The sequence below is a fragment of the Terrabacter sp. Soil810 genome (genome assembly GCF_001429645.1).
Taxonomy (GTDB): domain Bacteria; phylum Actinomycetota; class Actinomycetes; order Actinomycetales; family Dermatophilaceae; genus Terrabacter.
On the sequence record NZ_LMSW01000014.1, the window covers coordinates 1 to 47,403 of the forward strand.

At 71.7% G+C, this 47,403-nt stretch carries 48 protein-coding genes and 1 riboswitch; of the genes, 29 read left to right on the forward strand and 19 right to left on the reverse strand.

All coding sequences use genetic code 11. The annotated features are described in order from the left end of the window. Positions 1-60 precede the first annotated feature (60 nt). From ASG96_RS18345 to ASG96_RS22800, 3 genes are all read right to left on the reverse strand, one after another. Positions 61-1,860: a hypothetical protein gene (locus ASG96_RS18345; RefSeq protein WP_157611006.1), complete on the reverse strand. Its 1,800-nt coding sequence runs from the start codon at positions 1,858-1,860 to the stop codon at positions 61-63. 177 nt (positions 1,861-2,037) lie between these two features. Beyond that, complete coding sequence (locus ASG96_RS18350) at positions 2,038-4,095, reverse strand: bifunctional copper resistance protein CopD/cytochrome c oxidase assembly protein (RefSeq protein WP_057588872.1); 2,058 nt, start codon at positions 4,093-4,095, stop codon at positions 2,038-2,040. 73 nt (positions 4,096-4,168) lie between these two features. Beyond that, positions 4,169-5,485: a transposase gene (locus ASG96_RS22800; RefSeq protein WP_369813626.1), complete on the reverse strand. Its 1,317-nt coding sequence runs from the start codon at positions 5,483-5,485 to the stop codon at positions 4,169-4,171. Positions 5,486-5,596: 111 nt separating this feature from the next. On the opposite strand from ASG96_RS22800, the gene ASG96_RS23375 reads away from it, so the two are divergent. Further along, positions 5,597-6,394 carry a hypothetical protein gene (locus ASG96_RS23375; protein ID WP_057588874.1) on the forward strand — a complete coding sequence of 266 codons (798 nt, stop codon included), beginning with the start codon at positions 5,597-5,599 and terminating at the stop codon, positions 6,392-6,394. A 192-nt stretch (positions 6,395-6,586) separates the two neighbouring features. Here the strand turns inward: ASG96_RS23375 and ASG96_RS18365 are convergent, their stop codons facing one another. Beyond that, complete coding sequence (locus ASG96_RS18365) at positions 6,587-7,735, reverse strand: hypothetical protein (protein ID WP_057588875.1); 1,149 nt, start codon at positions 7,733-7,735, stop codon at positions 6,587-6,589. A gap of 1 nt (position 7,736) precedes the next feature. Next, positions 7,737-8,114, reverse strand: a complete 378-nt coding sequence (locus ASG96_RS18370; RefSeq protein WP_057588876.1) for a hypothetical protein — start codon at positions 8,112-8,114, stop codon at positions 7,737-7,739. Between the two features lie 203 nt (positions 8,115-8,317). Here ASG96_RS18370 and ASG96_RS18375 point away from each other — a divergent pair, with 203 nt between their 5' ends. Both ASG96_RS18375 and ASG96_RS18380 read left to right on the forward strand, forming a co-directional pair. Beyond that, the gene (locus ASG96_RS18375; protein ID WP_057588877.1) at positions 8,318-9,115 is read left to right on the forward strand and encodes a hypothetical protein; all 798 of its coding nucleotides are present in this window, start codon (positions 8,318-8,320) and stop codon (positions 9,113-9,115) included. Between the two features lie 122 nt (positions 9,116-9,237). Next, positions 9,238-10,773: a S8 family serine peptidase gene (locus ASG96_RS18380; RefSeq protein WP_057588878.1), complete on the forward strand. Its 1,536-nt coding sequence runs from the start codon at positions 9,238-9,240 to the stop codon at positions 10,771-10,773. A gap of 145 nt (positions 10,774-10,918) precedes the next feature. On the opposite strand, the gene ASG96_RS18385 is transcribed toward ASG96_RS18380, so the two are convergent. Continuing rightward, complete coding sequence (locus ASG96_RS18385; RefSeq protein WP_057588879.1) at positions 10,919-12,229, reverse strand: MFS transporter; 1,311 nt, start codon at positions 12,227-12,229, stop codon at positions 10,919-10,921. A 95-nt stretch (positions 12,230-12,324) separates the two neighbouring features. On the opposite strand from ASG96_RS18385, the gene ASG96_RS18390 reads away from it, so the two are divergent. The 4 genes from ASG96_RS18390 (at position 12,325) to ASG96_RS18405 (ending at position 15,783) form a co-directional block, all read left to right on the forward strand. Continuing rightward, positions 12,325-13,335 (forward strand): pirin family protein, encoded by a 1,011-nt coding sequence (locus ASG96_RS18390; RefSeq protein WP_057588880.1) that lies wholly within the window; start codon positions 12,325-12,327, stop codon positions 13,333-13,335. A 45-nt stretch (positions 13,336-13,380) separates the two neighbouring features. Beyond that, positions 13,381-14,397, forward strand: coding sequence for a zinc-dependent alcohol dehydrogenase family protein (locus tag ASG96_RS18395; protein WP_056750538.1), 1,017 nt, complete (start codon positions 13,381-13,383; stop codon positions 14,395-14,397). A gap of 143 nt (positions 14,398-14,540) precedes the next feature. After that, positions 14,541-15,215 carry an alpha/beta hydrolase gene (locus ASG96_RS18400; protein WP_056750536.1) on the forward strand — a complete coding sequence of 225 codons (675 nt, stop codon included), beginning with the start codon at positions 14,541-14,543 and terminating at the stop codon, positions 15,213-15,215. 193 nt (positions 15,216-15,408) lie between these two features. Then, positions 15,409-15,783 (forward strand): iron chaperone, encoded by a 375-nt coding sequence (locus tag ASG96_RS18405; protein ID WP_057588881.1) that lies wholly within the window; start codon positions 15,409-15,411, stop codon positions 15,781-15,783. A 12-nt stretch (positions 15,784-15,795) separates the two neighbouring features. Here the strand turns inward: ASG96_RS18405 and ASG96_RS18410 are convergent, their stop codons facing one another. Then, positions 15,796-16,191, reverse strand: a complete 396-nt coding sequence (locus ASG96_RS18410; protein WP_056750531.1) for a VOC family protein — start codon at positions 16,189-16,191, stop codon at positions 15,796-15,798. Positions 16,192-16,627: 436 nt separating this feature from the next. Here ASG96_RS18410 and ASG96_RS18415 point away from each other — a divergent pair, with 436 nt between their 5' ends. The 3 genes from ASG96_RS18415 (at position 16,628) to ASG96_RS18425 (ending at position 19,733) form a co-directional block, all read left to right on the forward strand. After that, positions 16,628-17,158, forward strand: a complete 531-nt coding sequence (locus ASG96_RS18415) for a sortase domain-bontaining protein (protein ID WP_369813640.1) — start codon at positions 16,628-16,630, stop codon at positions 17,156-17,158. A gap of 184 nt (positions 17,159-17,342) precedes the next feature. Then, a riboswitch (cyclic di-AMP (ydaO/yuaA leader) is annotated at positions 17,343-17,530 on the forward strand. Positions 17,531-17,534: 4 nt separating this feature from the next. Next, on the forward strand, positions 17,535-18,410 hold the full coding sequence (locus ASG96_RS18420) for a CHAP domain-containing protein (RefSeq protein ID WP_057588885.1): 876 nt from the start codon (positions 17,535-17,537) through the stop codon (positions 18,408-18,410). A 252-nt stretch (positions 18,411-18,662) separates the two neighbouring features. Next, positions 18,663-19,733 carry an alkene reductase gene (locus tag ASG96_RS18425; protein WP_082591884.1) on the forward strand — a complete coding sequence of 357 codons (1,071 nt, stop codon included), beginning with the start codon at positions 18,663-18,665 and terminating at the stop codon, positions 19,731-19,733. Between the two features lie 70 nt (positions 19,734-19,803). Here the strand turns inward: ASG96_RS18425 and ASG96_RS18430 are convergent, their stop codons facing one another. The 3 genes from ASG96_RS18430 to ASG96_RS18440 form a co-directional block, all read right to left on the reverse strand. Continuing rightward, positions 19,804-20,388 carry a GNAT family N-acetyltransferase gene (locus ASG96_RS18430; RefSeq protein WP_057588886.1) on the reverse strand — a complete coding sequence of 195 codons (585 nt, stop codon included), beginning with the start codon at positions 20,386-20,388 and terminating at the stop codon, positions 19,804-19,806. A 95-nt stretch (positions 20,389-20,483) separates the two neighbouring features. Beyond that, positions 20,484-21,374: a potassium channel family protein gene (locus ASG96_RS18435; protein WP_057588888.1), complete on the reverse strand. Its 891-nt coding sequence runs from the start codon at positions 21,372-21,374 to the stop codon at positions 20,484-20,486. Positions 21,375-21,454: 80 nt separating this feature from the next. Next, positions 21,455-21,922 (reverse strand): hypothetical protein, encoded by a 468-nt coding sequence (locus ASG96_RS18440; RefSeq protein WP_200962718.1) that lies wholly within the window; start codon positions 21,920-21,922, stop codon positions 21,455-21,457. Positions 21,923-22,027: 105 nt separating this feature from the next. Here ASG96_RS18440 and ASG96_RS18445 point away from each other — a divergent pair, with 105 nt between their 5' ends. From ASG96_RS18445 to ASG96_RS18460, 4 genes are all read left to right on the forward strand, one after another. Continuing rightward, entirely contained in the window at positions 22,028-22,345 is a 318-nt protein-coding gene (locus ASG96_RS18445; RefSeq protein ID WP_057588890.1) for a hypothetical protein, read from the forward strand. A gap of 82 nt (positions 22,346-22,427) precedes the next feature. Next, positions 22,428-23,255 carry a membrane protein insertase YidC gene (gene yidC, locus ASG96_RS18450; RefSeq protein ID WP_057588892.1) on the forward strand — a complete coding sequence of 276 codons (828 nt, stop codon included), beginning with the start codon at positions 22,428-22,430 and terminating at the stop codon, positions 23,253-23,255. Positions 23,256-23,333: 78 nt separating this feature from the next. Then, positions 23,334-23,996, forward strand: a complete 663-nt coding sequence (locus ASG96_RS18455) for a DinB family protein (RefSeq protein WP_235509223.1) — start codon at positions 23,334-23,336, stop codon at positions 23,994-23,996. Continuing rightward, positions 23,993-25,522, forward strand: coding sequence for a sulfatase (locus ASG96_RS18460; protein ID WP_057588894.1), 1,530 nt, complete (start codon positions 23,993-23,995; stop codon positions 25,520-25,522). Before ASG96_RS18455 ends, ASG96_RS18460 begins: the two co-directional genes overlap by 4 nt. A gap of 40 nt (positions 25,523-25,562) precedes the next feature. Here the strand turns inward: ASG96_RS18460 and ASG96_RS18465 are convergent, their stop codons facing one another. Continuing rightward, complete coding sequence (locus ASG96_RS18465; RefSeq protein WP_057588896.1) at positions 25,563-26,459, reverse strand: CHAD domain-containing protein; 897 nt, start codon at positions 26,457-26,459, stop codon at positions 25,563-25,565. Positions 26,460-26,564: 105 nt separating this feature from the next. Between ASG96_RS18465 and ASG96_RS18470 the strand changes: the two genes are divergently transcribed. From ASG96_RS18470 to ASG96_RS18490, 5 genes are all read left to right on the forward strand, one after another. After that, positions 26,565-27,482 carry a S1C family serine protease gene (locus ASG96_RS18470; protein ID WP_235506341.1) on the forward strand — a complete coding sequence of 306 codons (918 nt, stop codon included), beginning with the start codon at positions 26,565-26,567 and terminating at the stop codon, positions 27,480-27,482. Positions 27,483-27,547: 65 nt separating this feature from the next. After that, on the forward strand, positions 27,548-28,720 hold the full coding sequence (locus ASG96_RS18475; protein WP_200962719.1) for a MoxR family ATPase: 1,173 nt from the start codon (positions 27,548-27,550) through the stop codon (positions 28,718-28,720). Beyond that, positions 28,699-29,715 (forward strand): DUF58 domain-containing protein, encoded by a 1,017-nt coding sequence (locus tag ASG96_RS18480; RefSeq protein ID WP_056750506.1) that lies wholly within the window; start codon positions 28,699-28,701, stop codon positions 29,713-29,715. The genes ASG96_RS18475 and ASG96_RS18480 overlap by 22 nt, the downstream gene beginning before the upstream one ends. Positions 29,716-29,739: 24 nt before the next feature. Continuing rightward, the gene (locus ASG96_RS18485; protein WP_235509224.1) at positions 29,740-30,732 is read left to right on the forward strand and encodes a VWA domain-containing protein; all 993 of its coding nucleotides are present in this window, start codon (positions 29,740-29,742) and stop codon (positions 30,730-30,732) included. Between the two features lies 1 nt (position 30,733). Beyond that, a complete protein-coding gene (locus ASG96_RS18490; RefSeq protein WP_057588898.1) occupies positions 30,734-31,867 on the forward strand; it encodes a VWA domain-containing protein in 1,134 nt (377 codons plus the stop codon). A 126-nt stretch (positions 31,868-31,993) separates the two neighbouring features. On the opposite strand, the gene ASG96_RS23380 is transcribed toward ASG96_RS18490, so the two are convergent. Then, on the reverse strand, positions 31,994-32,887 hold the full coding sequence (locus ASG96_RS23380; RefSeq protein WP_157611010.1) for a hypothetical protein: 894 nt from the start codon (positions 32,885-32,887) through the stop codon (positions 31,994-31,996). A 1,048-nt stretch (positions 32,888-33,935) separates the two neighbouring features. Here ASG96_RS23380 and ASG96_RS18495 point away from each other — a divergent pair. Then, on the forward strand, positions 33,936-34,400 hold the full coding sequence (locus ASG96_RS18495) for a cupin domain-containing protein (protein WP_057588900.1): 465 nt from the start codon (positions 33,936-33,938) through the stop codon (positions 34,398-34,400). A 66-nt stretch (positions 34,401-34,466) separates the two neighbouring features. Here ASG96_RS18495 and ASG96_RS18500 read toward each other — a convergent pair whose 3' ends face one another. Together ASG96_RS18500 and ASG96_RS23655 are read right to left on the reverse strand one after the other, a co-directional pair. Next, positions 34,467-35,330, reverse strand: coding sequence for an alpha/beta fold hydrolase (locus ASG96_RS18500; protein ID WP_157611012.1), 864 nt, complete (start codon positions 35,328-35,330; stop codon positions 34,467-34,469). 432 nt (positions 35,331-35,762) lie between these two features. After that, a complete protein-coding gene (locus tag ASG96_RS23655) occupies positions 35,763-36,521 on the reverse strand; it encodes a hypothetical protein (RefSeq protein ID WP_057588903.1) in 759 nt (252 codons plus the stop codon). Positions 36,522-36,949: 428 nt separating this feature from the next. On the opposite strand from ASG96_RS23655, the gene ASG96_RS18510 reads away from it, so the two are divergent. Further along, on the forward strand, positions 36,950-37,468 hold the full coding sequence (locus ASG96_RS18510; RefSeq protein WP_057588905.1) for a hypothetical protein: 519 nt from the start codon (positions 36,950-36,952) through the stop codon (positions 37,466-37,468). 323 nt (positions 37,469-37,791) lie between these two features. Here the strand turns inward: ASG96_RS18510 and ASG96_RS18515 are convergent, their stop codons facing one another. Together ASG96_RS18515 and ASG96_RS18520 are read right to left on the reverse strand one after the other, a co-directional pair. Next, a complete protein-coding gene (locus ASG96_RS18515; protein ID WP_057588907.1) occupies positions 37,792-38,526 on the reverse strand; it encodes a hypothetical protein in 735 nt (244 codons plus the stop codon). Between the two features lie 418 nt (positions 38,527-38,944). Further along, positions 38,945-39,193, reverse strand: coding sequence for a hypothetical protein (locus ASG96_RS18520; RefSeq protein WP_056750489.1), 249 nt, complete (start codon positions 39,191-39,193; stop codon positions 38,945-38,947). A 478-nt stretch (positions 39,194-39,671) separates the two neighbouring features. Between ASG96_RS18520 and ASG96_RS18525 the strand changes: the two genes are divergently transcribed. The 3 genes from ASG96_RS18525 to ASG96_RS18535 all read left to right on the forward strand — a co-directional run bounded on the left by ASG96_RS18525 (position 39,672) and on the right by ASG96_RS18535 (position 41,502). Further along, positions 39,672-40,172 (forward strand): GNAT family N-acetyltransferase, encoded by a 501-nt coding sequence (locus ASG96_RS18525; protein ID WP_057589206.1) that lies wholly within the window; start codon positions 39,672-39,674, stop codon positions 40,170-40,172. Between the two features lie 139 nt (positions 40,173-40,311). Continuing rightward, complete coding sequence (locus ASG96_RS18530; RefSeq protein WP_057588909.1) at positions 40,312-40,707, forward strand: DUF1801 domain-containing protein; 396 nt, start codon at positions 40,312-40,314, stop codon at positions 40,705-40,707. A 168-nt stretch (positions 40,708-40,875) separates the two neighbouring features. Then, positions 40,876-41,502 carry an alpha/beta fold hydrolase gene (locus ASG96_RS18535; protein ID WP_157611016.1) on the forward strand — a complete coding sequence of 209 codons (627 nt, stop codon included), beginning with the start codon at positions 40,876-40,878 and terminating at the stop codon, positions 41,500-41,502. Positions 41,503-41,776: 274 nt separating this feature from the next. Here ASG96_RS18535 and ASG96_RS18540 read toward each other — a convergent pair whose 3' ends face one another. Beyond that, positions 41,777-42,124, reverse strand: coding sequence for a YciI family protein (locus ASG96_RS18540; RefSeq protein ID WP_235509225.1), 348 nt, complete (start codon positions 42,122-42,124; stop codon positions 41,777-41,779). A 172-nt stretch (positions 42,125-42,296) separates the two neighbouring features. On the opposite strand from ASG96_RS18540, the gene ASG96_RS18545 reads away from it, so the two are divergent. Next, complete coding sequence (locus tag ASG96_RS18545) at positions 42,297-42,806, forward strand: putative immunity protein (protein ID WP_057588912.1); 510 nt, start codon at positions 42,297-42,299, stop codon at positions 42,804-42,806. 34 nt (positions 42,807-42,840) lie between these two features. Here ASG96_RS18545 and ASG96_RS18550 read toward each other — a convergent pair whose 3' ends face one another. Further along, entirely contained in the window at positions 42,841-43,803 is a 963-nt protein-coding gene (locus ASG96_RS18550) for an SDR family oxidoreductase (protein WP_304437884.1), read from the reverse strand. A gap of 100 nt (positions 43,804-43,903) precedes the next feature. On the opposite strand from ASG96_RS18550, the gene ASG96_RS18555 reads away from it, so the two are divergent. From ASG96_RS18555 to ASG96_RS18570, 4 genes are all read left to right on the forward strand, one after another. Further along, positions 43,904-44,473 carry a TetR/AcrR family transcriptional regulator gene (locus ASG96_RS18555; RefSeq protein ID WP_057588917.1) on the forward strand — a complete coding sequence of 190 codons (570 nt, stop codon included), beginning with the start codon at positions 43,904-43,906 and terminating at the stop codon, positions 44,471-44,473. Between the two features lie 97 nt (positions 44,474-44,570). Continuing rightward, a complete protein-coding gene (locus ASG96_RS18560; protein WP_082591887.1) occupies positions 44,571-45,068 on the forward strand; it encodes a DUF4440 domain-containing protein in 498 nt (165 codons plus the stop codon). Positions 45,069-45,145: 77 nt separating this feature from the next. Then, positions 45,146-46,165, forward strand: a complete 1,020-nt coding sequence (locus ASG96_RS18565; RefSeq protein WP_057588918.1) for an alpha/beta fold hydrolase — start codon at positions 45,146-45,148, stop codon at positions 46,163-46,165. A gap of 67 nt (positions 46,166-46,232) precedes the next feature. Further along, positions 46,233-47,009: an isoprenylcysteine carboxylmethyltransferase family protein gene (locus ASG96_RS18570; protein WP_057588920.1), complete on the forward strand. Its 777-nt coding sequence runs from the start codon at positions 46,233-46,235 to the stop codon at positions 47,007-47,009. A gap of 24 nt (positions 47,010-47,033) precedes the next feature. Here the strand turns inward: ASG96_RS18570 and ASG96_RS18575 are convergent, their stop codons facing one another. Beyond that, a complete protein-coding gene (locus ASG96_RS18575; RefSeq protein ID WP_056750464.1) occupies positions 47,034-47,237 on the reverse strand; it encodes a hypothetical protein in 204 nt (67 codons plus the stop codon). Positions 47,238-47,403: the final 166 nt, after the last annotated feature.

Here is a 47,403-nt window from a genome sequence, read left to right on the forward strand (position 1 = left end):
CACCGCCTGCGGGAACAATCCACCCATCACCCGATTGACCAACCTGTCGGGTCAGTACATCTAACCGGCTGGTGGGACCGACCCGCCTGCCTGCCCCCGCCGCGCCAGCTGGAGTCGCGCCGCCTGGGCATCCGCGGCCCGGCACGCGTCGACGATCTCGCGCAGCGCCCCGTCGACGTCGGCCGCGTGGTCGAGCGCGGTGACCTCGCGCTCCGGCCCGTGGATCCGTATGCCGTGTGGCACCGCCGAGCTGATGACGAGCGGTAGCGGGTCCGCCTCGGGATGGCGCAGGGACGCGTCCTCGCGGTCGAGGCGCCCGACGTAGACCGGCTCGACGCCCCGGCCGTTGCGGGTCGGGCGCACGACGACGACGTTCACGTCGTCGGTCGCCGGCGCGATGCTGTCGACCTGCTTCGCGGCGGCGAGGACGACGGAGGCCAGCCCGGCGGCATACACCCCGTTGCGCTCCCACGCCGTGCGCGCCCGCCACGACGTGCGGCCCGACGGGCTGACCTCGCGGCCCTCCTCGGCGACGATGCCGATGGTCGCGAAGCGCACGAGGACCGTCACGTAGGCCCGTTGCGTCACCGGGTCGGTGCCGGCGTCGAGGCAGGTGAGGTCGTTGCCCGAGAGCCGCAACGCCTCGTCGACGACGGCGACGACCGCGGCCGGGTCGTGCGCCTCGAGGAGCTGCCACGCGCCCGACGCGAGGGCCTCGCGCCGGTCGGCGATCACCCGGCGCGCGACGTTGCTGGCGCGCACGAAGGCGTCGGCCCGCTCGGCGGCGAGCGCCTTGAGCTCGGTGCTCTCGGCGCGTGAGAGGCCCTTCGCCGTGGCACCGGTGGCGGCGAGCGCCTTCTGCCGGATCGCCGACGTCTCCGAGGCGGTCACGGGCTCGAGCGGCGTCACAGCGGGCGGGCGGATCGCGAGGAACGCCTGGCGGTGCACGGAGCACAGGTCGCGCTCGACCGCGAGCGCCGCGTCGCGGTCGGTCTCGCGTCGCGCCTCGAGGGCTCGACGCGCGAGCTCGCGGATGGAGAGCGCGCCGGCCCCGGGATGCACTCCGGATCCTGCCCCCGCAGAAGTGCCGCCCGGGAGGTCGCCGCCGTCCCGACGCCCGCGCCGCAGCAGGCGCAGGCCGCCCGGCCGCCCGCCGCGTCCGCCCCGACCGGACCTCCCCTGCTGCCCGGACTGGGCCGACTGCGTCGCGGTCATGCCGGGAGTGGCCGCCTCGATGGCGGGCGTCATGACGTCGGCGAGCGCCGCGGCCACGGGGCCACCGACCCGGAACTGCACGCGCAGACCGGACGGGTGCGCCACGAGCCGCAGGATCGGTGACAGCCGGATGCCCGGCGCCACCTCGCCCTCGTCGCCAGCGCCGCCGACGTCCGCCCGCGCGTCCGGCTGCACGAGCAGGCGTCCGGCGGGCGCCGGTGCGGAGCCGTTGAGGACCGACCCGTTGCTCGGGTCGGTCACGCTGCCTGTCGCCGCGCCGCCCAACCCCCGTGGTTGGTAGTACTCGCGTCCCGCCTTGGTCGCGGGCGCCGCATCGCCCCCCGACGAGCTGCCGTATCCCCCGTAGGTCGCACCCCCCGCCTGCCGAGCCCGCTCCGGGAAGAGGGCGGCGAGCGACACCGTCGACTGCGCCGCCACCGTCGCGAGGGGGAAGGAGACCTTGCTCAGGCGGCCGCGTCCCTGCCGCTTGGACCTCCCCGACCGGGGCTGCTGCTCGGTCACCGACCAGAACGTCCAGTCGGCCGGCGGCTCGGGCCACTCGGGGCCGGGCAGCCACTCGTCCGGCGGCACCCACGTCGCAGGTGGCGTCGGCCACCCCGGCGGTGGGTTGAAGTCAATGGTCACAGCACGGCCCCCCTCGGCCACCCCTCATGGCCCTCCCCGCCGGGCATCATCGCGCATCGACGGGCCCGCGACCGAGGGATGGTCCAGACGTCCGCGCACCCGTCGTCGCAGCGTAGCGCCGGAACCGCCGCCGTGGTCGGCTCGTGAGGGGCGTATGCCGTCCGCCGCGACGCGCCCTCAGCGACCTCGGGCGCGCGGCCCCCGCGGCGTCCGGGCGGCCGCGACGACGGCGAGCAGCACGCACACCGGGACGACGACGAAGAGGATGACGGCTCCGGCGCGCACCTGGTCCGCGGCGAGGTCGGGCAGCCAGGGCAGGTCGAGGCCGCCGAGCGGCTCGGCGGCGAGGATGGTGGAGCTGCGGGCCAGCCAGGCCGCCGTGGCGAAGGCACCCACCACGAGAGCGCCGAGACACAGCAGGACGGTGCGCAGGGGGCCACGCGCCGGCGAGTCGGGAGCTGCGGTCATCGCCGTGGCCCAGAGGACTCCGACGGCGAGGGCGGACGCGACCATGACGAGATGACCGGGGTGGGTCGTGAAGGCGAGGTCGAGCAAGCCGCTCGCGTGCAGCACCACGAGCCCGGCGACGAGCAGCACCGTCGCGACGACCGGACGCGTCAGCGCGCCGACGACGCCGGAGCGCGCCAGCCCGACGACGACCTCGCGCGGGCCGAGGGTGCCGTCGTCGCGCGAGGCGAGCGCGCGCTCGGCGAGCCTGACGGGTGACCCGGCGACGAGCGGCAGCGGCACGACGAGGGCGAGCACGAGCAGGAGCGCCGTGTGCCACGCGAAGGAGACGCGACCGTAGGTCCCGAGGGGCCCGCTCGTCGTCCAGACGAGCAGCAGGCACCCGAGCACCCACGAGGTGGTGCGCAGGCGGGACCAGCCGACCACGGCCTGCGCCCGTCGGCGCCCCGCGCGGCTGTCCTCGAGGGGTTCGGCACGACTCCCGTCGCGGTGCGACTCGACCAGGGCCCGCGCGGAGGCCACGCGCGCGGCGACGACCCCGGCGGCATACAACCCGATGGCGACGACGGCCACGGCGAGCCAGAGCCAGTCGGTGCGCCAGGTCGCCCACCATGTCACGGTCGCGGGGTCAGGTGGCGCCGGGAAGCCGGTGACCGCGAGCGCGGGGGTGGGGTCGGGCAGCTCCTCGGGCACGGGCGGCGCACTGCGCGACAGCGCGGCGGCGACGCCGAAGGTCGCCCCCATGACCGCCACCTCGCCGAGCGCGAGCCGCACGAAGGCGCGCTGACCGACCCCTGCGTCGAGGCCGTCGAGCGTCGAGCGCCGGTGCCACCAGCCGGCCGCGCCCAGCGCCACGAAGGCGAGCGACTTCACGACGATGAGCAGGCCGTAGGGCGTGCCGAGGTCGGACCAGGAAGCAAGGCGCGTCGTCGCCGCCAGCACCCCCGAGAGCCCGACGGCGACGAAGGCGGCGAGCGCCAGCGTGGAGTAGCGCCGGGCCGTGACGCCCAACCGCTCGCCGAGCCAGCGATGAAGGACGACGAGCACGACGAGGCCACCGACCCACGTCGTCGCACCCACCAGGTGCAGCCCCATGGCGTTGACCGACGTCTCGTGGTCGTCGGAGGCGCCCGTGTGGCTCGCGAGGCCGAGGACCCCGATCCCGGCGGCGGCAAGGGCTCCGAGCCAGGCGGCTGCGGTGCGGCTGCGCGCGAGGGCGGCCCCGGTCGCGACGACGAAGGCGCAGGCGCCGCTGATGAGCCCGATCCGCGTCGCGTCGATCTGCCACACGAGCGCTTGCAGCTGCTGGACGAGCGCGGGGCTCGACAGCGGCAGGCCTGCGGCGTCCGCGAAGGTGAGCACGGCCCCCGCGAGCGCGGTGACGAGCCAGAGGAAGCCGGCGCCCACGGCGAGACGCAACGGCGCCGTCGGGGCGGTGGCGCGGATCCGCGGCCCCGAGCGGGCGGGCGCTGGCACGAGGCAGGCTGCGAACGCGAGGGAGGCGACCGTGACGGCCGCTGCGACGTCGTGGACGACGCGGACGAGGGGCACCGACCACCGCACGAGGGGCCCGGCGTCCTCGACGAAGACGAGGGGGTCCATGGCGCCCGTGGAGCTCGCGGCCACGACGCACGCCACGAGACCGGCGACGACGGCGACCACCGGGGCGACGGCGGGCGGCACGGAGCGCCGCGTGGCCGGCGCCCGTGGCACCGGACGCAGGTCGTCCCCGGCTGCCGAGGCGTCGGGCCGCACGGGGCTGCTCATGTCGGGATGCTCATGTCGGGATGCTCATGTCGGGCTGCTCATGTCGGCCAGCTCATGTCGTGCATGTGGACGCTCATGTCGACGAGTTGACGAAGCCGATGAGGATGGCGCCCCACCATCCGACCTGGGACACGACGGTGGCGGTCATCATGAGGCGCCAGTCGCGGCGGGGCAGGTTCCCGGGCGTGACGTACGCCGGCAGCTGGGCCATGCGGCGACGGAGCGCGGACATGGCTGCGCCGTTCCAGGCGACGGCGAGCACGAGGACGAGCTTGGTGACCGTCAGCGGTGACGTGAGGTTCGGGTGGAGCAGCGCCCCGGACACGATGAGCCCGGCGAGGCCGCCCCAGATGAGAGGACCGGCGCCGGCCGCGAGCCGCGTCGACTCGGTCAGGCCGCGACGTCCGGCGAGCCAGAGCAGCCCGTGCCAGTCGATGACGAGGACGGCCCCGAACGAGACGACGAGCGCGAGGACGTGGAGGGAGAGGACCGCGGGGCGCAGGGCGTAGTCGGCGGGCACCACCCGCGACACGACGATGGCGGCGAGCAGGGCGGCCAGGATGATCGGGAAGCGGTAGACCGGCAGCAGCCTCGACAGGGCCGGGAAGATGTCGTCGCCCGGGTGCAGCGGGATCCGGTCGGCCGGGGCAGCGGCATCGCGCTGCTCACGCGGACCGGGGACGTCGAGCTCGTGGCCCGCGGGAAACGCGCCGGGGCCGGGGAACATCTCGAGGATCGCGTCGAGCATGGCGATGACGTGCGAGTCCTCGTGCCGCGCGGTCCCCGACGACGCGGTCCCCGAGGGCGCGGTCACCGAGGCCGCGGTCCCGGCGGCGCCCGAGCTCGGCGACGGGCGCCCGGCGACGATCGGAGCGGCCGGGTCGGGCGGCGGGACGGACGGGACCGGCGCGAAGGGCACGTCGGGCGGGGCCGGCACGTCCGGCGACGCCGCCGGGAGGGGCGTCGTCAGTGCGCCCGGAGAGTCGACGGACGCGGGGGATGCGGGGGACGCGGGGGTCGCACCGTCGTGCGCCTTGACCCATCGCCGGAGCGTGCTGGCGCTGACCCCGAGGTCCGTGGCCACGACGGAGAGCCGCGCGTCGGGCGCTTTGGCCCGTTCGACGGCATTTGCCCGAAATACACTGTCGTAGTGACGTTTCGAACTCTGGACACGCGGACCGGGTGCATCCTGACCCTCGCCGGGGGGAAGCACGGTCACGACCACCACCCCCGCTCCACTCCCCGAGCAGCACCGGATGAACCATGACACAACAGGATTCGCTCGGAGGATAGCGCCGAACCCTGTCGCGGCATCACCCCTGGCCACCCCTCGGGCAGCGCCGCCGCTACGGCTGCCGCGGGGTTGATATGCCGTATTCGACCAGATCACAAGGGGTTTCGGTTCGGGTACGCACGGGTAGCGCGTTATCGTGCAAGCGAGGTCGCAAGTGCCGGTGGGGGCCGGGGCATCCGCGCGACCGGCGGCCGAGTAGGGGATGGGATGGGTCAGCAACCGCAGACGCGTCGGGCGATCAAGGAGCAGCAGCGGGGTCGACGGGGGATCCTCCCCGTCCTCATCGGCGTGCTCGCCGTGGTCGTGCTGGGCGCCGCCGTGTGGTTCGGCAAGGGACTGTTCACGTCGGCCGAGCCGACCGGCTCGCCGAGCGCGATCCCCGGCGTCGCAGCCCCTCTGACGACGACGCCCGCCCCCAGCACGACCCCGTCGACCACGCCGTCGGAGACCACGGGGGCCACCGAGACGCCGGAGGTCGACCCGATCGTCAAGGCCGTCGCGTCGTGCCGGGCGAAGTGGGCCCTGCAGTCAGCGGCGCGCGCCGACGCCTACCGCTCGCTCTCGCAGTGGGACCGGCACCTCAAGATCATGAACGACCTCCAGGCCGGGAAGCTCACCCTGGCCGAGGCCAAGGCTGCGTGGCCCGCGACGACGGAGAAGGCCGCCGACAACATCGTCGCCTTCCGCGCCGCCGACAAGGCCCTGGCCGCTTCCAAGGACGCCTGCGCGGTCGCCGCCGGGGCGACGGGGGCCGATGCGGACGCGATTCGTCGCTGCGCGGCCTCGCTGAAGGCCGTGGGCGGCGTGCTGGCCCGGGCCCGCGTCGCCATCGCCCCGTGGGAGACCCACCTCAAGGACCAGTCCCACTTCAAGGCCGGCGGCATGACCCCGGCTGCGGCGGAGGCTGCGTGGCGGGCGCTGTGGCAGAAGGGTCTGGCGACCCTGCCCGGCTACCAGGCCGTCGCCCCCCAGGGCCAGGCCGCCGCCTGCACCCTCCCCTCCTGACCCCCCACCCACCTGACCCACCACACCCGACCCCGCCCCTCAACCGTCGAGAGGCCACGTTCGGCCCCTTCGCAACCGTCGAAGGGCCACGTTCGGCCCCCTCCCAACCGTCGAAGGGCCACGTTCGGCCCCCTCCCAACCGTCGAAGGGCCACGTTCGGCCCCCTCGCGACCGTCGAGAGGCCACCGACGTTCAGGCGTGGCCGGTCTCCAGCAGCCCGTCGAGCTCCTCGTCGCCGAGCGCGTCGACGCACCTCTGCACGATGCCCATGACGTCGGTCTCCGGGGCCGCGGCCACGAGATCGTGGGCGGGACCGTCGAACTGCAGGGGCCGAGCCGCGGACCCGAGCAGCAGCGGCAGCGGGTCGGCCAGCGCCGGACGCAGCGTGACGGCCTCCCGGCTCAGGGTGCCGACGTAGATCGGCTCGAGCCCGTCGCCGGCCTCGGTCGGCCGGACGATGACGAGGTGGATGTCGTCGGCCGCGACGGCGACACTGATCGACCGCCGGGCCGTGGCCAGGGCGAACGACGCGAGCCCGCTGAGATAGAGCGCATTGCGCTCCGAGCGCGTGCGGCGACGCAGCATCCGGCGTCCGCTCGACGAGACCCCCGGCCCTCGCTCAGCCACGATGTCGAGTGAGGGGTAGCGGCCCACGATCGTGACGTAGCCCCGGGAGGTCTCGGCGTCCCAGCCGGCGTCGACGCACGTGCAGCCGCACTCGGCCGCGGCGAAGTCGGCATCGAGCTCGGCGATGACGGCGCAGCGATCGTGTCCGGCGAGGTGGTTCCACTGGTCGTCGAGGGCGGCGGCGCGGTGCTGGGAGACGACGACGTGCGCGAGGTCGAGGGTGCGACTGAAACCGTCCGCCTGGGTCTCGGCGATCGCCTTGGCCTTGGCGCGCGCGGCGCGCTTGAAGACCGACACCTGCGGCAGTGCAGCGTGGAAGGCCTTGCGCTCGAGCAGGCTCCGCTCCTTGGCGGAGATGGCGGCCGCCGCCGGCGGCTCGGGGCGTCGGCGGGGTGGATGGTTCTCGAGGTGGAGCGCGCCGAGAGCCTCCTCGATCGACCGCAGGGCGTTCAGGTCACCCGACTCATGGGCCAGGCGCGCGCGCACCTCGAGCTCTGCCAGCGTCGCGGTCCCGTCGGAGCCTCGGTCGGAGCCTCGGTCGGAGCCTCGGTCGGAGCCACGGTCGGAGCCCCGGTCGCCTCCCGTCGACGCCGACGTGCGCGCTCCGACGCCGGTGCCCACGCGCGTACCGGCGATGTCGTCGAGGAAGGCGCGCAGCCCGGACGTGGCGGAGCCGAGTCGCACCTCGGGTGCGACCCTGAGCGTCAGGTCCACCTCAGAGGTCCAGCCGGCCTGCAGACGTCAGGAGGCCGTCGAGCTCCCACGAGCTGTCCGCCACGGCCCGCGCCGGCTCGACGGCAACGCCGGGAGCGGTCGTGAGGGCGTCGGCCGCGGCCCGGGCGCGCAGCCCGGCGAGCCAGCTCCCACGGTCGGTGCCGTAGGCGCGGTAGGTGGCGGCGGTCGTGCGCGGTGGCGTGCCGAAGCGCGGCGTGCCGGCCTCGCCCGGGGCGCCCAGCGCTCGCCGGTCGACGATCCAGAACGTCCAGCCGCGGGGCGGCGTCGGCCAGCCGGGGTCCGGCATCCAGTCGTCACCGGGAGCCCACGACGACGACGGAACCGGCCATCCCGGAGGAGCGTTGAAGCGCACCGACATGTCTACCCCTTTGACCAGAGCCTCGACGGGGCCGACCCTGACCTCGGCCCCACAGTCGCACGGTACGACCCAAAGGGGGTCAAAGTCTTCGAAATGGACAAATAGGCGACCCCCTGCGCGCGACCGCTCTCAGGGACCGTTCGGGGACGTCTCGGGGTCGACCCCGATGGGCACCGTCACCGCCGACGGCCACGCTGGGACACATGACGACGAGCACGCTCTCCCCGGCCCGCCCCACCGGCCCTTCGAGCGCCCACACCGCTGCGCCTGCGTATGCCGTCACGCCGCCGAGGGCGCAAGCCAGCCGTTCCGCCTCCGCCGCCACCATCGACCTCCGGGCCGACTCACCGCTCGCCACGTCGGCGCCGGCGCCGGCGTCGGCGACGGCGCCGGCGTCCGCGTCGGTGTCCACGCATACGGCCCCCACAGCGACCCGGACGACGACGGACCGCACGCCGCTGCTGGCGCTGCTCGCACCGCTCCTGCTCTTCACCTACGGCATCGTCGACTGGGTCGACGGCCTCGACACCCTCGAGGGGCTCCAGGGCCTGGGCGGTCTGGGCGGGGTCGCGGCCGCGCGCGAACAGGGCGCCCTGTCGGTGGCCGCCGCCGTGCTCCTCGTCCTGTCGGTCGTCGGCTTCGCCTGGCTGACGACGAATCTCGGCGCCCGGCTGCGCCACCTCCCGCTCGCGGTGCCCACCTCGCTGCTCGCGGCGTTCGGCGCCGGCGCGACGGGCGCGGTCTGGCTCGGTCACGTCACGCGGCTGCTCGGCTACGCGGTCCCGTCGGCGCTCTCGTCCGGCGGCGCGGTCCTGACCGCCGTGGCCCTCGCGGTGGTGCTCGTGGCCCTGGCGGTCGAGGGGCTCCTGCCCGTCGGGTCGCTCGCGCTCGCGTCCCTCGCGGCCGCGATCATGCTGCTCCCGTGGAGCCTGAGCCCGCTCGCCTCACTCGTGCTCCTCATCGCCCTCGCCCCGCTGACCCACCCCGCCGAGCCGAGCTGAGCCGGCACGGCGGCACCTGGTGCCAATCTCGGCGCGCGCACCCGCGAGTTCGGTCCGAGGATGTGGTGGTGCGCCCGACCCGGGCGCCGGCACCGTCCCTCACACCATGGGAGCTCACACATATGCGACACCCCAGCCTGACCAGACGCGGCGTCGTCGCCGTCGCGTCGCTCGCCCTCGCATCGACCGCCGCCATCGGTGGCGTTGCCGTCGCCTCGACCGATGCCGAACCGGTCTCGACGCCCGTCACCATCAGCACCCCCGACGACCGGCTCATGAGCTACGTCGTCAACGCCCGCATCGTGGGCCCCGGCCAGACGCGCCTCGTCGAGACCGCGGTCAAGGCGGCGGGCGGCGTCGTCGTCCAGTCGTGGCCGCAGATCGGCGTCGTCATCGCGCACTCGAAGGTCTCGACCTTCCGCGCCGACGTCGTCGCCATGGGCGGCAACGCCGTCGAGTCCGTCGGCGCGACCCGCACCGTCGCCGTCTCCGAGGGCACGCCCGAGGTCGCGGGGGCGTCCTGGGGCCGTGGCGCGTCCGGCTACATGCAGGGCGCGAAGAAGGCCTTCAACGGCGACCTCGAGTCCGACGCGACGCCGGCCGACGCCACCGACCCGCGCGAGACCGAGCAGTGGGACATGCGGATGATCAAGGCCGACCAGGCCCACGCGATCACCGACGGCTCCCGCGACGTCCTCGTCGGCGTCCTCGACAGCGGCATCGACCCCGACCACCCCGACCTCGCCGCCAACATCGACGTCGCCGACTCGGTCAACTGCACCGACGCCGGCCGGCCCGACCTCTCGGCCACCGGCTGGAACCCGACGACGAGCGACCACGGCACCCACGTGGCCGGCACGATCGCCGCGGCGCGCAACGGGGTCGGCATCGTCGGCGTCGCCCCGAACGTGCGGATGGCTGCCGTCAAGGTCGTCAACGACGCCGGGTTCATCTACCCGGAGTACGCCGTGTGCGGGTTCATCTGGGCCGGCCTGAAGCACATGGACGTGACGAACAACAGCTACTACGTCGACCCGTTCGAGTTCTACTGCGAGGACCAGCCCGACCAGTACGCCGCCAAGGAGGCCGTGCGCCGCGCCGTGACCTGGTCGACGGAGCAGGGTGTCGTCCACGCGGCCGCCGCCGGCAACTCGGCGCACGACCTGTCGGACAAGTCGTCCTTCAAGGACACGACGAGCCCCGACGACCAGCCGGCGTCGGGCTTCGTGACGCGCACCCTCAACAGCGGGTGCGAGGACATCCCGACCGAGCTCGACGGCGTCGTGACGGTGAGCTCGATGCAGCGCTTCCCGGCCGGCACGATGGACAGCCGACTCTCATCGTTCAGCAACCGCGGCCTCGGCACGATCGACGTCGCCGCCCCCGGCTCGACGATCCTGTCGACGGTCGTCGCTAACAACGGCTACGGCACCAAGAGCGGCACGTCGATGGCGTCGCCGCACGTCGCCGGCGTGCTCGCGCTGATGAAGTCGGTCCACCCGACGTGGACGCCCGCGCAGATGGTCGAGAAGCTGCGCTCGCAGGCCGACGACAAGGCGTGCGGCACCACGACCGGCGGCCCGGTCTGCGTCGGCCCGGTCGAGGACAACAGCTACTTCGGTGAGGGTGTCGTCGACGCCCTCGACGCCGTCAGCTGACCCACCGCACCACCGCATCGCACTCGAGTGGCCCCGTCGTCCCGCGACGACGGGGCCACTCGACGGTGTGGGTGGGCGTCCGGGTGTGACGACGCGGCCACTCGACGGTGGAGGGATCCTCCCCGTTACGCGAGTGGCCCCGTCGTCACACGGTCTGGGTGCGGAGGGAGCGGACGGTACGGGCGAGGAGGACGAGCGCGACGAGCTGGCTCACCGCGACGACACCGACCAGGACGGGCAGCGACCGGTCGTAGAGCCAGCCGGACACAAGCCCGCCGACGATCGCGAACGCGCCCTGAACCCCCGCGAAGACTCCGTATGCCGTCGCGCGCCTCGGGGCCTCCACGACCTCCGCGACGAGCGCCTTGACGGTCGAGTCCTGCACGCCGTAGGCCAGGCCCCAGACCGCGACCCCGACGAGGGAGAGCGCCACGGAGCCCGACAGGGCGAGCGGGGGCACGAGCGCGACGAGCACCGGCACGGCATACAGCACGGCGCCGCCGTGGCGGTCGTAGACGAGGCCCACGCCGAGGGCGGCGAGCGCCTCGACACCCATGGCGCCGGCATACACGACCGGGACGGTGGCGACGGGGACGAGCCCCTCGACGGTGAGGTGGTAGCCGATGATGCCGAACGTGACGAGGCCACCGGTCATGAGCCCGGCCGCCAGGGCGTAGCCGAAGAACTCGCGCGGCAGGCCCGACCCGACGGCCTCGGCGAACCAGCCGCGCAGCCCGCGACGCGCCGGATCACCACCCGGAACCGCCACTGCGACGGGCGTGCTCGACGTGCTCGCCGACTCCGGGGCGTCGACGTCGTACACCGACGGGTCGGGCACGTGCGAGCGGATGACGGCGAGGAGCAGCATCGCCGCCGTGCCCGGGATCGCGAGGACCGCCATGCTCGGCCAGATGGCCCCGGTGGCCGCGATGACGCCCGCAACGAGCAGCGGTCCGGCGAAGGCCCCGACCTGGTCGAGCGCCTTGTGCACCCCGAAGCCCCGTCCGCGACCGACCGCCGACGCGACGTGGGCGAGCAGCGCGGACTTCGACGGGCTCCGCACGGCCTTGCCCGACCGCTCGAGGAGGATGAGGACCGAGGCGAGCACGAGCCCGGCACCGCCGACGAACGGCGTCACGGCGAGCAGCGGCACGCAGACGGCGGTGAGGCCGTAGCCCACGATCGTCAGGCCCCAGTAGCGGCCGGTCCGGTCGGCGAGCGGCCCGAAGACGAGTCGCAGCACGAGCGCCATGGCCTCCCCGGCGCCGGTCACCAGGCCGACAACGACCGCGGTCGCGCCGAGCGAGGCGAGGAGCGGGCCGTACATCGAGCGCGCGCCCTCGTAAACCATGTCGGCGGCGAGGCTGACGAAGCCGAACCACCAGACGACCCGCCACGCCGACCAGCGTCCGGGGCCGACGCCGGCGGTGGGGGCGCTGGCGGCCGAGTCGGTCATGCGGGGCAACCTAGCAACCGGACCTGCAACCAGACGCACACCAGACCTGCAACCCGACCCGCGACCAGACCCGTCGCCGGGCCTAGCCTGAGGGGGTGAGCAACCCCGACCGCCACCCCACCGAGCTCGTCTGCGGCGACGACGAGGTCCCGTCGTCGGGGCCACCCACAGCGGTCGTCCTGCCCTACCGCGAGGTGCCCCTCGGCGGCCCGCGCGCGATGCCGGTCCGACGCAGCCTCCCGCAGCGCGAGCGCTCGCTCATCGGCGCGTGGTGCTTCGTCGACCACTACGGGCCCGACGACGTGTCGCAGACCGGCGGCATGGTCGTGCCCGGCCACCCGCACACCGGCCTGCAGACCGTGTCGTGGCTCTTCTCCGGCGAGGTCGAGCACCGCGACACGACCGGCGCGCACGCCTTCGTGCGGCCCGGCGAGCTCAACATCATGACCGCGGGCTCGGGCATCGCCCACTCGGAGTACTCCACCCCCGATACGACTGTGCTCCACGGCGCCCAGCTGTGGGTCGCGCTCCCCGAGGCCGACCGCAACGCGCAGCCGGGCTTCGAGCACTACGCCCCGCCCGTGACGGAGGTCGACGGCGCACGGGTCCTCGTCTTCCTCGGCACCCTGTTCGGTCAGACCTCGCCCGTGACGATGTTCTCCGACCTCGTCGGCGCCGAGGTGACCCTCGAGGCCGGCGCCTCGCTCACCATCGAGGTCGATCCGACCCACGAGCACGGGCTGCTCTGCGACACAGGCCTGTTCACGGTCGGCGACGTCACGGCGAAGCCCGGCGAGCTCGCCTTCCACGCCACCGGCACCGAGCGCATCGCCGTCGAGGCAGGTCCCGACGGGCCGGCACGCTTCCTCCTGCTCGGCGGCGCGCCCTTCGGCGAGCAGATCGTCATGTGGTGGAACTTCATCGGCCGCAGCCACGACGAGGTCGTCGGCTTCCGCGAGGACTGGCAGCGCGAGCGCAGTCCCCGCGAGGAGGGGTCGTATGCCGCCGCGCAGCCCGGCGCGCGCTACGGCACCTTCCCCGAGGCCTGGGAGCACACCCTCCCGGCGCCCGGCCTGCCCAACCTGAGGCTCCGCTCGCGCGGCTGACCGGCGGGTTTGGGGTCGCGCCCCGGTCGGGAGAAGGATGGGCGCATGCGCGCGACGACGATCCATGCCCCCGGTGACATCCGCCTGACCGAGGTCCCCGACCCGACGATCGAGGCCCCGACCGATGCCATCGTGCGCGTCGTGGCCGGCTGCATCTGCGGCTCGGACCTCTGGCCCTACCGCGGGGCCAACCCGATCACGGCCGGCTCGACGATCGGCCACGAGGCGGTCGGCGTCGTCGAGGAGGTCGGCGGCGACGTGCGCACCATCCGCACGGGCGACTTCGTCGTCATCCCCTTCGTCCACTGCGACAACACGTGTGCGCACTGCCGCGCCGGCATGACCTCGGTCTGCGACCACCAGGGCTGGACCGAGAGTGGCCAGGCCGAGCTCGTCCGCGTCAACCAGGCCGACGGCAGCCTCGTGACGACCGACGGGATGCCCGACGACGCCATGCTGCCCTCGCTGCTCACCCTCGCCGACGTCATGGCCACCGGCTGGCACGCCGCCGTCAGCTCGCGCGTGCAGCCCGGTGGCACCGCCGTCGTCATCGGTGACGGGGCCGTCGGCCTCTGCGGCGTCATCGCCGCCAAGGAGCTCGGCGCCGAGCGGATCGTCGCGATGTCGCGCCACGAGCCGCGCCAGGCCCTGGCCCGCGAGTTCGGCGCCACCCACGTCATCGCCGAGCGTGACGACGCCGGCGTCGAGGCGGTCATGGAGCTGACCGACGGCATCGGCGCCGACTCGGTGCTCGAGTGCGTCGGCACCGACCAGTCGATGAAGACCGCCTTCCGCATCGGCCGGCCCGGCTCGACCGTCGGCTTCGTCGGCGCCCCGCACGGCGTCGAGCTGCCCGTCCGGCAGATGTTCGTCCGCAACGTCGGGCTCGCCGGCGGCATGGCGCCCGTGCGCACCTACCTGCCCGACCTGCTGGGTCGCGTCCTCGACGGCCGCATCGACCCGGGCAAGGTCTTCGACCTGACGCTCCCGCTCGACGAGGTCGCCGAGGGCTACCGCGCCATGGACGAGCGCCGCGCCGTCAAGGTGCTCCTGCGCCCCTGAGCAACCCTGGACAGCCGCCTGACGGCGACACCGATCGGGTATGCCGTGTGGGCACCAAGCCGGTGACGCGCGCGCTCCGAAGCACCGGGGTGACCCGCGAACCCGAGCACACGGCATACCCAGCGGCGGCAGAGGAGCGAGACGTGACGCACGCCCGGCTCATCGACACGGCGGCCCCGAGCGCGCCCCGCGGCGTCGTCCTCGTGCTCCACGGGGGCGGGGCCCGACGCAGGCCGATGCGCGTCAGCCCCACCCAGCTGTCGGTGCTGCGGATGGTGCCGATCGCGAGCCGGATCGCGCGCGCCGCCAAGGGCGAGCTCGCCGTGCTGCGCCTGCTCAACTCGACGCGTGGCTGGGACGCCCACCAGACGCCGGTCGACGACGTGCGCTGGGCCCTGGGCGAGGTCGCCGCCCGCTTCGGCCCCGACCTGCCCGTGTGCCTCGTCGGGCACTCTCTCGGGGGTCGCGCGGCCCTGCTCGCCGCCGGGGAGGACCCCGTCGTCAGCGCCGTCGCGCTCAACCCGTGGCTCTACCCGGACGAGGGACGGCTCGACCTCACCGGCCGGCGGGTGCTCGTCGTCCACGGCGACGACGACCGCGTCGCCCGGCCGACCAGCTCGGCCGCGGTGGCCCGCGACCTGGCCCGCACCGCGGAGGTCGGCTACGTCACCGTCGAGGGCGGCAAGCACGCGATGCTGCGACGGCACGACGTCTTCGACGGGCTCGCTGCCGACTTCGCCGCCGCGACCCTCCTCGGTCGCCGTCCCGCAGGCGTGGTCGGTCGGGTCCTCGCCGGTGAGGCCTGGGTCGACGTCTGAACGGCCGGACACGGACATGGATGGCGGGGGCGCTCCCCGCACGTCTTGCGGTCCCCATCGGCTGAATGCACGTTTTGTGATTTTATGACCAGTTGATCCCTAATTGTGTGCTTACTTTGCAGTCGTCCGTTTCGTTGAATACAGTCAGGACACCCCTCCAACGACCGGTCCGGAACTGAAGTGAGGACCACGATTGGCCCCGAGATTTGCGTCAGTCGATGACTACATCGCCTCCTACCCCGAGGAGACGCGAACTCAGCTTGCGGGAGTCCGCCGCGCGATCCGCGAGGTAGCCCCTCACGCGGGCGAGAAGATCAGCTACGGCATGGCGACGTTCACCGTCGACGGCAAGCCGCTCATCTACTACGCCGGCTGGAAGAACCACGTCGGCCTCTACCCGGTCCCGACGGGCGACGCGCGGTTCGAGGAGGCGATCAGCCCCTATCGCCGCGCCAAGGACACCGTGCGCTTCCCGATCAGCCGGCCGGTCCCGCTCGAGCTCGTCTCCGAGATCACCGAGCTCTGCCTCAAGCGCCGCGCCGCCGTCTCCGAGGGCCACGACGCCTGAGGACCGGACGGGTCAGCCGGGGCCGGGCGCCTCGATGACGGACAGCACGTTGCCTGCCGGGTCGGTGAACCACGCAATGAGCGGTCCGCCCTTGCGGAAGATGCCCTTCGCGTCGGTCTCCATCGGCGTGCCCTCATACTTCTCGAAGACGACGCCCCCCGCGGTCAGCTCGTCGACCGCTGCTTCGATGTCGTCGACCGGGAAGTTGAGGATCGTGAACGACGCCGGCTCGTGGTTGGGCTTGGGGTAGACGAGCGTCGGGCGGTCGCCGCCCTCGCCGGCGAGGTGGAGCGTCAGCATGCCGTTCTCCTCGGTGACGCGCAGGCCGAGGGTCTCGGCGTAGAACGCCCGGGCCGCGGGGATGTCGTCGACGGAGAAGCCGCTGAAGGCGTGGGAGCTGGTCAGCACGGTCGGTCCTGCCTTTCTTCTTGCTTCGGCACTTCTTCTGCTTGCTTCCGGATCTGCATCTTGCGTCCGGTTCTGCGGCGGGCGCGGTGCGCGCCCGCTCCACCCAGTCAAGACCCGTCGGCCGTGCACCGGGGGCCTCGACCGGAGAAATGTCGCTGGAACCCCAATCCAACCGGCAGCGGGCCGCGAACCCCCACGCGGAGACGGTCGACGACGCCCCCCCGTCTGAAGCAGAGATGGATGGACGGTTTGTCTCCCCGGAGTCTCCTCGGCCGGACCCACCGCCACGGCGAGCCCGTCCACCAAGGGCCCGTCCAACCCGAGCCAGTCGGCGTCCCCCGGTCAGGGTGGGACGCCGGCAGGCGGAGGTGGGGCCGCCGTTGCGGGCGCCGGCATCGGCGACTTCCTCGAGGCGTCCGAACCGACCTCGATCGAGATCCCGTCGATCGGGGTGCGGTCGTCGCACTTCGTGCCGCTGCGCGTCCAGCGGGACGGGACCATCTCGGTGCCGGGCACGGCCCAGGAGGTCGGGATCTACGACGCCGACCCCACGCCGGGACAGCTCGGTCCGTCGGTCCTCGCGGCGCACGTCGACACGCCCTCGGGGGTGCCGGGCATCTTCCACGAGCTCGGCAGGGTCAAGGCCGGCGACGTCGTCACGGTGTCGCGCCGCGAGGGCTCGCACCTGACCTTCACGGTCGACCGGGTCGCGGCCTACACGAAGACGCAGTTCCCGACCGACCTCGTCTACAAGGGCGACGTCACCAGGGCCGAGATCCGGCTCGTCACCTGTGGCGGGCCCGACCCGACAGCCGCAACGAGTACCGCGACAACGTCGTGGTCTTCGGCCACCTGTCGAGAGCCGGCTGACGCGCCGGCTGACGCGCCGGGGCTACCGAGGGTCCCGCCGGTCGGGACCCCGCGGCGTACCCATGGGGGGCTTGTCCGATACGTCCCCCGGGTGTGATCCACGTCTCACCCGGCGGAAGGTAAAGCGTTGGTATAGACGCACACAACGGACTTTCAAGGGCGTACCCCGCGCGTCGCCGTTACCGTGGCGTGACATTTGCCAGCTGCCTCGTCTAGTCTTCCGGGAGTCCGGCCACCTGGTCGGGCTCTCGTGAGGTGGACCGCCTAGTCCTGTCACCGCCTGACGAGAGAGATCAAACCTTGTGACAGGAGCGGAGGAACCACACGTTTCTCCGGGCGTCCGGCGCAACGACTTCGGACGTCCTTGGGGTGAAGACTCACCCGCCACGCGACCCGTTCGCGAGGCAGGTGGCCCGGGCACCTTTCCGCCCGAACCCGACAGCTAACTTCGTAGGCGCGGAGAGGTAAGACGCGTGAACACTGAGATCATCCGCGGTCGCCACCGTGCGCCAGGCCGCCACAACCCCCTCAACGAGCTCAAGCTCCTCGCCCGCGAGTCGGCTCAGCCGGCCATGAAGGCGGGTGCTGTCGTCGCCGCCACCGGTGGACTGGTCGCCACCTTCGCCAACCCGGCGAGCGCCGACACCTTGTCGCCCAGCTCGGGCGACGTCGCGGCTGCTGCCGGCGTGGACGCTGCGGCTCCGGCCGCTGTCGGCCCCGCCACGGCCGCCGCTCCCGCCGCCTCGACCGCGCTGTCGAAGATCGGCTACGCCCCCGCCGCGCAGCAGGCCGTCGCCAAGCGCGTCGCCAAGCCCAAGCCGCAGGTCATCGAGGACGTCCAGGTCAAGACCGAGCGCGCCGCCGCCAAGGCTGCCGCCGAGCGCAAGGCCACTGCCCAGCGCGCCTCCCGCGACCTGACCCGCTCGACGCTGACGAACAGCACCTCGTCGACGAAGTCGAGCAGCAACGGCTCCGTCCCGAGCGCCTCCTCCGGCATGCGCGCCTCGTCCAACTGGGCCACCGACGGCCAGTGCACGTGGGGCGCCCTCAACAAGTGGTACCAGTCCGAGGGCTACTACCCCGGCGGCTGGACCGGCAACGCGATGGTCTGGGACACCGGTGCCGCCAACGCCGGCTACACCGTGAGCGGCACGCCGCGCACCCGCTCGATCCTCGTCATGGAGCCCGGCGTCCACGGCTCCTCGAGCGTCGGCCACGTCGCGTGGGTGACCGCGGTCAACGGCAACGAGGTGACGATCGTCGAGATGAACGCCCTCGCCGGTGCGTACAACTACAACACCCGCACGCTGACCGACGGCCCCGGCATGAGGTACATCTACGCGCCGTGACCCATCAGGTCGCGACCGTGGAGCTCTCCGCGAGCTGAGCGCGTACGAAGGGGAGGATGCCTGCGCATCCTCCCCTTCGGCATACCCCCGCGAACCCTCGGCCGCGTGGGATCCCCCACACGCGCAACCCTGGACACCGGGGAATGATCCACCGGCCCCGCTCCTTGTCGACTGGGTAGTTGAAGGCTCCACCGGTCGCCGGTGGAGCCGCCGACCGCGACCACAGTCCCCGAGAACGTGAGGAGCAGGCCTGTGTCCACGGCCTTCGAGAGCATCCGCATCGGCCGCTGGGACCTTCCCCAGCACTTCGTCATGGCACCCCTGACGCGCAACCGCGCCGGCGAGGGCCAGGCGCCGACCGAGCTCAACGCCGAGTACTACGGCCAGCGCGCGAGCGCCGGTCTCATCATCACCGAGGGCACCCAGCCGAGCGCCGTCGGGCAGGGCTACCTCGACACCCCCGGCATCCACTCCGACGAGCAGGTCGCCGGCTGGCGCCTCGTCGCCGACGCCGTGCACGCGGGCGGTGGCCACGTCGTCGTCCAGCTCATGCACGCCGGCCGCGTCGCCCACCCCGACAACAAGGGCGGGCTCGAGAGCGTGGCGCCGAGCGCCATCGCGGCCCCCGGCGAGGTCGTGACCCCCAGGGGTCAGCAGGCGTATGCCGTCCCGCGGGCCCTCGAGACCGATGAGATCCCCGCGCTCGTGGCGGAGTTCGTCCACGCTGCGCGCCAGGCCGTCGCGGCCGGGCTCGACGGCGTCGAGGTGCACGCCGCGAACGGCTACCTGCCGCACCAGTTCCTCGCGCCGTCGAGCAACGAGCGCACCGACGGCTACGGCGGATCGCCCGAGAACCGCGCCCGCCTCGTCGTGGAGATCACGAAGGCGGTGGCCGAGGCGATCGGCGCCGACCGCGTCGGCATCCGCATCTCGCCGTCGCACAACATCCAGGGGGTGCTCGAGGAGGACGAGGCCGAGACGGCCGCGACCTACGAGTCGCTCGTGGAGGGCATCGCGCCGCTCGGGCTCGCCTACCTCAGCATCCTCGGCGACCCGGAGTCCGACATCGTCCGCGACCTGCGCAAGCGCTTCGGCGGTCCGGTCATCCTCAACACGGGCTTCGGCAAGGTGACCGAGCTGGCCGACGTCGAGGACATCCTCGAGCGCGACCTCGGCGACCTCGTGGCCGTGGGGCGCGAGTTCCTCGCCAACCCGGACCTCGTCCGTCGCTGGCGCGAGGGCGCGCCCCTCAACGAGCCGAACCCGCAGACCTTCTACGGCGGCGGCGCCGAGGGCTACACGGACTACCCCGCCCTCCCCTGACGTCCCGCCACCCCCGTAAACCCCGTCGAGTGCGCTCACTCGACGGGGTTCACGGGCATCAGGTCCGGTGTCAGGTCGGCTCGGGTGGGTCCTGGCCCGCGAACGCTGACGGGAGCGGGTCGCCGAGGGGGCGCTGGACCCAAGCGACGTCGTGCGAGGCGCCGAACTTCCAGCCGATGTCGCGGTAGGTGCCGACCGGCTCGAAGCCCATCGAAAGGTGCAGCCGTCCGCTCGCCTCGTTTGGCTGGGTCATCCCGGCGGCGGCCATCCGGTAGCCGCGGGCGGTGAGCCGCTCGAGCAGCGCCTCGTAGAGCCGGCGGCCACCACCGCGGCCGCGCCGGCCCTCGGCGAGGTAGACCGACACCTCGCACGACCACCGGTACGCGGCGCGCTCCTTGAACGGGCCGCCATACGCGTAGCCGGCGACCTCGCCCGCGTCGTCCAGCACGAGGAACGCGTGACGCGCCTGGGCCTTGGCGATGCGCCGGACCATCTCGGCGACGTCGGGCGGCTCGGTCTCGAAGGTGACCGTCGTCCCGGTGACGTAGGGCGCGTAGATGCCGGCGCACGCTGCGGCGTCGTCGGCCGTCGCGTCGCGCACCCGAGGCGGTTCGAACGGGTCGGAGGGTTCGAGCGGTTCGCGCGGGTCGGACATGCCGCGATGCTAGGCCGCGCGTGTGTCGGCGGCGTGAACCGCGTCCGGCACGGTCGGTCGGGGAGAGCATCGACCTCGGCACCACGAGCTGACGCTCAGGCCCGGTCGGGCCCCCCGTCCTCCTCGTCCTCGTCGGGGTCGGGGTCTGGCGGCGCCTGGTTCGACCGGGACGCGTCCAGCGCCTCGAACAGCGTCCGCGGCACGGGTCCCGACCGGGGCTCCACCGGGGCACCCGCCGAGCCGCGTGGCATACCCGCCGCGAAGCGGGACACGATGAGGGCGACGAAGGTGACGAGGTAGACCTGCCCGATGACGGCCTCGCTCGCAGCCGCCATCCGGCCGAGGTCGGCCACGGCCGCGACGTCCCCGTAGCCGACCGTCGAGATGGTGACGAGGCTGAAGTACATGTACGTCGTCGTCGACACGTCCTCGCCGAAGAAGGGGGTGACGGTGTAGGCGTCGATGGTCTGGAAGAGGAAGGCGTAGGCCACCGCGAGCTGCAGGTAGGCCGCGACCGAGCCCATGATCGTCTGGATCGTGACGACGGTGTGCTGCAGCACCCGGCGGGCGATGAGGACCGGCGTCAGGGCGGCCGCGAGCAGCCACGCCGTCTCGGGTGGCACGGTGGACGACCCGTCGGCGCGATGCCACGACAGGGTCGCGACGCTGATGATGACGACGACGCCCACGAAGACGTAGACCGCGTGGCGCCAGCGCCGCCGGGCTCCCGAGGCGCGGACCGCGGCGATGAGGGCGAGCCCGCTGATGGCGTGCGCGAAGAGCTGGGCGAGGAGCGAACCGCGCACGTCGACGAGGCCCTGGACCGCGATCGTGATGAGCACGAGGATGAGGACGAGCCCGAAGCGGTCGAGGAGCGGGGCGCGGATCAGTCGGTCCCGCCGGCCCTGGCGACTCTCGCGGCTCGGCCGGGCAGGGGTCGTCGGCGCGTCCGCGTCGCCCTCGTGCCCGCTGCTGGGCTCGGCCATGCCGCCCTCCTCGAGGGTCGCGGGGATCTGCTCCCCGAGACCGAGGATAGGGCGAGGAGGCCGCCAGCGCCCGGAGGTCGTCAGAGACCGCGCCGACCGAGGTCGTACGCGTGGGCGAGCACCCGCCCGGCGGTCTCCTCGGGTGTGAGCGCGGACGTGTCGAACCACCAGCCGAGCTCGCCGAAGGCAGCGCGCATCGACGCCACGAGCGCCTCGTGGCCGTCGAAGAAGAACTGCTCCTCCGGGTCGCGGAGCTCGTTGCGGCGATGGCACACGGCGCCACCCGGGTCGAGCACGACGAGCGCCAGGTGACGCTCGCCGAGGCCCTCGACGTAGAGGTCGAGCTGGGCACGGTCGGGCACGACCCAGACGATGACGGGCGTGAAGCCGGCGTCGGCGAAGCCCGCCGCCAGCCCGACGACGTTGTCGTTGCAGAGTCGGGTCTGGCGGTCGGCTTCTTCGGCCGGCTCACCGAGGGCCCAGACAACGTATGGAGCCCCGCACGGGAGGGCAAGGGGATAGCCGCGCCACCCGGCATACACCCGCATGGGTCGTATGCCGCCGCGAGCGTGGTCGAGCGAGCGCGTGACGTACGCTCGTGGTGTCTCGACGACCCGCTCCCGGCAGCCAGACCCTCACGGAAGGAGACGAGCATGAGCGCCCTGCGCCACCGCCTGTCCTCCGACGTGGGCGCCCTTCCCGCCGTCGCCGCGAGCCTCGCCGCGACGATCGTCGTCCTCTTCGGCGCCCTCACAGGCGCGGGCGGCGCCGGACAGGTGCTCGTCACCGCCGCGACCGTCGGCGTCCTCGCTGTCGTGCTCGCCACGACCGCGGTGCGCACGGTGCGGCCGCTGCCGGTGCGCGTCCACGCGTCGGGGGTCCCCGGCGCGGTGCCCGCCTCGACGGCGTACTGGTGCGCCCTCGACGCGCCGCGCTGCCCCCAGCGGCCTCGGGCTCCGGGTCGGCACTGACCCCGTTCGTCGCACCTGCGACGTCCGGGCCTCTGCCCACCCATCCCCGGCCCCACGCGGGCCCGAGCCGAGGAGCTCACCCATGCCTGACCTGCTGTCCCCCATCACCCATGCCGTCGCCGCGGTGCTCGCGGCCACCCACGACGTCGCCGGCTCGCTCGGCCTGAGCCCCGGGTCGGCGGGCGCCTGGCTGCTCGCCGTCCTGCTGCTCGTCGTCGCCGTCCGCACGGTGCTGCTGCCCGTGACGATCCACGGGGTGCGCTCGTCGCACGCCCGCGCCCACGCCGCACCCCAGCTGCGCGAGCTCCGCCAGAGGTATGCCGGCAGCCGCGACCTCGAGCAGCTGACTGCGATGCGCGCCGAACAGAAGGCGATCCACGCCGAGCACGGCGTCTCGGGCTGGAGCCTCGCGCCCGCGCTGCTCCAGCTGCCGCTCTTCTACGCGCTCTACCGCGTCGTCTCGGACCTCACGGCCGGGCACTCGGTCGGGGCGCTCGACGCCGGACTCGTCGCGTCGGCGTCGGCCGCCTCGCTTGCTGGTCTGCACCTGACGAGCCACCTCGGCACGACGCTCGGGTCGAACCCGGTGGCCGGGCTCGTCCTCGTCGCCGTCGCCGTGGGTGCGGCGGCGCTGAGCCTGCTGACCCAGCGCTGGTTCGTGCTGCCGATGACCGACCCCACCGACCTCCCCGAGGGGATGGCGACGGTCCAGCGGCTCCTGCCGTGGCTCGGCGCGGTCGGAGTGCTGGCCGCGGCGGTCGTCGTGCCGGCGGGCCTCGTCGCCTACTGGTTCTTCAACAACGCGTGGACGTTCGTGCAGCAGGGAGTCATCTGGCGGTTCGCACCGACGCCGGGCTCACCGGCGGCGAGTCGACGTGACCTGGCGGTGCTGGAAGGGGCTGCGTCCTGACGACCGGGCGACACGGCATACGCCGGCGGTGGTCCTCATCCCTCGCCGCCGTCGGGGGCGGCGTCTAGCGTGGTCGGCGTGAGCGCGACGCCGAGCGGGACCAGTGCTGTGAGCGGGACGAGCGAGTCGACGCGGGTGAGTGGACCGCACTTCGTCGACGACCTCCTGCGCTACCTGCAGGAGGGGCGCGACGGGCTGCTGCGCGCGCTCGACGGGCTCGACGACTACGACGTGCGCCGGCCGATCACCCCGAGCGGCACCAACCTGCTCGGGCTCGTCAAGCACGTGGCCGGCGTCCAGCTCGCCTACCTCGCCGACTCCGTCGGGCGACCGTCGCGCGAGCGGCTGCCCTGGGTCGAGGACGGCTCGATCTGGGACTCGGCCGACATGTGGGCCACGGCCGAGGAGTCCCGCGCCGACCTCGTCGGGCTCTACGAGCGAGCGGCGACGCACTGCGACGCCGTCGTGCGCGAGCTCGGGCTCGACGCCCCGGCGAGGGTCGCGTGGTGGCCCGAGGAGCGTCGCGAGACGACCCTCGGGTCGCTGCTCGTCCGGTGCGTCGCCGAGGTGTCGCAGCATGCCGGGCACGCCGACATCCTGCGCGAGTCGATCGACGGGCGCGGCGGGCGGGACCACGACCACATGGGCGACGACGCCTGGTGGAGCGACTACGTCGCCCGCGTCCAGGCCGCCGCCGACGCGCACCGCACGGTGCCGGCCGACGACGGGGGCGGCTCGTGAGCGAGCGCCGCCCCAACATCGTCTTCGTGCTGAGCGACGACCACGCGGCCCACGCCATCGGCACCTACGGCTCGGTCGTCAACCGCACGCCCCACATCGACGCCCTCGCGGCGGCGGGCGTCCGCCTCGACAACCTCTTCGCGACGAACTCGCTGTGCGCGCCGAGCCGGGCCTCGATCCTCACCGGCACCTACAGCCACGTCAACGGCGTGACGACGCTCGACACGTTCGTCGACGCGTCGCAGCCGACCTTCGTCACGGCTCTCCGCGAGGCGGGCTATCGCACGGCGTTCGTCGGCAAGTGGCACATGGGGCAGGGCTCGACCGACGGTGTCGACCACGACCCGCAGGGCTTCGACCGGTGGGACGCGCTCATCGACCAGGGCGAGTACCACGACCCGCGCTTCCTCTCCCCCGACGGGCTGCGGGTCGAGCCGGGCTACGCGACCGACCTCATCACCGACCTCGCCATCGACTGGGTCGAGTCCCTCGACGAGGGCGACGACGGCGGGGGTGACCACGACGGCGACGGGGAGAGGGCGCCGTGGTGCGTGCTCGTGTGGCACAAGGCGCCGCACCGGCCGTGGGAGCCCGACGCCGCGCACGCGGGGATGTATGCCGAGGGCGGGCCCGCCGGGGGCACGCCGATCCCGGTGCCGGCGACGTTCACCGACGACCTCGCGGGTCGGTCCGACACGGCACGCCGCGCGGCCATGCGGATCGCCGACCACCTGACCGAGGAGGACCTCAAGCAGCCGGTGCCGCCCGGGCTGTCGGCCGACGAGGAGGCGCTGTGGAAGTACCAGCGCTACATGGAGGACTACCTCGCGTGCGTCGCGTCCGTCGACGACAACGTCGGCCGGCTGACGTCGTGGCTCGCCGACCGGCGCGAGCTCGACGACACCGTCGTCATCTACTCCTCCGACCAGGGCTTCTTCCTCGGCGACCACGGCTGGTTCGACAAGCGCTTCATGTACGAGGAGTCGATCCGGATGCCGTTCGTCCTGTCCTACCCGCGCGCCGTCGCGACGGGGCAGGGGCTCGACCGGATCGTCACGAACGTCGACATCGCGGCGACCCTGCTCGACGCGGCCGGCATCGAGGTCCCCGAGCGGATGCAGGGGCGGTCGTTCTGGGGCGACCTCACGGATCCGGCTGGGGCGCAGCGCGATCGGGAGAGGGAACGCGAGGGCTTCTACTACCGCTACTGGATGCACGACGACAGCAGCCACCAGGTCGGGGCGCACTACGGCTACCGCACCCACCGCTACACGCTGATCTTCTTCTACAACGACGGGCTCGGTCTGCCCGGCTGCTCGGACCGCCGGTTCGCGCAGGAGTGGGAGCTCTACGACCTCGAGGCCGACCCCGAGGAGCTCGTCAACGTCGCCGACGACCCGGCCTACGCGCAGGTGCGCGACGAGCTCGAGGCGCGGATGTGGCTGGCGCAGCGGGAGGTCGGCGACGAGCCCCACCCCGACCAGCCCGTCCCCCGCCTCGTCGCCGGGGGCACTCCCACGCCCTGAGCCCGACCCCACCCCACCCGGACGTCGAGTGGGGCGGTGTCTACGCGAGGGCTCGGTCAAGGGCTCGGTCGAGACGCCTGAGCGCCTTGCCGCCGCGACGCTCGAGGCGCTCCGCGGCACGCTGCTCGTCGGCGTCCAGGTGGCCGAGCAGGAAGGCCGCGGCCACGCCCGCGTCCTCGTCGATCGCCAGGTGGCGCAGCGTCGCCCGAGTGACGACGGCGTCGTGGTGGTCACCGAGCAGGCCCTGGACGTCCTCGGCACGCTCGGCGACCCGGCGCACCTTCGACCCGGTCATCGGAGCCATCGCCTCGGCGGCGTAGCGCAGCCGCTTGGCCGCCTTGCGCACGTCGTGGAGGCACGCCGCCCGCAGCTCGGGGTCGGCCGCCGCGTCGGCGACATCGGCCAGCTCCACCCTCTCGCGCACCCGCTTGCCCTCCTTGCGCAGCACGATGCGGACGACCTTCGCGACGCTCCGCTCCGCCTCGTCGGTGAAGGGCGGGTGCGTGACGACGCTGTCGAGCAGGGCGGTCATGGCGGCATACCGGGTCGACCCGAGCGTCTCGTCGATGACCTCGGTGGCGGCGGTGGCGTCGAGGTGCATCCGGGCGCGGAGGCCGGTCACGGCCTCGTCGAGGCCGACGAGGCCGGCGGGGCCGATGTCGTCGAGCAGCGTGTCGACGAGGTCCTGGACGACCTCGGCGTCCCGTGCCTCGCCGAGGCGGCCCGCCGCCCAGCGCAGCTCGTCGCGGAGCGGTTCGGTGACAGCCGGGTCGACGAGGGCGTGGAAGCTCGCGAGGGCGCTGCGGATCCGGCGCATGGCGACGCGGAGGTCGTGGACCCCTTCGGGCTCGCCCGCGCGCACGTCGGCCTCGGCGGTCGTCAGCGCCTCTCGCTGCTCGCGGAGGTGCTGGCTGAGCAGGGAGGCGGCAGACGGCATACCTCTCTATACCCGTCGTCGGGGCGGCCGTCCTCGGTTCTCGCGATCCTGTGAAGACTCGACAGCCTCTGCCGCTCGGGTCTCAGGAAACGTACAGTCGAAAAGGTGGCACGGGTCACCGCTCCCCCTGCGATCGACACCGCCGTCGCCCCAGGCGCCAGGCTGCTCCTCGGCACGCCCGCCCCGGAGCCCGAGCCTCCCCCGCCCGGTCGGTGGCAGCGTCTCCGCGACCGTCTGGCCCGAGTGTCGCGCCGTGCCTGGTGGGGCATTGTCGCGCTCCTCGTCATCGTCGCGCTCGTGACGACGTATGCCGTCACGCGGCCTCCGGCACCGCACGTCCTCACGCAGCGCGACGTCGACACGAGCGTCCAGCGCGGCATCGAGAAGCAGGCGGAGGCCGACGCCGCCGCCCCGGCGGACGGGTCGGTCGCGCACGCGGCGATCGCACCGTCGCTCGTGCTCATCGAGACCCGCGACACCGTGGACGGGGTCGAGCAGGAGGGCAGCGGCGCCGGGGTCGTCGTCAACGAGGACGGCACGGTGCTGACGGCGCTGCACGTCGTCGACGGGTCGACGAACATCACCGTCACCTTCGCCGACGGCACGACCTCGCCGGCGAAGGTCGCGAGCGAGAAGCCGGAGAGCGACATCGCGACCCTCACCCCGTCGACGCTGCCCGAGACGGTCGTCCCGGCCGTGCTCGGTGGTGGCGTCGCCGTCGGGGCGCCGGTCTTCGCCGTCGGCCACCCGCTCGGCCTGACCGACTCGCTGTCGGCCGGCGTCGTGTCGGCGCTCGACCGGACGGTGCGCGTCGAGGGCGACCGCAAGCTCGAGCACCTCATCCAGATCGACGCAGCCGTCAACCCTGGCAACTCCGGTGGGCCGCTGCTCAACAAGGCCGGGCAGGTCGTCGGCATCGTCACCGGCCTCGCCAACCCGACCGACGAGACCCTCTTCGTCGGCATCGGCTTCGCGGTCCCGATCGCGACGGCGGGAGGGGCGGCGGGCAGCCCACCCCGCTGAGAGGACGCCCCCACGCGGGGGGCGAGCACACGGCATACGCCATCGACGAGCGTGACCCAGCAGGCGTGAACGAGCAGGAGGACGGCATGGACGGACAGGCACCCACTGGTCGGCACGCGCTGGAGCAGGCGCTCTACGAGGTGAAGCGGACGATCGTCGGGCAGGACGTGCTCGTCGAGCGGATGCTCGTCGCGCTGCTCGCACGGGGGCACCTGCTCGTCGAGGGCGTGCCGGGGCTGGCCAAGACGATGGCGATCAAGACGCTCGCGCAGGCCATCGGCGGCGACTTCCAGCGCATCCAGTTCACGCCCGACCTCGTGCCGGCCGACCTCGTCGGGACGCGGATCTACAACCAGAAGGACGGCGAGTTCCAGGTCTCGCTCGGGCCGGTCTTCGCCAACCTCGTGCTCGCCGACGAGATCAACCGCGCGCCGGCGAAGGTGCAGAGCGCGCTGCTCGAGGTCATGCAGGAGCGGCAGGTGACGATCGGCCGCGAGACCTACCCGGCGCCCGACCCGTTCCTCGTCATGGCGACGCAGAACCCCATCGAGTCGGAGGGGACATATGCGCTGCCCGAGGCGCAGGTCGACCGCTTCATGCTCAAGGTGCTCATCGGATATCCCTCTGCCGCTGAGGAGTTCGTCGTCGTCGAGCGGCAGATCTCGGCCGCCGTGGCGACGGTCAAGGTGCTCGACCCGGAGATGCTGCGCGGCTTCCAGCGCGAGGCGGACGCCGTCTACGTCGACCCCGCGGTCATCGAGTATGCCGTCCGGCTGGCCACCGCGACGCGCGAGCCGGCGGGCGTCGGCCGGGACGACCTGGCCCGGCTGCTGACGTACGGCGCGAGTCCGCGCGCGTCGATCAACCTCGTGCTGGCGGCGCGGGCGCTGGCGTTCCTGCGGGGGCGGGACTACGCGCTGCCCGACGACGTGCGCGACCTCGCACGGGACGTGCTGCGGCACCGGATCGTGCTGTCCTACGAGGCGCTGGCCGAGGACCTGTCGGCCGACGACCTGCTGACCCCGATCCTCGAGGCCGTGCCGGTGCCGACGGCTCCGCTGCGGGAGCGGACGGGCGGTTTCGACGGGCCCGGTGGGTCTGGGGGATCTGGTGGGTCGGCTTCTGTGGCGGGCGCTTTCGGGGCCGAGCTTCCGGGTGGTCCTGGCGGTCCTGGTGGTTCTGGCGGTCCTGGTGCCGCCGGTGGCGGTGACGCGACATGGGCGCGACCTCCACGCTGAGCGCCGAGAGCCTGCTGCGGCGCCTCGAGTGGAGGGTGGTGCGGCGGCTCGACGGGCGACTCCAGGGCGACTACCGGACCCTCTTCCGGGGCGCCGGGCTCGACTTCACCGACCTGCGTGAGTACGTGCCGGGCGACGACCTGCGGCACATCGAGTGGAACGTGACGGCGCGGCTCGACGAGCCCTACGTGAGGGAGTTCGTCGAGGACCGTGAGCTCACGGCGTGGCTGCTGCTCGACCACTCCGCGTCGATGGGCTTCGGGCCGGTCGACCGGCAGAAGGACCTCGTGCTCGCCGAGGTGGCGACGACGCTCGCGCACGTGCTGACGCGTGGCGGGAGCCGGGTCGGGGCGATCGTCATGGACACCGGGGTCGACCTCGTGATCCCGCCGTCGTCCGGCCGCAACCAGGTGCTGCGGATCGCCAAGACGCTGCTCGACCGCCGAGAGGCGCGCGCTGCTGAGTCCGAGGTTGCGGCGGCGGCCGGGGCCGGCGGGCGGGGCGAGCGCGGGTGGCTCGGGCGGCGGAGGGCGCGGACCGCGGGTGGGCGCGGACCTGGCGGGACGGCATACGCAAGCCGTGGGGTGACCGACCTGTCGGTGCTGCTCACCGCGGCGGCGGGGATCGCGCGGCGGCGGTCGCTCGTGCTCGTCGTGTCCGACTTCATCACGGCGGACGGGTGGGAGGCGCCGCTGTCGCGGCTGGCGCGGCGTCACGAGGTCGTCGCGATCCAGGTCGTCGACCCCCGCGAGAGCGAGCTGCCGGACGCGGGCGCGGTCTACGTCGAGGACGCGGAGACGGGCGAGCAGATCTTCGTCGACACGAGCGACGTCGGGTTCCGGGCGCGGCTGGCGGCGGCCGCGGAGGCGCGACAGGCGGACCTCGAGACGCGGGCGCGCAAGGTCGGCGTCGACCTCTATCCGGTGCGGACGGACGACGACCTCGTGCGGTCGCTGCTGCGGATCTCCGAGCTGCGGCGGAGGCGACGGCGATGAGGTGGTCGCGATGAGGTGGTGGCGGTGAGCGAGCTGTCACTGATGTGGCCGTGGGCGCTGGCGGGGCTGCTCGTCGTGCCGCTGCTCGTCGTCGGCTACCGACGGGTGCTGCGGGCGCAGGAGGCCCGGCGGGCGGCGCTGGCGGCGGACGGGCTCGTCATGCCCGCGCCGGCACGGTCGCGGTGGCGGCACCTGGGTCCGGCCCTGCTCATCGCGGCGATGGCGGTCATGGTGCTGTCGCTGACGCGACCGGTGGCGTCGGTCACCGAGCCGCACCGGGACGGCACGGTCGTGCTCGCGTTCGACGTGTCCAACAGCATGGCGGCGACGGACGTGAAGCCGTCGCGGCTCGAGGCGGCGAAGGCGGCGGCGCGGGGGTTTGTCGCGAAGCAGCCGGCGTCGGTGCGGATCGCGGTCGTCGCATTCGGCGGAACCGGGCTCGTGACGCAGCGGCCGACGGACGACCGGTCTGCGGTGCTGGCGGCGATCGCGCGGCTGAAGCCTGCCGGTGACACGTCGCTGAGCGACGGGATCCTCGGCGGGCTCAGCGCGATCGTCGGCAAGCCGGTCAAGGCACCGGGTGATGCCGAGAAGGGGACCGACGAGGAGACGCCGATCGGCTACCACGGCGGGACGGCGATCGTGCTGCTCACCGACGGCGAGGACACGACGAAGGACGGGCCTTCGGGCGCAGCCGAGCTCGCGTCGGCGGCGGGGGTGCGGATCGAGCCGATCGGGCTCGGGACGCCGGCGGGGACGACGATCAAGGTGGACGGCTTCAGCATCGCGACGGCGCTCGACGAGTCGTCGCTGCAGGCCATCGCGGAGACGACGGGCGGGACGTACCGACGGGCGTCGGACGCTGCGACGTTGGCTGCCGTCTATGACGCGATCGAGCTGCAGTGGACGACGCGGACGGTGCCGCACGAGGTGACCTCGTGGGTGGCGGCGCTGGCTGCCCTGTTGCTGCTGGGTGGGGCGACGGTGTCGGTGCTGAGGCAGGGGCGGGTGATCTGACGTGTCGTTCGGGGTGCCGCTGCTGCTCGTGACGCTGGTCTTCGTGCCGGTGCTGCTCGGGATCTACGTGTGGCAGCTGCGGCGTCGGCGGCGGCAGACGGTGCGCTACTCGAACGTGGCGCTGCTGCGGGCTGCCGGTGCTGGGTCGGCGTCGTGGAAGCGGCACGTGCCTGTGGGTCTGGTGCTCTGCGCCCTGGCTCTGCTGGGGCTCGCGAGTGCGCGGCCGACGGTGCGGGCAGCGGTCCCGACGTCGAGCTCGACGATCATCCTGGCGCTCGACGTGTCAGGGTCGATGTGCGCGACCGATGTCGTGCCGAACCGGCTGAGCGCGGCGCAGGCAGCCGTGCGGACGTTCGTCGAGGGGCAGGACGACGAGACGAAGGTCGGGCTCGTGGTCTTCTCCGGGTTCGCGCAGCTCGCGGTGGCGCCTACCGCGGACCGGGGAGAGCTGCTGGCGGCGATCGACGCGGTGACGACGGGGCGTGGGACGACGATCGGGGCGGCGATCCTGAGGTCGATCGACGCGATCGCCGAGCTGGACCCGAACGTGGCGCCGGCCGACCCGGTCGAAGAGCCGACGACGGACGGGCCCGGTCTGGCGGACCCGACTCCTGTGCCCACCCCTTCTGCCGGTGGGGGTGTCGGTGGCGGCTCGGGTAGCGGCAGTGGTGCGGCAGTGGATGTGGCGCCGGAGATCATCGTGCTGTTGACGGACGGTGCGAACACGCGTGGGGTGACGCCGGCCGAGGCTGCTGACCAGGCGGCGGCGCGCGGGGTGCGGGTCTATCCGATCGGCTTCGGCACGACGAACCCGACGCAGATGGCGTGCACGCGCGACCAGTACGGCGGCTTCACGCCTCGGACGCGTGACTTCAGTGGTCCCGGTGGTGGGTCGTTGGGTGGCCGCAACTTCCTCGTGGTGGACGAGGCGGCTTTGAAGGGCGTCGCTCAGAGGACGGGCGGCGAGTACTTCGCCGCGACAGACGCCGACGGCCTGACCAAGGTCCTCGCCGACCTCCCCAAGCACGTGACGGTCAGCGAGCAAGACATCGACCTCAGCGCAGCCTTCGGCCTCCTGGCGGCAGCGCTGCTGCTTGCAGGACTGGCCATCTCATTCCGCCGGTCAACCTCTTGAGCAGCTCCGCAGTCACAGCGGAGTGGCTCCACCCCCAGCCTTCAGCTCAGGCGGGAACCTGCGGGACCTGTCCCCGTCACGACTCCACGCTTCCCAAGGAGTGACGCCTCCTAAACCCGGGGCGGTTCAGCCTGCATGCCCGGAGTGAGTTGGATGCGGCTTCTTCGTGCGCGTCGGCGTAGGCGTGACTGTCACCGTGGGCGGCGGTGTTGTGGTTGCCGTAGGCCCACCAACAGCGTTGTGCTCAGCCATCACCTGCTGCAGGGCAGGCGAGTTCACCAGGGTTGGGTTCGAGGATGACTGGTTGCCCCATGAGTATGAGTAGTCCATCACCGGGTCGGGCAGGTACTTGGCCCACTCAGCCAGCATGGCGCGCAGCTGTGTCGCCGTGGGCAGGGTGTAGTAGCCACCCGAGATGTTGTTCTGCCCGAAGCACTGGAAGGTCGGGACCAATTGTGATCGTGGGATACCTGCTGTGTCTGCCCAACCCACCCGCTGTCCGATCTTGGTCAAGTCACACTGGGGGTTGGCGATGCTGCACGGGTACGGGTCCAGGCCGACCAGATGAACCCCAGTGACAGCGGGACGGAACGGTGTCATGTCCACCTGGTCATCCAGCACGATGAAGGTGTACTGGCTGGAGTTCTTGCTCCTGATGTAGTCCGTTCGTGACTTCAGGGCCGCCGGGCCACCAGGGCAGTCTGAGATGTGGGGTTCGTCGCTCAAGTAGTAGCCGAAGACCCTTTCATTGGTACTGAGATTGTCGATGGCGCTCCGAAAGCTTGCATCTGCCGTGGTGGGGCACTTCTGTCCCAGCCAGACCAGGCCTCGTACTCCACTGGGAAGATTCCCCACGTTGCTGGGACTGGTGTCAAACACGTTGTAGCCGAGGGCAGCTGGTGCTGTGCTTCCCCCAAGATTGGCGATGAAGTGCGCCGTGGTCGACGCGCCGTTACTCACGGCCGCGAAGGGGATCAGGGCCAGAACCATAACCAGGGCCAGTGACCCTGCGATCCTCACGTGTGTGGCTCTCACGTTCTACTCGCCTGCCCTCGCTCGTTCACTTCAGTCAGGGACTTCCTCAAGGCTTCGTTGTCAGCGGCCTGTGCACTGATGCGTGTCATCTCGGGCTGCTCGTTGCCATCGAGCAAGAACGCGTGAGTGGCACCAACGACGTTCCTGGAGGATGCCTCCCCCTCGTCCGCTGGACGTCTGGTCTCTGGTTCCATATCCCCTCCAACTAGAACAAACTGCTCATATTTTCGGGTTCTCCCGCCAATAGCGGCGTCCAAGGATATCGGGTTTTGTCTACGTATTTGCGTTTGCCGGGCAGTGGTAGTGGTCGACCTCATCAGCCGGGCCGCGACAGCGCACTGGGCCACCCCGGCGCAGGTCGCCCTGGCCTGGCTGCTCGAGCAACCTCTGGATCGTCCCCAACCCCGGCAACCCCGCCGGCTCGAGCGCCCTCGACCAGATCGGCGCCACGCAGCCCGAGCCCTCCTTACGCGATCGCACCGCACTCGGTGAGACCGAGACCGAGACCCGGGTGCCTCTCGGGTCCCGGCTACAACGAAGACGTGCACGAAGATGACCGGGCTCTGAATACCCTCATGTCGCGAGGTGCGCGTTATACGCCCCATTGGCACGCAGACTCACAGCATTGGTTCCGTTGCCAGGGGAGTTCTTACCAGGCCTATTGTTCCGGGGCGGTCTTCTTACCCGGGATTATCTCGTCGAGGCGACTTAGCGAGGCAGCATTGCGCATGCAGCAGATCTCGGCTTGCGGGTGGCCGCTAATCGCATCAGGCAGGCCCGAACGTCCGACATTTCTACAGTCCGCTGGTCAAGCGATGGTCGGGCAAGGTGCAATTGGTCGCCGCGCCCGCCGGCCCGACGTGAGGGATGTTGTCGCAATGCGCGGGCGTGGGCCCTCATCGATCTGCAGCTGGTAGTCGAGTAACACCCCCTAGACGGGCGTTTCCTCGTTACGGAGGCTGCCTTCAGCGCGTGGCAACCGCCTTGGTTGGGAAGCAGTCCATCCACGCTCGGGCGAGGCTAGGGTCGAACCATGAGCATCGCTGACAGCGGCCCAGGTCCCCAGGCGTTCAACCTGGAGAGGGAGACGCTCGAGAACCCGAACTACCGCACCGTGGTCTGGAGCGGCACGTACCTGCAGGTCACGCTCATGTCGATCCCGGTGAACGGCGACATCGGACTGGAGAAGCACCCTGACACCGACCAGTTCATCCGGCTCGACAGCGGCCGCGGGCGAGCCCAGATGGGGCCCAGCAAGGACGAGCTGACCTTCGACCAAGAGGTGACCGACGGCTGGTGCGTCATCGTTCCGGCCGGCAGCTGGCACAACGTGACCAACATCGGTGACGAGCCATTGCAGGTGTACACCGTTTATGCGCCGCAACACCACAAGCCGGGCAAGGTGCACCAGACCAAGGCGATCGCCGACGCCGACACCGACGACGAACCCGCGGACTGGTCGGTACAACCAGCCTCGGCCGCGGACCAGCGCGCCTAGCCTGAGCCGCCTGACCAACATCTCCGCTGCGACGAGCGTGCTACTGCCGCAATGGGTCCGTTTTGGCTAATCGACGACGAAGTCGTGGATGGCGTTGGATAGAGCCAGCCGGCCGGGGCCCACCCAGTAGAAGTGGCTGGGCGCGTTGGTGTCGAACAGGTGGGTCCTGGGTACCGTGTGCACGAAGTCCTTGGCGTGTTCGAAAGTCACGCCACGATCATGTCGGGACGCCGTCACGAGGGTTGGGCAGGGAACCGACCGCAGAACCGCGTGGCGATAGCACGCCCGGTCTGCCGCGCCTTGGCGAAGGTCCGTGACAAACCCCGATCCGGAACCCATGGCCGCGAAGGTCGCCCGAGCCGACGCGCGGTCCGCCGGCGTCCACGTGTGCCACCACGAGTCGACCGGGAGCGTCGACAACGTCGACATCATCAGACGCAGACCCCTGTCCGACGACGTCAGCGCGCGGATGGCCCGCCAGGTGAGTCGTTGAGTCCCCGGAGAGAATCCCAGCGGGCCCGCCGCCGCCTCCAGCCTGCTGTCGGGGTAGGGCAACGTCGACGGAGCGCAGCTGTGCAGTACCAGCCGAGGCGCTAGGTGCCCCAGCGCGACAGCGACGTGCACCGCCTGGAGTCCCCCGAAGCTGATTCCCACGGTTGCGGCCGCATCGCTGATCCCAAGCCCGTCGCAGACCTCCGCCACAGCAGGGACGAACTCGGCCGCCATCAGCGGACCCACGCGCGTGCGGCCATAGCCGGGCCGGGAGAAGGCCAAGACCCGAAACCCCAGGTCGGTGTAGAGGTCTGAACCGAGCGGAGTGCCCGCCGAGGCGTGTCCCCCGGGAAAGGCGAGCACGACGGCACCGCCGACAGGACCGGCCAAGGACACTTCCACGGGACCGAGTGACGTCGACACCACCTGCGTCTTCACACCCCGAGCATGCCACCGCCTGGAACGCAACACAGGTGGCGACTCGACAAGCTCCGAAGCGGGACCTGAGCGCCGACCTCCTCCGTCTGTCCGCCACGTGCAGGGGTCTTGTCGAGTGCGTGGGTGGAAGAGCCTGGAATCCAGCGACGACCCCACACCAGAGGGTGTGGAGGGCGTCATGGACGTGTAGTCGTCACGTCGTGGGTGCCGGTTCCGGCGCCGGGGTCCCGGCAGCGAGAGGAGTGCGTCACACTGGTCGCGCGTGGGGTCAGCACCTGGGATTCGCCGCCCGACGCGGAGCCGAGCTGCGATGCTCTTGGACGCTATTGCCGATAGAGCCTCTCGAGCGGTACCGCCAATGGGTCTGCTAATCCGGCCGCTCACATGACGAGGCGCGGTTCGTTTGCCCTACGTGCGATGCCTCACCTGGCCTCATTCGCCGCCCCCACAGCCTCCGCCGTCGCCACCGCCATCGCCACCGCCGTCGCCACCCCCGCCGTCGCCACCACCGTCTCCACCCCCGCCGTCGCCACCACCGTCTCCACCCCCGCCGTCGCCACCCCCGCCGTCGCCGCGGCGTCCGACCCGCGCGTGACGGCGGCGGCGTGACGGCTCCGGCTGCACCGGCCCGCGCAGCTCATGCTCGACGCATACGACGTCGTCCGACGTGGTGCAGGCGTCCCCCGAGCCGCACGTGGCGACATACGTCCGGGCCTCGTCGATGCCCGCCCAGAGGTCCGCGGCGAACAGGGTGGGCGCGGTACGCGTCGTGTCGGGATCCAGCCCGGCGCTCAGGCACGCGGTCCTCCAGGTCCCACGTAGGACCGTGGTCTGGTTGGCCGTGGCCTCCGACAACGCCATCAGGTACTCGGGCTCGTGGTGCAGGAACCTGCCGAACGCCCGCTGGCAGAACGTGTCGTACGCCCTGGTGAAGGTGATGAACTCGTGCCACGCCTCGTCGACGACGCGCGACGGCATGCTGGCCCGCAGGTCGGGGTCCGCTGCCGCAGCGAGGAAGAACTGGCGCAGGCCCGCCTCGAGGACCGGGGCCCTCGCGGACTCGGGGCATCGCGCGAGGGCCCGGTCGATCATGCCCGGCGGGAACGCGTAGTCGGCGATGAACTGCGGGTCGGCCGCCGCTCGGTTCCCGCCTCGGACGATGGATCGGACCATCTCTGACATCGTGTTCATGCCACGAGGGTCCCGGTCCTGCGGGTGCCCGTCTGTGCCGACGGCGACATTCACGGCAATCGCGCGGGAAGCGAGCGCGGCCGCCCGAACCAGCGAGAACGCTGTTGTCGGAGCGGGTCAGCCGCAGATCCGGTCGCCGGCGATGCTGAGGAGGATCCACCAGATCCCGTGGGGCACCCACGCCCCCTCCAATGCGTTCTAGGTGTCCGGCCGCGTTGGCGGCGTAGCCCGGTCAGGCTCGGGACCGCGACAGATAGAGGTGCCGACGCGGAATGACATACGGTCCGCCCCTTGGAGCGTTAGCGCGTCCTTCCACCCCGGTCAACGCCTCAACCGCACGATGCCGGGGGCCGTCTCCAGCCATGCCGCCCCCGCGTCAACGGAGTCCTTTGCTTGTGCCCTTCGCGATCCTGTGTCCACGATGAGGGATGCGCTACGTGGAACTGCGGCGGCACACCGACAACGACGGCGACGAGTTGACCGCACAAGGTGTGGCGGATGCGGAGGCGATCGGCCGCAAGGGACTGCACCCGCCGTACGCCGCATTCATCTCCTCCGGCGCGGCCCGCGCCACCCAGATGGTCAGGATCCTGCGCCGCGCCGCCGGGCAGGACGACTCCCCCATCTCCGAGGTGATAGGGCTGCGCTCGTTGGTCGAGGACCGCTGGCGGGCCGCTGCCAAAGCAGCGGGTAAGGACGCCACGGTCGAGCAGATCCGCGGGATCGACCCAGACCTGGTCAAACACGAGGAGCGGCTCCTCGGTGCAGCGCTGCGAGGCGTCGTCGAGTCACTTCCGGAGGGCGGCCGGGCCCTCGTGGTCGGACACAGTCCGACGAACGAGGCTGCAGTGTCAGGCCTGACGGGTGAGACCGTCGAACCGCTCGGCAAGGGCGCCGGAATGCTGCTCATCGAGGACGACGGCAGGTTCACCATCAGCCCTTTGTAGGAATGCCGCGGACCCCCTACCGCCGCTACCCGGGAGGCTCACCGATCTAGTGCATCGCGTTCTGTTGGGCGCTCTGGCGTCGTCGTCCGCTTGCCGAGCCGAGTGCGTCCTTCCGCCGCCTTCCGGCGCAGGTGGTTCTTCAGGCCGTGAGTAGGGCTGGCGCTTGCGGTTCATCTCGCCGCCGGCTTCGGCGGCTATTGGGCCCTCTCTGCCTGGAGTTGGGAGTAGAGCTTGTTGGGCCATCGGGCCTGCGCGGCACGGGGTCTCGTGGGCTCGCCTTCGGAGGTCGCTGCCAGGACTCGGCTCCCGATGTGGCCGGCTCCTTATAGGGCCGGCGGTGTGCGGCCAAGGAGGGCCGTCGCTGCGAAGGCCAGCCCCCACGCGATCACGACGATGCTCAGGAGCACCCCGAGGCTTCCGACCACGTCGGGGTAGAGCGCGCACACGGATCCGAACCAGATGGCCGAGACCGAGGCCGGAAGCGCACTGAGTCGAGAGCCTTTGGCTCCGACCGCTCGGGCGACCACAGCGATGAATGCCGCTGCCGCGACCGCGAACCCGAACGCGGCCTGCATGGGCAGGTGCATCAGTTCCCACGTGTTGTCGTCTACCGCGTTCGACCGGACCGCGGCCACGACCGCGACCGCGTGAGCGATGCTCCCGATCCCGGCGATCGTCGCCAGGACGAGCGGCGTGGCGGGACAGGCCCGAAGCCTGGGCCGTGCGGCTGGCCACAGCGAGCGCATGGACATTACGAGAGGTGCGGCGGCCGACAGGATGACGAGGGCTCCCGCGAGGGCCTGTCCCGGGATACGTCCGACCAGTCCGACGAGGAGGACGGCGCAGCCTGACGCGCCGACGATGTGGAGGAAGATCCACCATCGGGCACGCACCGCGAACATTACGAGAGGCCATGCGACAAGAGCTGTGTACAGCAGCCCCCATGAGGTTTCCACAACGTAGTGCGCATTGAAGCGCGCATCCTGAAGAGGGACGACCAGAAGGTCGATGAGCCCGAAGAAGAGGACTGACCAGAAGAGAGCGGCGATGGCAGCCACCGTCCGGGCTAACCAATGCGGCGAGGATATTTCAGGGGCGACTTCCCTTGTGTGCACTGTCATTTCTGACCTTCCTTCCCGTTAGTCGATTGTCGGCCTGAGAGCGCTGCGCGTCTGGTGTTGAGCAACATGAGGATCTGATTCTGGATCCGGCCGTTGTCGGCCGGTGAGTCGTGGTCCTCGCGCCAAAGAAGCCGTGACGTCGCGCCCCGTTCTGCCGCATGTATAGGCCCGCTCAGGACATGGTCCGCTCGTTCAAGCGGGGTTGTCAGAGGTGCGTAACACCGCCGCGAGCGGACGAGGTAACCCGATCGGGCTACCGTCGGGCTGTAGGGCTGCGTTGCTTGTCTGGGCTGGCGCCCGACCCGGCAGCACCAACCGAGGTCACGACAGCGGTCGGCCACTGCGCACGAGCTGGTCAGCCAAGACCGCCGCCGAACCCTCCGCCGTCGAACCCTCCGCCGAATCCACCGCCGGAGAGGAAGTGTGCGGGGCCAGGACCCGAGGCGCTGACGGTTCCGCTGCCTGCCTCGTGGTCCGGGTGGATCGAGGCGTCGAAGCGGGGGCTGCCGCAGTCGACGCAGATCCGTTCGTGCATGTCTGCGATGGGGGTGGGCTGCCAGCGGTGCCGACCGATGGCGCATCTGATGCTCTTGTTGGTGTTCATGCAGTCAGGGTGCGCTTCGGGCCCGGTGCTGTCTGTGCGCTGGGTGACGCAGGGCGAAAACGCCAGGATCCCCGAGTCGGTTCCTGTGAGATCTCCTGGCGTGCGTCGCCGGCGGGTCTCGAAGCGCGCAGAAGATCCCGCACGCCGCCCTGACCATCGTTCCCGGCGGCGACCACCCTGCGGCAGGCGCCCGGCTCCTGCTGCGGCGCCTCTCCGCTGCCCTCGTACGTCGTCGCAATCAGTGCCGGATGGCCCGGCAGGTTTCCGGACCAGCCGTGATGCCAGCGAATGTAAGGCCCGAGCGACACGGCGAGTGCCGGACTCCGGGAGCCTCGTCGCTGGCTGCGGCGGACGCGTGGATGCGTCTAACCGCCGCGATACGGTCTCTTCGGCATCGATGCGGTGCGGAACTGGGGATAGTGTTCTTCGCTGTCGGAGCGACGCATCTCGTGGGTCTCCGGTGAGGATGTGAGTGGCCGTGTCGACAGACTTTGAGGTGGTGGTGCCGCACCTCGCTGACGCTGAGGAACTGGCCTCGGTCCACGTTCAGGCGTGGCGGGAAGCCTACAGAGAGCTGCTCCCAGAGCATTTCTACGATGACGCCGCGCGCCAGAGTCGGCAGGTGATGTGGTCGGGTCTGCTCTCAGAGGAGGATGCCGGGGAGCGGTTCCGTGTCGCCCGGCGCGAAGGCCGAATCGTGGGGTTTGTCATGCACGGTCCGGCCGCCGACCACCAAGGGCACCCGCCGGAGCGCGATGAGCAGCTGTACGCGCTCTACGTGCTGTCCAGCTGCTACGGCCACGGTGTCGGTCAAGCTCTCCTTGACCAGGCTCTCAGCGAGCGGCCTGCACAACTGTGGGTGGCCAAGGACAACGCGCGGGCTCGCCGGTTCTACGAGAAGAACGGATTCACAGCCGACGGGACCGAGCAGGTCGATCCAGATCTCGACGGGCTGGTCGAGATACGCATGGTGCGATAGGCGGACACCGCCGCCCTCACGACAGCGATGTCCGACATGCCGCACCACCGCCAAGTGGTCGCGTCCTTTCGCCGCCAGCCGGCGCACTGTCAGTCGGCCGCAGTGGAGTCCCAGGCCGTGGCCGACTTACGGTGGGTCGATGGGAGAGCGTGCGCATCCAGGAGTCGACACCTACATCGACCGCCTCCCGCCGTGGCAGCGGGCCATCTGCACCGAGCTGCGAGAGATCATCTGGGAGGCAGACCCGGACATCACAGAGACCATCAAGCGGTCGGTCCAGCCGTACTTCGTTCTGGACGGCAATGTCTGCGCCCTCCTTGCGACGAGAGACCACATCAACCTGTTCCTGTACGACCCGACGGTCCCTGACCCGGACGGCATCATCAACCAGGGCGAAGGCAACAAGACGGCCCGCGCCATACAGATCTACCGCGGCAATCTGATCAACCCTGCGCCGCTGCTCGAGGTCCTCAGAGCCATAGTGAGCAACAACCGAGCCGGCGGCTGGCGACGGATCCAGAGGGCCAGCGGCTGACCAGCTGCGCCGGCCGTAACGTCACTGAGCCGCTGCCGGGCATCTTGGAGAAGCATCAACGTCGCCTAGACACGGGCTCGCCCGACGGCTGCTGTGCACCACCCATCGTGAGTCAATGCGCTTGCTGCCCCAAGATCCTCGGGGCTCGGAAGCGTCCACCGCGCTGGCGTGCCCTGTCTGCGGGGCTCTGTAGCCTTCGAGGATGCCGACACCCCTGTTCACACCGTTCTGATCCCGGGCCTGTTGTGCTCGGCCCGACTGTACTACCAGCTGCTGCCGATCGTGTGGTCGTACGGTGGGGTCACGATCGCCGACACTCGTCGCGACAGCACGGTGACCGGAATGGCGCAACGGCTGCTTGCCGCAGCGCCCGGCCGGTTCGCGCTGGTCGGTCTCAGCATGGGCGGCTACGTCGCCCTCGAAGTCATGCGCCTCGCACAGGAACGGGTCTCGGGACTGGCGCTGATCGCCACCTCGGCACGTCCGGACTCCCCCGAACAGGTGGCGAGCCGACGCGAGCAGCAGCGCGCCGTTGCCGCCGGCCGCTTCAAGGAGCTCGTCGAAGCCGTCTACCCCGTCCTGGTCGACGCCGACACCGTCGCGCGCACGGACCCGGCCGACGCCTGGCGAACGATGGCGCTCGAGATCGGTCCCGACGCCTTTGTTGCCCAGCTCGAAGCAGTCATGAGCCGTCCGGACTCGCGCCCCGACCTCGCGGCGACCCGTTGCCCCACGGCTGTCATCCATGACACGGGCGACCGGCTCATCGCACAGGAACGCCGTCGAGATCGCTGACGGCGTCCCCGGCGCCCAGCTCACGCTCGTCCCAGACGCCGGCCACATGATCGCCCAGGAGCAACCGGGTGCTGTGGAAACGGTCGTCAGGGGGCTGCTCGAAGCAGGGGCCCCCTAGCCTCTCGACGCGTCCAGCAACACGAGCCCGGTTGAGAGCGCGACGTGGCAGGCCGGGTCGGCCTGCCACGTCGCGACGATGGCATCATTTCGAGTCGTGCGGGCCGGCGGTGGCCCAGACCCACGGCCGTCCCGAAGCCAACGCCATGGCTGGGCCTCAGTCGCCGGGCGCGTCCGGGCCGGTGGAGATCTGGCGCAGGGTCGAGATCACGGTGACCTCAGGCCAGTACTTGGCGTGCAGCTCGGCGAACTTCCGCTGGTCGGCCACGGCCTCCTCGAGGGTGTCGTACTGCATGATCGACCACCCTCCGATGACCTCCTTGGACTCGGCGTACGGTCCGTCGTGCTGGGTGATCTCGCCCTGGCTGACCACGAAGTTCACGGCGTCCTCCGTCCCGTACAGCCCGCCGCCGTCGAGGAACACTCCTGAGGCGGCCCGTTCGCCGATGTGGACGTCCATGGCATCGAAGAGTGCCTTCGGCGGTGTGCCGATCCCCTCTTCCATCCTCACGAATCCCATGAAACGCGGCATGTCGATCACTCCTACTCGTTGCTCGGGTGTGCTTCGTACTCCTACGTCGACCGGCTGCGGAGGTCTTCGACATCCTCCTCGAGATTTCTTCACGAGCCTGCAGACGGATCCCGCTTCGGGCCATGAGGGCTGGGAGGCTAGGTGCATGATCCTGCCGGACGTTCGCGACCCGCGCCTGGTCACGATCCGCCGTGGAGGCCTGCTCAGCGACGCGGATCACCAGCTCCTGGCCCTGTGGGCCGCCCGGTGTGCCGAGCACGTGCTGCATCTGTTCGAGGCGGAAGAGCCGACCGACACTCGCCCTCGGGACGCCATCGACGCGGCGCGCGCGTGGGCCCGCGGCGAGATGACGATGATGGATGCCCGGGCCTGCGGCGGACACGCGATGGGGGCCGCCCGACCTCTGCGGGGGGCCGCCCGGTTCGCGGCCTACGCCGCGGGCCAGGCGGCTTGCGTGGGCCACGTCGCCGAGCACGATCTCGGCGCCGCCGCCTACGCGATCAAGGCCACTCGAGCAGCACACCCGAACGAGGTCAACGCCGGACGGCTCGAGCGTGACTGGCAGCGCGACCATCTCGACGAACCGATCCGGGCACTGGTCCTCGAGGACCAGGCTCGCCGGAACGCCATCTGCTGGTCGGTCTTCGAGGACTGACGACACGCCGCGACCGCGCCAAGGCGCCCGAACGTCAGCGCGACGGAGCCCGGTCAGCCTGCTCCGACCTGGTGTAGTGGCCGGCGTCGAGGTCGTCGATGAGGCTGGGCCCGGCGGGCTGCCAACCCAGCAGCTCGCGGGTAGCCGCGCTCGACGCACGGGAGTCCAGGCCGATGAAGCCGCCGAGCCAGCCGAAGTGAGCCGCTGCGTCGGCCGGGTCGATGGAGGTGACGGGCACGTCGAGCCGGCGACCGGTGGCTTCGGCGATGTCGCGAAAGCTCACGCCCTCCTCCGCGACCGCGTGCAGCGTCGAGCCGGCCGGCGCCTGCTCCAGCGCCAGGCGGTAGAGGCGGGCTGCGTCGGACCGGTGCACCGCCGGCCAGCGGTTCGAGCCGTCACCGACGTAGGCCGAGACGCCCTTCTCCTTCGCCACCCCGACGATGCTGGCCATGAAGCCCTCGTCGCCCTCACCGTGCACGGTGGGAGCCAGACGCACGGTCCCGGAGCGGACGCCACGCTCGGCGAAGGACAGCGCGAGCTCCGCGTTGAGCGCCCGAGCCGCCGGACCGACGGCGGAGGGGTCGATGTCGTGCCCGTCCGTCTCCGTCGCCACCTGGCCCGGAGCCGTCAGGCCCAGCACGCCGGAGGCGATGAAGAACGGCCTGCCCGTCCCTTCGAGCGCCGACCCGAGGGTCTCGATCGCCGCACGGTCCGCGGTCGCCGCGCCGGCGTAGTCACCCGAGAAGGCGATGTCGTGCTTGAAGGCGAGGTGGATGACGCCGTCCGAGGCGGCGGCGGCATCACGCAGGACGTCGAGGTCGTCGATGCCGCCGCGCACCACCTCGGCGCCGGCCTGTTCGAGCGCTGCTGCCGACGCGTCGGAGCGGGCGAGACCGACGACCGAGTGGCCGTGGGCGAGGAGCTCGGGGACGACGGCCGAGCCGATCCAGCCGGATGCTCCGGTGACGAAGACGCGCATGGTGATCCTCCTGATCATGACCGACCCGTCGCCGCCGCTCGCGCCGCCGTGATGTCAGTCTGTGACATCAGCACAATACCCCCTGATGTCAGTCCCTGTCATCGCTAGGATTCACGACATGGGTCGCTGGGAGCCGGATGCACGCGGTCGCTTGATGGCGGCGGCGATCGAGCTCTCCCTCGAGCACGGCTTCGAGCAGACGACCGTCGCCGACATCGCGGCCCGCGCCGGCCTGACCGAGCGCACCTTCTACCGGCACTACGCCGACAAGCGCGAGGTGCTCTTCGCCGGCCCGATCGACCTGCACGCCCTCCTCGCGGAGACCATTGCGGCACAGAGTGACTCGGCTGCTCCCATTGATGCTGTCGCCGCAGCGCTCGACACCGTGAGCGGCCTGCTCCAGCAGAACCGGGAGGGCTCGCGGCTGCGTCAGCGCGTCATCGACGCCAACCCGATGCTGCGCGAGCGCGAGCTCATCAAGCTCGCCTCGCTCGGAGCCGCCATGGCCGACGCCCTCCGGGCCCGTGGCGTCACCGACCCGACCGCGAGCCTCACCGCCGAGGCCGGGATCGCGGCCTTCAAGGTCGGCTTCGAGACGTGGATCAACGACGCGACCGGCGCGCACGACCTCCAGCACCACGTGAGCGAGTGCTTCGACCAGCTCAAGGCCGTGACCGCCGGCCGCTGAGCCCCAGCCCAGCCCCAGTCCCAGCCCCCACACCACCCACCGACCGGGGCACACGGCATACGCCATCGGTCGGGGTGGCGCGGCTAGCGTGTGGGCCGTGACGACGGAAGCCGCGACATACGACTGGGCCAGCGACCGGGCCACCATCCAGGGCATGGTCGACGCGTTCTTCGGCGCGTTCGTCTCGGGGCCGGGCTGCTCCGAGCGGATGGACGGGCTGCGCGCGCTGCTGCTCCCCCGGGCCGTCATCGTGCGCACCTGCGGCCTGGAGCCGGCGGTCATGGGCGTCGAGGAGTTCATCGCGCCGCGCGAGGCGCTGCTGACCGGGGGCTCGCTGACCGGCTTCCGCGAGTGGCCGGTCGCGGGGCGCGTCGAGGTCTTCGGCGACATCGCCCACTGGTTCGGCGGCTACGCCAAGGCGGGCACGCAGGAGGGCGAGCCGTTCACCGGGCGCGGGATGAAGACGATCCAGTTCGTCCGCACGGCCGACGGGTGGCGCATCAGCGCGGCCGCGTGGGACGACGAGCGCGACGGCCTGAGCCTGCCCGACAGCCTGAGCCTGCCCGCCGTCCCGAGCCTGCCGCCCACTGACTGAGCCTGCCGCCCGACGCCCCCTGACTCCCCCACCCTGAACCGGGCGACCCCACGCCGTCGTGCGGTTCACTGGACCCCGTGGCTGCGCAGCGCCTGGGGACGGCCCCCCTGACTGGCGGGGGCCGAGTGGCGTATGCCGTCACGGGGAGTGGTCCGTTCCTCGTGGTCGCCCCCGGATGGCTGAGCCACCTCGAGATGGGATGGGCCATCCCCGGCGAGCGGATGTTCCACGAGGCGTTGTCGTCCGGACGCACCCTGGTGCGCTACGACCGACCGGGCTGCGGCCTCTCCGACGCCTACGACGGCCCCCGCACGATGGAGCTGGAGGTCGCCACGATCGCTGCCGTCACCGACGCTGTCGGCGCCACCCGCTTCGACCTGTTCGGCTGGTCACTGGGGGCCGCGGCGGCCGTTCGGTGGGCCGCCGAACGGCCGGAGACCCTCTCGCGCCTCGTGCTCTACGGCGGCTGGCCCATCGGGAGCGCCATCGGTGACGACCACAGCCGGCAGCACGTGCTCGGCCTGCTCGCGACCCATTGGGGACTGGGATCGGACCTGCTCACCGAGGTCTTCGCCCCCGATGCGGACGCCGGCACGCGACGGACCCTCGCCCGCTACCAGCGCGCCGCCTCCTCGGCCGAGACGGCGGTCGCATTGCTGCAGCTCGCCTACGGACTCGACGTCACCCGAGACCTCGGGCGCGTCCGGGCACCGACCCTGGTGCTGCACCGTCGTGGAGACCGGGCGGCCCCGCTGGCCGGCGGCCGGGCTCTCGCACAGGCGATCCCGGAGGCCGAGCTCGTCGAGCTCGAGGGCCGCTCGCACCTGCCTGCCATCGGCGATGCGCAGTCGGTCGTCGACGAGGTGCGGCGTTTCCTCGGCCTCCCGGCGCTGCGCCGCGCCGTGCCGACCGGGCTCACGACGCGCCAGACGGAGGTCGCGGGCCTCGTGGCAGAGGGCCTCACGAACCGCCAGATCGCAGACAGGCTCGGCATCTCCGAGCGGTCCGCCGAGTCGCACCTGGAGCGGATCCGGCTGCGACTCGGGTTCAGCTCCCGCTCGCAGGTGGCGGCCTGGTACGTCGCGCGGACCCCGTAGAAGGACGCCGTAGAAGTGGGGTAGTTCCACGGCTGTGCCGCTGCCCGCGCGTCGACAACCTGTAGAGATGTCCCGACGCATCGCGTTTCTCGTCATCTCCGCCGCCGCCTGGTGCGGGTTCGTCGCCATCACCGTGTGGACGATGGTCTTCCTCGCCGGCATCGCGATCCCCCGCACCGTCGACGGGCCGGCTCGCGCCAGCACCGGGTGGGCGGTCGCCGTCGACCTCGCGCTCCTGCTGCTCTTCGCCGTCCAGCACTCGGTGATGACACGTCGACCGGCGAAGGCCTGGCTCCGCCGACGGGTCCCGGCCGAGCTCGAGCGCACCACCTACGTGCTCGCCACCAATGCGTGCCTCGCACTCCTGCTGGCGCTGTGGCAACCATGGGACCAGCTGATCTGGCACGTCGAGGGCGTGACGGCATACGCCCTCTGGACGCTGTGCGCGGCGGGTTGGGTGCTCGCGATCGCGGCGACCTTCGCCGTCGACCACCTCGAGCTGCTCGGGCTCCGACAGGCCGGGTGGGGCTCCCGCACGCAGCAGTCCGACGGGCCCGCGACCTTGAAGGTGGGCGGCCTCCACGCGATCGTGCGGCACCCGCTGATGACCGGGATGGTGCTCGCGTTCTGGGCCACCCCGCGGATGAGCGCGCCGCACCTGCTCTTCGCCGTCGCCGCCACCGGCTACATCGCCGTCGGGATCACCTTCGAGGAGCGCGACCTCCGCCGCACGTTCGGGGCGGAGTACGACGCGTATGCCGTCAGCGTCCCCGCGCTCGTGCCCGGGCTTCGTCTCGGCCGTGGCGCCCGCACGACAGCGCCGTCAGGTCGCGAGCGGCCCTGACCCACCTCACGGTCCGCGGGGCGGTCACTCGCCGCGGATGCGGTCCGGCTTGAGGATGACGAGGGCCAGCGCGACGAGCAGCCCGGCGACGATGCCGACGACGAGCCCGCGCCCGACGTCCTTCGTGAGCGCGCCACCCATGAGCCCGGCGAGCGCCCCGATCGACGCGCACCCGGTGAACGTCGCGATGACCTTGGCCCAGAAGGGCGCCTGCACCTGACCAGCCATGCCGCCACAGTAGCGGCGCGCGCGTCGGGACCACCCCGATCCCGTATGCCGTGGGCGACGTCCGCGCCGCCCGTGGCCACCTAGGCTGGCTGGGACTACAGACGACAGACGACAGACGACAGACGACAGACGACAGACGACAGACGACAGACGACAGACGNAGACG

Excerpts from the sequence above, each read along its gene's own strand:
- ASG96_RS23655 (WP_057588903.1), bottom strand. The coding sequence starts at position 36,521 with ATGAACACGATGTCAGAGATGGTCCGATCCATCGTCCGAGGCGGGAAC.
- ASG96_RS18350 (WP_057588872.1), bottom strand. The coding sequence starts at position 4,095 with ATGAGCAGCCCCGTGCGGCCCGACGCCTCGGCAGCCGGGGACGACCTG.
- ASG96_RS23375 (WP_057588874.1), top strand. The coding sequence starts at position 5,597 with ATGGGTCAGCAACCGCAGACGCGTCGGGCGATCAAGGAGCAGCAGCGG.
- ASG96_RS18510 (WP_057588905.1), top strand. The coding sequence starts at position 36,950 with ATGCGCTACGTGGAACTGCGGCGGCACACCGACAACGACGGCGACGAG.
- ASG96_RS18370 (WP_057588876.1), bottom strand. The coding sequence starts at position 8,114 with ATGTCGGTGCGCTTCAACGCTCCTCCGGGATGGCCGGTTCCGTCGTCG.
- ASG96_RS18440 (WP_200962718.1), bottom strand. The coding sequence starts at position 21,922 with ATGCGGGTGTATGCCGGGTGGCGCGGCTATCCCCTTGCCCTCCCGTGC.
- ASG96_RS18375 (WP_057588877.1), top strand. The coding sequence starts at position 8,318 with ATGACGACGAGCACGCTCTCCCCGGCCCGCCCCACCGGCCCTTCGAGC.
- ASG96_RS18445 (WP_057588890.1), top strand. The coding sequence starts at position 22,028 with ATGAGCGCCCTGCGCCACCGCCTGTCCTCCGACGTGGGCGCCCTTCCC.
- ASG96_RS18570 (WP_057588920.1), top strand. The coding sequence starts at position 46,233 with ATGTCCCGACGCATCGCGTTTCTCGTCATCTCCGCCGCCGCCTGGTGC.
- ASG96_RS18480 (WP_056750506.1), top strand. The coding sequence starts at position 28,699 with ATGGGCGCGACCTCCACGCTGAGCGCCGAGAGCCTGCTGCGGCGCCTC.
- ASG96_RS18555 (WP_057588917.1), top strand. The coding sequence starts at position 43,904 with ATGGGTCGCTGGGAGCCGGATGCACGCGGTCGCTTGATGGCGGCGGCG.
- ASG96_RS18550 (WP_304437884.1), bottom strand. The coding sequence starts at position 43,803 with ATGATCAGGAGGATCACCATGCGCGTCTTCGTCACCGGAGCATCCGGC.
- ASG96_RS18395 (WP_056750538.1), top strand. The coding sequence starts at position 13,381 with ATGCGCGCGACGACGATCCATGCCCCCGGTGACATCCGCCTGACCGAG.
- ASG96_RS18385 (WP_057588879.1), bottom strand. The coding sequence starts at position 12,229 with ATGACCGACTCGGCCGCCAGCGCCCCCACCGCCGGCGTCGGCCCCGGA.
- ASG96_RS18530 (WP_057588909.1), top strand. The coding sequence starts at position 40,312 with ATGGGAGAGCGTGCGCATCCAGGAGTCGACACCTACATCGACCGCCTC.
- yidC (WP_057588892.1), top strand. The coding sequence starts at position 22,428 with ATGCCTGACCTGCTGTCCCCCATCACCCATGCCGTCGCCGCGGTGCTC.
- ASG96_RS18465 (WP_057588896.1), bottom strand. The coding sequence starts at position 26,459 with ATGCCGTCTGCCGCCTCCCTGCTCAGCCAGCACCTCCGCGAGCAGCGA.
- ASG96_RS18495 (WP_057588900.1), top strand. The coding sequence starts at position 33,936 with ATGAGCATCGCTGACAGCGGCCCAGGTCCCCAGGCGTTCAACCTGGAG.
- ASG96_RS18575 (WP_056750464.1), bottom strand. The coding sequence starts at position 47,237 with ATGGCTGGTCAGGTGCAGGCGCCCTTCTGGGCCAAGGTCATCGCGACG.
- ASG96_RS18540 (WP_235509225.1), bottom strand. The coding sequence starts at position 42,124 with ATGGAAGAGGGGATCGGCACACCGCCGAAGGCACTCTTCGATGCCATG.
- ASG96_RS18545 (WP_057588912.1), top strand. The coding sequence starts at position 42,297 with ATGATCCTGCCGGACGTTCGCGACCCGCGCCTGGTCACGATCCGCCGT.
- ASG96_RS18520 (WP_056750489.1), bottom strand. The coding sequence starts at position 39,193 with ATGAACACCAACAAGAGCATCAGATGCGCCATCGGTCGGCACCGCTGG.
- ASG96_RS18430 (WP_057588886.1), bottom strand. The coding sequence starts at position 20,388 with ATGTCCGACCCGCGCGAACCGCTCGAACCCTCCGACCCGTTCGAACCG.
- ASG96_RS18380 (WP_057588878.1), top strand. The coding sequence starts at position 9,238 with ATGCGACACCCCAGCCTGACCAGACGCGGCGTCGTCGCCGTCGCGTCG.
- ASG96_RS18435 (WP_057588888.1), bottom strand. The coding sequence starts at position 21,374 with ATGGCCGAGCCCAGCAGCGGGCACGAGGGCGACGCGGACGCGCCGACG.